57 protein-coding genes and 1 pseudogene (2 of these 58 cut by a window edge) are annotated in these 55,029 nt (G+C 55.3%); 36 read left to right on the plus strand and 22 right to left on the minus strand.

Translation table 11 applies throughout. The features are described from left to right. Nucleotides 1-271: the 3' portion of a fatty acid--CoA ligase gene (locus AC4EYZ_RS21790; protein WP_490204014.1), read on the plus strand. It extends 1,382 nt beyond the left edge of the window; only the last 271 of its 1,653 coding nucleotides appear in the window; its start codon lies beyond the left edge, outside the window; its stop codon occupies nt 269-271. A 13-nt stretch (nt 272-284) separates the two neighbouring features. Here AC4EYZ_RS21790 and AC4EYZ_RS21795 read toward each other — a convergent pair whose 3' ends face one another. Further along, nucleotides 285-1,298, minus strand: a complete 1,014-nt coding sequence (locus tag AC4EYZ_RS21795) for an AraC family transcriptional regulator (protein ID WP_227405396.1) — start codon at nt 1,296-1,298, stop codon at nt 285-287. A 164-nt stretch (nt 1,299-1,462) separates the two neighbouring features. On the opposite strand from AC4EYZ_RS21795, the gene AC4EYZ_RS21800 reads away from it, so the two are divergent. Next, nucleotides 1,463-3,379: an ATP-binding cassette domain-containing protein gene (locus tag AC4EYZ_RS21800; protein ID WP_159176981.1), complete on the plus strand. Its 1,917-nt coding sequence runs from the start codon at nt 1,463-1,465 to the stop codon at nt 3,377-3,379. Between the two features lie 61 nt (nt 3,380-3,440). On the opposite strand, the gene AC4EYZ_RS21805 is transcribed toward AC4EYZ_RS21800, so the two are convergent. Beyond that, nucleotides 3,441-3,893: a universal stress protein gene (locus AC4EYZ_RS21805; protein WP_022522962.1), complete on the minus strand. Its 453-nt coding sequence runs from the start codon at nt 3,891-3,893 to the stop codon at nt 3,441-3,443. Nucleotides 3,894-4,057: 164 nt separating this feature from the next. On the opposite strand from AC4EYZ_RS21805, the gene AC4EYZ_RS21810 reads away from it, so the two are divergent. After that, nucleotides 4,058-4,624 carry a hypothetical protein gene (locus AC4EYZ_RS21810; protein ID WP_022522963.1) on the plus strand — a complete coding sequence of 189 codons (567 nt, stop codon included), beginning with the start codon at nt 4,058-4,060 and terminating at the stop codon, nt 4,622-4,624. Here AC4EYZ_RS21810 and slyA read toward each other — a convergent pair. Beyond that, a complete protein-coding gene (slyA, locus tag AC4EYZ_RS21815) occupies nt 4,603-5,055 on the minus strand; it encodes a transcriptional regulator SlyA (RefSeq protein ID WP_022522964.1) in 453 nt (150 codons plus the stop codon). The two genes, AC4EYZ_RS21810 and slyA, sit on opposite strands and share 22 nt — an antisense overlap. Nucleotides 5,056-5,131: 76 nt before the next feature. Beyond that, on the minus strand, nt 5,132-6,286 hold the full coding sequence (locus tag AC4EYZ_RS21820; RefSeq protein ID WP_211596556.1) for a DUF5924 family protein: 1,155 nt from the start codon (nt 6,284-6,286) through the stop codon (nt 5,132-5,134). Nucleotides 6,287-6,520: 234 nt separating this feature from the next. Between AC4EYZ_RS21820 and fadB the strand changes: the two genes are divergently transcribed. Together fadB and fadA are read left to right on the plus strand one after the other, a co-directional pair. Next, complete coding sequence (gene fadB / locus AC4EYZ_RS21825; protein ID WP_211596572.1) at nt 6,521-8,716, plus strand: fatty acid oxidation complex subunit alpha FadB; 2,196 nt, start codon at nt 6,521-6,523, stop codon at nt 8,714-8,716. A gap of 23 nt (nt 8,717-8,739) precedes the next feature. Further along, nucleotides 8,740-9,918 (plus strand): acetyl-CoA C-acyltransferase FadA, encoded by a 1,179-nt coding sequence (gene fadA, locus AC4EYZ_RS21830; protein WP_474192489.1) that lies wholly within the window; start codon nt 8,740-8,742, stop codon nt 9,916-9,918. A gap of 63 nt (nt 9,919-9,981) precedes the next feature. On the opposite strand, the gene AC4EYZ_RS21835 is transcribed toward fadA, so the two are convergent. Beyond that, nucleotides 9,982-11,070, minus strand: coding sequence for a histone deacetylase family protein (locus tag AC4EYZ_RS21835; protein WP_474192488.1), 1,089 nt, complete (start codon nt 11,068-11,070; stop codon nt 9,982-9,984). A 151-nt stretch (nt 11,071-11,221) separates the two neighbouring features. Further along, nucleotides 11,222-11,698 (minus strand): flavodoxin family protein, encoded by a 477-nt coding sequence (locus AC4EYZ_RS21840; protein ID WP_088700481.1) that lies wholly within the window; start codon nt 11,696-11,698, stop codon nt 11,222-11,224. Between the two features lie 93 nt (nt 11,699-11,791). On the opposite strand from AC4EYZ_RS21840, the gene AC4EYZ_RS21845 reads away from it, so the two are divergent. The 3 genes from AC4EYZ_RS21845 to AC4EYZ_RS21855 all read left to right on the plus strand — a co-directional run bounded on the left by AC4EYZ_RS21845 (nt 11,792) and on the right by AC4EYZ_RS21855 (nt 13,104). Then, on the plus strand, nt 11,792-12,193 hold the full coding sequence (locus AC4EYZ_RS21845; RefSeq protein ID WP_474192487.1) for a thiol-disulfide oxidoreductase DCC family protein: 402 nt from the start codon (nt 11,792-11,794) through the stop codon (nt 12,191-12,193). Nucleotides 12,194-12,209: 16 nt separating this feature from the next. Next, the gene (locus AC4EYZ_RS21850; protein WP_041158650.1) at nt 12,210-12,686 is read left to right on the plus strand and encodes a YbhB/YbcL family Raf kinase inhibitor-like protein; all 477 of its coding nucleotides are present in this window, start codon (nt 12,210-12,212) and stop codon (nt 12,684-12,686) included. 76 nt (nt 12,687-12,762) lie between these two features. Then, nucleotides 12,763-13,104: a zinc ribbon domain-containing protein YjdM gene (locus AC4EYZ_RS21855; protein WP_022522972.1), complete on the plus strand. Its 342-nt coding sequence runs from the start codon at nt 12,763-12,765 to the stop codon at nt 13,102-13,104. A 76-nt stretch (nt 13,105-13,180) separates the two neighbouring features. Here the strand turns inward: AC4EYZ_RS21855 and AC4EYZ_RS21860 are convergent, their stop codons facing one another. Beyond that, entirely contained in the window at nt 13,181-13,384 is a 204-nt protein-coding gene (locus tag AC4EYZ_RS21860; protein ID WP_022522973.1) for a putative motility protein, read from the minus strand. 296 nt (nt 13,385-13,680) lie between these two features. Here AC4EYZ_RS21860 and AC4EYZ_RS21865 point away from each other — a divergent pair, with 296 nt between their 5' ends. From AC4EYZ_RS21865 to AC4EYZ_RS21895, 7 genes are all read left to right on the plus strand, one after another. Next, complete coding sequence (locus tag AC4EYZ_RS21865; protein ID WP_022522974.1) at nt 13,681-14,145, plus strand: SUF system Fe-S cluster assembly regulator; 465 nt, start codon at nt 13,681-13,683, stop codon at nt 14,143-14,145. Between the two features lie 79 nt (nt 14,146-14,224). Next, complete coding sequence (sufB, locus tag AC4EYZ_RS21870; RefSeq protein WP_022522975.1) at nt 14,225-15,667, plus strand: Fe-S cluster assembly protein SufB; 1,443 nt, start codon at nt 14,225-14,227, stop codon at nt 15,665-15,667. A 73-nt stretch (nt 15,668-15,740) separates the two neighbouring features. Next, nucleotides 15,741-16,490: a Fe-S cluster assembly ATPase SufC gene (gene sufC / locus AC4EYZ_RS21875; protein WP_027958666.1), complete on the plus strand. Its 750-nt coding sequence runs from the start codon at nt 15,741-15,743 to the stop codon at nt 16,488-16,490. Further along, a complete protein-coding gene (gene sufD, locus AC4EYZ_RS21880) occupies nt 16,487-17,827 on the plus strand; it encodes a Fe-S cluster assembly protein SufD (RefSeq protein WP_400674569.1) in 1,341 nt (446 codons plus the stop codon). Before sufC ends, sufD begins: the two co-directional genes overlap by 4 nt. A gap of 26 nt (nt 17,828-17,853) precedes the next feature. Further along, nucleotides 17,854-19,149, plus strand: a complete 1,296-nt coding sequence (locus AC4EYZ_RS21885) for a cysteine desulfurase (protein WP_474192470.1) — start codon at nt 17,854-17,856, stop codon at nt 19,147-19,149. 36 nt (nt 19,150-19,185) lie between these two features. Further along, nucleotides 19,186-19,755: a putative Fe-S cluster assembly protein SufT gene (gene sufT / locus AC4EYZ_RS21890; RefSeq protein ID WP_009287114.1), complete on the plus strand. Its 570-nt coding sequence runs from the start codon at nt 19,186-19,188 to the stop codon at nt 19,753-19,755. Nucleotides 19,756-19,773: 18 nt separating this feature from the next. After that, a complete protein-coding gene (locus tag AC4EYZ_RS21895) occupies nt 19,774-20,496 on the plus strand; it encodes a SanA/YdcF family protein (protein ID WP_009287113.1) in 723 nt (240 codons plus the stop codon). 60 nt (nt 20,497-20,556) lie between these two features. On the opposite strand, the gene AC4EYZ_RS21900 is transcribed toward AC4EYZ_RS21895, so the two are convergent. From AC4EYZ_RS21900 to AC4EYZ_RS21915, 4 genes are all read right to left on the minus strand, one after another. Next, nucleotides 20,557-21,003, minus strand: coding sequence for a hypothetical protein (locus AC4EYZ_RS21900; RefSeq protein WP_009287112.1), 447 nt, complete (start codon nt 21,001-21,003; stop codon nt 20,557-20,559). An 87-nt stretch (nt 21,004-21,090) separates the two neighbouring features. Further along, on the minus strand, nt 21,091-21,999 hold the full coding sequence (gene rimK, locus AC4EYZ_RS21905) for a 30S ribosomal protein S6--L-glutamate ligase (RefSeq protein ID WP_009287111.1): 909 nt from the start codon (nt 21,997-21,999) through the stop codon (nt 21,091-21,093). 41 nt (nt 22,000-22,040) lie between these two features. Further along, complete coding sequence (locus tag AC4EYZ_RS21910; RefSeq protein WP_009287110.1) at nt 22,041-22,481, minus strand: ATP-dependent zinc protease family protein; 441 nt, start codon at nt 22,479-22,481, stop codon at nt 22,041-22,043. A gap of 33 nt (nt 22,482-22,514) precedes the next feature. Beyond that, a complete protein-coding gene (locus AC4EYZ_RS21915; protein WP_474192469.1) occupies nt 22,515-23,552 on the minus strand; it encodes a DUF3549 family protein in 1,038 nt (345 codons plus the stop codon). Between the two features lie 327 nt (nt 23,553-23,879). On the opposite strand from AC4EYZ_RS21915, the gene AC4EYZ_RS21920 reads away from it, so the two are divergent. Beyond that, nucleotides 23,880-24,215, plus strand: a complete 336-nt coding sequence (locus AC4EYZ_RS21920) for a YqcC family protein (protein WP_474192468.1) — start codon at nt 23,880-23,882, stop codon at nt 24,213-24,215. A gap of 80 nt (nt 24,216-24,295) precedes the next feature. On the opposite strand, the gene AC4EYZ_RS21925 is transcribed toward AC4EYZ_RS21920, so the two are convergent. Next, entirely contained in the window at nt 24,296-24,922 is a 627-nt protein-coding gene (locus AC4EYZ_RS21925; protein WP_474192467.1) for an OmpW/AlkL family protein, read from the minus strand. Between the two features lie 530 nt (nt 24,923-25,452). Here AC4EYZ_RS21925 and AC4EYZ_RS21930 point away from each other — a divergent pair. Together AC4EYZ_RS21930 and AC4EYZ_RS21935 are read left to right on the plus strand one after the other, a co-directional pair. Then, on the plus strand, nt 25,453-25,947 hold the full coding sequence (locus tag AC4EYZ_RS21930; RefSeq protein ID WP_039859235.1) for a P-loop nucleotide/nucleoside kinase family protein: 495 nt from the start codon (nt 25,453-25,455) through the stop codon (nt 25,945-25,947). Between the two features lie 91 nt (nt 25,948-26,038). Then, nucleotides 26,039-26,368, plus strand: a complete 330-nt coding sequence (locus AC4EYZ_RS21935) for a VOC family protein (protein WP_035538312.1) — start codon at nt 26,039-26,041, stop codon at nt 26,366-26,368. A 72-nt stretch (nt 26,369-26,440) separates the two neighbouring features. On the opposite strand, the pseudogene AC4EYZ_RS21940 reads toward AC4EYZ_RS21935, so the two are convergent. Beyond that, nucleotides 26,441-26,569: pseudogene (locus AC4EYZ_RS21940) on the minus strand (type II toxin-antitoxin system RelE/ParE family toxin); the annotation flags it as partial. A 130-nt stretch (nt 26,570-26,699) separates the two neighbouring features. Between AC4EYZ_RS21940 and AC4EYZ_RS21945 the strand changes: the two are divergent. The 4 genes from AC4EYZ_RS21945 to AC4EYZ_RS21960 all read left to right on the plus strand — a co-directional run bounded on the left by AC4EYZ_RS21945 (nt 26,700) and on the right by AC4EYZ_RS21960 (nt 28,233). After that, nucleotides 26,700-27,026: a DUF7709 family protein gene (locus tag AC4EYZ_RS21945; protein WP_027958672.1), complete on the plus strand. Its 327-nt coding sequence runs from the start codon at nt 26,700-26,702 to the stop codon at nt 27,024-27,026. 51 nt (nt 27,027-27,077) lie between these two features. Next, a complete protein-coding gene (locus tag AC4EYZ_RS21950; RefSeq protein ID WP_474193111.1) occupies nt 27,078-27,614 on the plus strand; it encodes a PDDEXK-like family protein in 537 nt (178 codons plus the stop codon). Nucleotides 27,615-27,730: 116 nt separating this feature from the next. Further along, on the plus strand, nt 27,731-27,973 hold the full coding sequence (locus tag AC4EYZ_RS21955) for a type II toxin-antitoxin system Phd/YefM family antitoxin (protein WP_027958673.1): 243 nt from the start codon (nt 27,731-27,733) through the stop codon (nt 27,971-27,973). Continuing rightward, a complete protein-coding gene (locus AC4EYZ_RS21960) occupies nt 27,970-28,233 on the plus strand; it encodes a Txe/YoeB family addiction module toxin (protein WP_039859212.1) in 264 nt (87 codons plus the stop codon). Before AC4EYZ_RS21955 ends, AC4EYZ_RS21960 begins: the two co-directional genes overlap by 4 nt. A gap of 171 nt (nt 28,234-28,404) precedes the next feature. Here AC4EYZ_RS21960 and putA (AC4EYZ_RS21965) read toward each other — a convergent pair whose 3' ends face one another. From putA (AC4EYZ_RS21965) to AC4EYZ_RS21990, 6 genes are all read right to left on the minus strand, one after another. After that, nucleotides 28,405-32,061 carry a bifunctional proline dehydrogenase/L-glutamate gamma-semialdehyde dehydrogenase PutA gene (putA, locus tag AC4EYZ_RS21965; RefSeq protein ID WP_051051988.1) on the minus strand — a complete coding sequence of 1,219 codons (3,657 nt, stop codon included), beginning with the start codon at nt 32,059-32,061 and terminating at the stop codon, nt 28,405-28,407. A gap of 144 nt (nt 32,062-32,205) precedes the next feature. After that, complete coding sequence (gene putP / locus AC4EYZ_RS21970; RefSeq protein WP_009287104.1) at nt 32,206-33,699, minus strand: sodium/proline symporter PutP; 1,494 nt, start codon at nt 33,697-33,699, stop codon at nt 32,206-32,208. Nucleotides 33,700-33,950: 251 nt separating this feature from the next. Then, a complete protein-coding gene (gene putA / locus AC4EYZ_RS21975; RefSeq protein ID WP_490204015.1) occupies nt 33,951-37,142 on the minus strand; it encodes a bifunctional proline dehydrogenase/L-glutamate gamma-semialdehyde dehydrogenase PutA in 3,192 nt (1,063 codons plus the stop codon). A 162-nt stretch (nt 37,143-37,304) separates the two neighbouring features. Further along, nucleotides 37,305-38,126, minus strand: coding sequence for an AraC family transcriptional regulator (locus tag AC4EYZ_RS21980; protein WP_039859210.1), 822 nt, complete (start codon nt 38,124-38,126; stop codon nt 37,305-37,307). A 60-nt stretch (nt 38,127-38,186) separates the two neighbouring features. Further along, a complete protein-coding gene (locus AC4EYZ_RS21985; RefSeq protein WP_022522992.1) occupies nt 38,187-38,546 on the minus strand; it encodes a hypothetical protein in 360 nt (119 codons plus the stop codon). 269 nt (nt 38,547-38,815) lie between these two features. Beyond that, entirely contained in the window at nt 38,816-39,223 is a 408-nt protein-coding gene (locus AC4EYZ_RS21990) for a CBS domain-containing protein (protein ID WP_022522993.1), read from the minus strand. A 241-nt stretch (nt 39,224-39,464) separates the two neighbouring features. Between AC4EYZ_RS21990 and AC4EYZ_RS21995 the strand changes: the two genes are divergently transcribed. The 8 genes from AC4EYZ_RS21995 (at nt 39,465) to AC4EYZ_RS22030 (ending at nt 45,706) form a co-directional block, all read left to right on the plus strand. Then, nucleotides 39,465-40,025, plus strand: a complete 561-nt coding sequence (locus AC4EYZ_RS21995; protein WP_009287102.1) for a YqaE/Pmp3 family membrane protein — start codon at nt 39,465-39,467, stop codon at nt 40,023-40,025. Between the two features lie 88 nt (nt 40,026-40,113). Continuing rightward, nucleotides 40,114-40,983: a carboxylate/amino acid/amine transporter gene (locus AC4EYZ_RS22000; RefSeq protein ID WP_022522995.1), complete on the plus strand. Its 870-nt coding sequence runs from the start codon at nt 40,114-40,116 to the stop codon at nt 40,981-40,983. Between the two features lie 63 nt (nt 40,984-41,046). Continuing rightward, on the plus strand, nt 41,047-41,982 hold the full coding sequence (locus AC4EYZ_RS22005) for an NAD(+) kinase (protein ID WP_039859209.1): 936 nt from the start codon (nt 41,047-41,049) through the stop codon (nt 41,980-41,982). Nucleotides 41,983-41,984: 2 nt separating this feature from the next. After that, a complete protein-coding gene (locus AC4EYZ_RS22010; RefSeq protein ID WP_027958679.1) occupies nt 41,985-42,971 on the plus strand; it encodes a metallophosphoesterase in 987 nt (328 codons plus the stop codon). 240 nt (nt 42,972-43,211) lie between these two features. After that, nucleotides 43,212-44,063, plus strand: coding sequence for a rhomboid family intramembrane serine protease (locus tag AC4EYZ_RS22015; RefSeq protein ID WP_009287098.1), 852 nt, complete (start codon nt 43,212-43,214; stop codon nt 44,061-44,063). 10 nt (nt 44,064-44,073) lie between these two features. Further along, complete coding sequence (locus AC4EYZ_RS22020; protein ID WP_022522996.1) at nt 44,074-44,358, plus strand: YeaC family protein; 285 nt, start codon at nt 44,074-44,076, stop codon at nt 44,356-44,358. Then, entirely contained in the window at nt 44,342-45,202 is an 861-nt protein-coding gene (locus AC4EYZ_RS22025) for a DUF2797 domain-containing protein (protein WP_474191701.1), read from the plus strand. The genes AC4EYZ_RS22020 and AC4EYZ_RS22025 overlap by 17 nt, the downstream gene beginning before the upstream one ends. Before the next feature lie 78 nt (nt 45,203-45,280). Then, entirely contained in the window at nt 45,281-45,706 is a 426-nt protein-coding gene (locus AC4EYZ_RS22030) for a CopD family protein (protein WP_022522998.1), read from the plus strand. A 25-nt stretch (nt 45,707-45,731) separates the two neighbouring features. Here AC4EYZ_RS22030 and AC4EYZ_RS22035 read toward each other — a convergent pair whose 3' ends face one another. Then, the gene (locus AC4EYZ_RS22035; protein WP_022522999.1) at nt 45,732-46,193 is read right to left on the minus strand and encodes a DUF2231 domain-containing protein; all 462 of its coding nucleotides are present in this window, start codon (nt 46,191-46,193) and stop codon (nt 45,732-45,734) included. A 36-nt stretch (nt 46,194-46,229) separates the two neighbouring features. Between AC4EYZ_RS22035 and coxB the strand changes: the two genes are divergently transcribed. Genes coxB through AC4EYZ_RS22055 form a run of 4 tightly spaced genes read left to right on the plus strand, consistent with a single transcriptional unit; the run spans nt 46,230 to nt 52,363 of the window. Further along, the gene (gene coxB / locus AC4EYZ_RS22040) at nt 46,230-47,273 is read left to right on the plus strand and encodes a cytochrome c oxidase subunit II (RefSeq protein WP_490204016.1); all 1,044 of its coding nucleotides are present in this window, start codon (nt 46,230-46,232) and stop codon (nt 47,271-47,273) included. Next, nucleotides 47,270-49,810: a cytochrome c oxidase subunit I gene (gene ctaD / locus AC4EYZ_RS22045; protein ID WP_490204017.1), complete on the plus strand. Its 2,541-nt coding sequence runs from the start codon at nt 47,270-47,272 to the stop codon at nt 49,808-49,810. The genes coxB and ctaD overlap by 4 nt, the downstream gene beginning before the upstream one ends. Nucleotides 49,811-49,814: 4 nt before the next feature. Then, nucleotides 49,815-50,171 (plus strand): hypothetical protein, encoded by a 357-nt coding sequence (locus AC4EYZ_RS22050; RefSeq protein ID WP_474191697.1) that lies wholly within the window; start codon nt 49,815-49,817, stop codon nt 50,169-50,171. A 47-nt stretch (nt 50,172-50,218) separates the two neighbouring features. Continuing rightward, nucleotides 50,219-52,363, plus strand: coding sequence for a heavy metal translocating P-type ATPase (locus AC4EYZ_RS22055; RefSeq protein WP_474191703.1), 2,145 nt, complete (start codon nt 50,219-50,221; stop codon nt 52,361-52,363). Here the strand turns inward: AC4EYZ_RS22055 and AC4EYZ_RS22060 are convergent. Next, the gene (locus AC4EYZ_RS22060) at nt 52,360-52,659 is read right to left on the minus strand and encodes a winged helix-turn-helix domain-containing protein (protein ID WP_233974545.1); all 300 of its coding nucleotides are present in this window, start codon (nt 52,657-52,659) and stop codon (nt 52,360-52,362) included. The genes AC4EYZ_RS22055 and AC4EYZ_RS22060 overlap by 4 nt on opposite strands. Before the next feature lie 41 nt (nt 52,660-52,700). Then, nucleotides 52,701-53,774 carry a PA0069 family radical SAM protein gene (locus AC4EYZ_RS22065; protein WP_474192842.1) on the minus strand — a complete coding sequence of 358 codons (1,074 nt, stop codon included), beginning with the start codon at nt 53,772-53,774 and terminating at the stop codon, nt 52,701-52,703. Nucleotides 53,775-53,943: 169 nt separating this feature from the next. Here AC4EYZ_RS22065 and AC4EYZ_RS22070 point away from each other — a divergent pair, with 169 nt between their 5' ends. Together AC4EYZ_RS22070 and AC4EYZ_RS22075 are read left to right on the plus strand one after the other, a co-directional pair. Next, nucleotides 53,944-54,675: an SDR family oxidoreductase gene (locus tag AC4EYZ_RS22070; protein ID WP_400674512.1), complete on the plus strand. Its 732-nt coding sequence runs from the start codon at nt 53,944-53,946 to the stop codon at nt 54,673-54,675. A 60-nt stretch (nt 54,676-54,735) separates the two neighbouring features. Further along, nucleotides 54,736-55,029, plus strand: the 5' portion of a protein-coding gene (locus AC4EYZ_RS22075; RefSeq protein WP_474192841.1) for a DinB family protein. The gene runs 252 nt beyond the window's last position; only the first 294 of its 546 coding nucleotides appear in the window; the start codon lies at nt 54,736-54,738; the stop codon falls past the right edge of the window.

Genomic DNA, 55,029 nt, shown 5'->3' on the forward strand with positions numbered 1-55,029 from the left:
GAGCTATATCAGCCAGTGTCCAGGCATTGCCGAAGTGGCGGTGATCGGGGTGACGGACGATAAATGGGGAGAGCGGCCAGCGGCGTTAGCTGTCCCCGCCGATCTGAACAACCCGCCCACCACTGAAGCCGTGCAGGCGTTTTTAGAGCAGTTTGTCGCTCAGGGAAAACTCAATCGCTGGGGGATTCCCAGCATGATTCGTTTCGTCGATGAGATACCCAAAACCAGCGTGGGCAAGCTGGATAAGAAACGTATCCGCACCGAAATATAGCCTATCGGGCTGGCTAGCGAACGTTGCCCGCCGTGCGCGCTTTGCGATACGCGGCGGGCGAATTGCCTGTCCAGGTTTTGAAGGCACGACTAAAACAGGCTAGATCCTCAAAGCTCAACGCCTCCGCGATGCTAACCAGGGGCTTCTCACTACAGGTGAGTGCCTGAATCGCGACATCGCGGCGGTACTCATCCTTGACCGCTTGAAAGTGAGTGCCCTCCCTTTTGAGATGCCGCGCCAGCGTGCGTGCCGACATATGCAATGCATCGGCGGCGCTATGCACTGTGCCTGCCGTCAACAAATGGCGAGAGAGGTGTTCGCGCACGCGGTGGGTGAGCAGGCGATCTGCAAACGACACATAGAACCAGTCTGCCGGGGCGCGCTTTAGAAAAGCGCCCAGGTGTTTCTTGGTCTGTCGAATAGGGTGATCAAGGAAATCGCGGTCTATATAGATCGCGGTTTGTGCCTGCTCAAAGCGCACCGTGCCGGGGTAAAAATAGAGATAATCAGCGCTGTGTGGCGGCTGGGGGTAAGCGCACTCCATCAAAATAGGCGGTATTTTACGCGCAATCATCCACGACGCGATGCCGTGAAACAGCTTGAGCATCAGCTCATGAATCAGAGTGCGGCTGCCCAGCAAGGGCGCATGCTCTACTAGCGCCATGCGAGCGAAATCGCCTTCGAGCGTAAATGCATAGCCAAAGTCGTCGAGAAGAATACGGAAAAACTGCGTATAGCGGTGCAGTGCCACCTGCAAATTGGGCGCATCCAGCATGCTTAAACACAGCAGCTTCAGGGTGCCTCCCCGCAATGGGCGGGAAAAAAAGCCGGGCGTTTCGTCGTCCAGTTCGTTCACCAACCCGCGATACAGTTCGGCAAACTGCTCAACCGTGACGCGGCCATGGGGGGCCGAAAGTAAAAAGGGCGAAATACCCGCCCGTTCCAGGTAGCGTGTGGGCGATGTTGAGCTGTTGGGTAAGCCTTTAAACAGCTCATTTACAAAATGCATCGAGACGGTCACCGTCACGTTCAGCCCGCCTTTAAAAGTCGTTTTTTGGTTGAGATATTGTCGTTGCTGGCAAAACGGTATCACGCTGGTGATTTCCGCTCTACGATTCACCTCTATATGGTTCCCCCTCCTGGGCCGCTCATGCGTTACACTGTGCGCCTCACGATTTAGGAGGACACCGCGTGACCCTGTTACGACTCGAACAGCTGCAACTCGCCTACGGCACCCATGTACTACTCAATCGCGCCGACCTGACGGTTGAAAAAGGCGAACGGCTGGCGCTGGTCGGGCGCAACGGCACCGGCAAATCCACTCTGCTAAAGCTGGTAGCGGGGGATATCCTTCCCGATGATGGCTCAATCTGGCGAGCACCTGGCCTCAAGATAGGCGTGCTGGCTCAGGAGTTGCCCGAGTCATCTGGCCTGACCATTTTCGATATGGTCGCCCAAGGTCTGCCGGAAGCTGGGGAGCTACTCTCCGAGTACGACCATCTTATCAATGATCCAGACCCTGATATGGATCGCATGGCGACCCTGCAAACGCGTCTGGAAGCCATTGATGGTTGGTCTTTCCACCAGCGTATCGATACCGTGCTGACCCGCTTGGGCCTGCCCCCAGCGGCTGAGATGAGCTCGCTCTCCGGTGGCTGGCGGCGCCGGGTGGCGTTGGCGCGTGCCCTGGTCGCCGAGCCTGATTTACTGCTGCTCGATGAGCCTACCAACCACTTGGACTTAGACACCATCGCCTGGTTGGAAGAGCAACTGCTGGCGTTTAATGGCGCGGTGCTGCTGATTACCCACGATAGGGCGTTTCTTTCCAAACTGGCCACCAATATTCTGGAGCTGGATCGCGGCCAGCTAGGGCGCTACCCCGGCAAGTACGAAGAGTATCAGGCTCGTAAGCAGCACGAGCTTGAAGTAGAGGCGCGGGAGAACGCCGAATTTGATAAAAAACTTGCCCAGGAAGAAGCCTGGATTCGTCAGGGCGTTAAAGCACGGCGTACCCGCAACGAAGGCCGGGTTCGAGCGCTCGAGGCAATGCGTAACGAGCGTAGCCAGCGCCGCGAGCGTCAAGGCAATGCCAACCTGACGGTGGATCGCGGTGAGCGTACCGGCAAGCGCGTTGTGGAGCTGCAAGGTGTCACCCAACGGTTTGGCGATGAGGTGGTACTGCGCGATATCAATCTTGAGGTACTGCGCGGTGACCGTATTGGCTTCCTGGGGCGCAACGGTGCGGGCAAGACAACCCTGCTGAAAATCCTGCTGGGCGAGTTGGAACCCACTGAAGGCAAGGTGCAGATGGGCACCAATCTGAAAGTGGCTTATTTCGACCAACTGCGCGCCGGGCTTGAACTGGAAAAAACCGTTTACGACAACGTTGCCCAAGGCAGTGATCGTGTCAGTGTGGGCGGTAAAGATCGCCATGTGATGAGCTATCTACAGGACTTTCTTTTCACCCCCGAGCGGGTGCGCCAGCCGGTGAAAGCGCTCTCCGGTGGCGAGTCCAACCGCCTGCTGCTGGCCAAGTTGTTCACTCAGCCAGCTAACGTGTTAGTGCTCGATGAGCCGACCAACGACCTCGACATGGAAACCCTGGAGCTGCTCGAAGAGCTGCTGCTCGATTTCGATGGCACGCTGCTACTGGTCTCCCACGACCGAACCTTTATGGACAACGTGGTGACCAGCATGCTCGCCTTTGAGGGCGATGGCGTTGTACGTGAATACGTGGGGGGCTATACCGACTGGATTCGCCAGGGGGGCAAGCTGCCGCCAGCACCTTGGGAAGGGGCGGCGCGTCAGCGTACCGAACCCACCTCAGAAGCGCCCAAGAAAGTGGCTGAAGCACCTGCCGCAACGGTCAAGAAAAGCGTCAAACTCTCGTATAATTTGCAACGCGAGTTAGATGCACTGCCCGCCGAAATCGAACGTCTTGAGGGGCAAGTAGAGACGCTGGAGAGTGAAATCGGTGACCCAGCGTTTTATCAGCAGGATGCCGACGCCGTTACGGCTAAGCTGCAAACGCTTGAAAAAGTGCAGAAAGCGTTAGAAGTTGCCATGGAGCGCTGGATGGAACTGGAAGCGATGGCTGCCGGTGAGTAGCTTGAAAACGTTAAAAGGCGCCGTATGGGCGCCTTTTTTATAAACGTTATCGTGCCTTAGGTTACTCGTCGCTTTCTTCGCCTTTTTTACCGACGCGAACGGCTAGCACATCGCATTGGGCACCGTGCAATACGCCGGTAGAGGTTGAGCCGAGCAGTAGAGCAAAACCGTGGCGGCCATGGGAGCCCACTACGATTAGATCTACATCGTGCTCTTCAGCAAAACGGTGAATTTCGGTGTCGGGCATACCCACCACAACGTGTTGGTCAGCCTCGGCAATATGCGGGGCGGCGATTTCGGCTAAGCGTTTTTTGGCGTGTTCATCCAATTGATCCTGGATGCTGGTCAAGTCCATGGGGATATCGCCACCGTAGGCAAACCCAAGCGGTTCCAGGGTATGCATAATGGAAATTTTGGCTTGGTCGTTGCGTTCAGCGATCGCAACGGCACGTTCCAGAATCTTGTGGGAGTCTTTGGTTAAGTCAACGGCAACTAAAATGTGGTGATAGCTCATGGCGTATCTCCTTGGCAGTAGGTAACAAAGAGGCTCTTTGTTCAATGACCGTTACTTTAGATGGCGTGTCCTGTTTTAACAATGACTTGAGTCAAAACAGCGACCTGAGTCATGGTTTTTAGAATAGTTTATATAGTGTGGCTTATGTGGGAGGAAATGTAGAGATGGAATGGTTAATTATCGTGTTTATTATGCTGTTTGTCATTGCGCCGGTGATGTGGCTAAAGCCTAGCCCGCGTCAAAAACGCCAGCAGGCGCTGCGCACTCAAATCGCTAAACAGGGCGTCAGCATCAAACTGGAAAAGCCGCCGCTACACCATTTTAGAGGTACCATGCCGGCTTATCGCTGGCACTATCCCCAGGAAGGGCCGGGGCCTGATTTTCTATTGGTAAGAGACAGCAATGCCAGTGAAGCCTTAACGCCATTTCATGCTGGCTGGCGCTGGCGGATAGCCCCTTTGCGGCCTTTACCTGATGCCGCCACAGCAGCGTTAAAAACACTGCTTGAACGCTTACCGCAAGACGCCTTGGTGGTGCAGTCGACCCCTTATGCATTGACGCTTTGGTGGTGGGAGTCGCAAACCGCGGAGCGATTCGCGACCTACCTACCTGAATTTCAGCAACTGCGGGAGGCGCTGCGTGGTCGTGCCGACCAGCCTTTCAGCCAGCCGTTAAAGGGCACTGAGAAGTCGTCTTCCAAAGTAAGTGATCAAGATACTGGGCTATCCTGATCCCGTGCTTGTATCGCTAAGCCGTTGGATTCAATCACCGCCAACCATTCGTTGAGTTGTTCGAGGTTCTCTTCGCTCAAGCCAGCGAACATCTCTTTGCGCGCTTGTTGCGCAACGCTGTCGATCTGTTCCAGCAGCGGCATCGCGGCAGGGGTAAGATAAATCCGCTTGCTGCGACGGTCGTTGTCGCAGGCTCGGCGCTCCACTAAGCCTTGTTCTTCGAGCTGGCCCAGAGTGCGCACAAGAGAGGGCGCCTCAACGCCAATCGCACGGGCGAGATCGCACTGTGGATGGCCTTCGCCAAGACGCCACAGGTGATACAGCGTCACCCAGCGTGTTTGGGTTAATCCCAAGGGCGCCAAGCGGCGATCCAAGATGGAGCGCCATAAGTGGGGCAAGCGTGCGATGCGAAATCCAATCGTTGAAGCCATAGGTAACTAGCTGCCAATAAATGTGAGTAGTCGAATTGTCATAAGCTACGCCGCTGAATGCAAGGCGCTTGACCCTTCAATCTTCCGGTCGCGCCTCTTCATCGTTAGGTCGACCCGGCACGAACCGCCGTAAGTTTAATCCACTTAGACCACTGGCGCGTATCTCTCCATCTGCCAGCGTGGCTTGCTGAGCATCGTCTGAGACCTCAAAACGTATTAATCCCAAGCGCTGGCCAGTACCTGTCATGATATCAATGCGCCAATCGCCGGTAGGGTCTTCGGGAAAGTTTTGTTTGTGGCTCCATGCGCGGTAACCCTGCTCGCGTCCGCCATCGATATTAAGCTCCACGACATCCATTGGCACACCATTGTGATGCCAGGCATGGGTAATAGTTTCACTTAATCCACGCGGTGCCCGAATAGCGGTGTAAACATAAAGGCCATTTTCGCTGATGGCTTGCGGCGTTAACGCCATTGAGCCTTGGGGCAGGCGCTGCTCGATATCAAAGCCGGGAGACAGCGCGCTGCTGGTCATCCATAGGCTGGCGGGCGGCACCCAAATGCGTCCAAGCCACGCGCCATAGGCGAGCAGTAGGGTCAACACAAAAAAAGCGCACCAGCGTTTGAGGGAACGCTGCTTCAGCAAGTGCCAAAAACTGGGCAGAGCCACCAGAATGGTGATCCCCAGGGCCAGCAGCAAACTCTGACCCGTAGTGAGGTGTACCATGATGGGCAGCGTCACCAGTAGAACAAGAAATACGCACTGGGCGTGGAAGATGAAGTAGACACTCCGCCATCGCTCGGCAACTTTGAAGTAGAGTGGATCGATAATTGACAGAAGCGCCATGCCGCCCACCAGTAGCGCAAATAGCGTTTGCCCGCTATTCCATACGGTAGTGACTAAAATGAACGGCAGCGTGAAGAAAAGTGTCTCCTGGTGAATCATCTGGGCGATAAAGGTGGTCACGCCACGGGGTGGTGTAGGGTGGCCCCGCCGAGAGAGCCAGCGACTGATCAAACCTTCAGAGAGCAGAAGTGTCCAGGCAAACAGTAATCCCAGCGCCAGCGCTGCGCCGAGCCACTGCTGGCGATCCACCAGAAAGAAACTACCTAAACCGGCAGCGAACGCCATGGGTGGCCACATCCAGCTCCACGGTTTTATCCGTTCGACAATGCTTTCAATACGCCGCTGAACGGCCTCAATGCGCGATGGCGTGAGCAGTGTGCCCATAACAAGGTAACCTACAAAATTAAAAGAAGCGTGATCCTAGCAGCATGAACGGATACAGGGGAGTGCTGGTCTCACTAGATGGGTAAATTAGCCAAAAGTCTGGGCTTGACGTTATCAGGCAACTCAACCAAGCTAAGGTAATCAAACGACCGTATGAAAGTCGTGTGGAAGCCGTATGAGAAACGTGGCGGGTTCTCTTTTCAGAGCCAGCCCGAAAATGTGGAGAGAGCGCGGATGATCTATCAAGGCAATGCCATTACGGTGACACGTCGTGACACCCCGAGTGGCAATAATATCGCAATGCTCACTTTCGATCTGAAAGATGAGTCCGTCAACAAGCTTTCCAGCGCGGTGGTCGCAGAGCTGAGCGAAGCAGTAAAAGCCATTCAAGCTGAAAATAGCTTAAAAGGTTTACTTATTGCGAGCGGGAAAGATGTGTTTATCGTGGGCGCCGATATCACCGAGTTTCACACTCTATTTGATAAAGGCGAAGCCTACCTTGAGGAGATGAATCTCAAGGTTCACGATATTTTTAACGCTATTGAAGATCTGCCGTTCCCTACCGTAACAGCGATCAATGGACTGGCTCTGGGTGGTGGCTGCGAAGTACTGCTAACCACCGATTTTCGCGTGATGGGCGACAAAGCCAAGATCGGCTTGCCCGAAACCAAGCTCGGTATCCTGCCTGGTTGGGGTGGCTGCGTGCGTCTACCGCGCATTATCGGCGCCGATAATGCCATTGAGTGGATTGCCGGTGGTACCGAAAACCGTGCCGATGCCGCGCTAAAAGTGGGTGCCGTCGATGCGGTGGTGACGGCTGAACAGTTGGAAGAGGCCGCATTGGATATTCTTGACCGTGCGAATGCCGGTGAGCTGGATTACCAGGCCCGTCGTGCTGAAAAGACCAGCCCGCTTAAGCTCAACCCGATTGAACAGATGATGGCGTTTGAAACAGCGAAAGGCTATGTCGCTGGTAAAGCGGGGCCCCATTATCCGGCGCCGGTAGAAGCGATCAAAGTGATTCAGAAAGGCGCTGGCGAAGAGCGTGGCCGTGCCCAGGCGATTGAAGCCAAAGCTTTCGCCAAGCTGGCACTCAGCAGCGTGGCGTTCAACTTGGTGGGTCTGTTCTTGAACGACCAAGTGGTCAAGAAAAAAGCCAGCAAGTATGAGAAGCAGGCGCAGCCGGTGAAGCAAACGGCCGTGCTGGGTGCGGGTATCATGGGCGGTGGTATCGCTTATCAGAGTGCCTCTAAAGGCACGCCCATTCTGATGAAAGATATCAAGGATGACGCCATTGAGCTGGGCCTGAAAGAAGCCCGTAAGCTATTTGCCAAGCAGGTAGAGCGCAAAAAGCTGACCACCGAGCAGATGGCGGAGAAGCTGACTAATATTCGCCCGACGCTCTCCTATGGTGATTTTGGCAACGTCGATCTCGTTGTCGAAGCGGTGGTAGAAAACCCCAAAGTCAAAGACGCCGTACTGACCGAAGTGGAAGGGATGGTGGGCGAAAATACCATTCTCACCTCGAACACATCGACGATTTCTATCAACCGCTTGGCGCAAAACCTCAAGCGGCCGGAAAATTTCTGCGGTATGCACTTCTTCAACCCCGTACACCGCATGCCTCTGGTAGAAGTCATCCGTGGTGAGAAGACTTCGGATGCCGCCGTTGCCGCCACCGTGGCCTACGCCCGGGCAATGGGTAAAACACCGATTGTGGTCAATGATTGCCCCGGCTTCTTGGTCAACCGCGTGCTGTTCCCCTACTTTGGCGGCTTCAGCTTCTTAGTCGAGCAAGGCGCTGACTTCCAGCACGTTGATAAAGTGATGGAGAAGTTTGGCTGGCCCATGGGCCCGGCCTACTTGCTGGATGTGGTCGGCCTGGACACTGCGGTTCACGCCAATGAAGTCATGGCGGAAGGCTTCCCTGATCGCATGGCCCGCGACGGTAAAACCGCCATTCAGGTCATGTACGACAATGACCGTTTAGGCCAGAAGAACGACAAGGGCTTCTACGCTTACGAAGAGGACAAGAAGGGTAAGCCGAAGAAAGTCACCGACGAAGCCGCTTACGCCTTGGTCAAAGAGGTGGTGAAAGAGCATAAAGAGTTTTCCGACGAGGATATTATCGCCCGCATGATGGTGCCGCTCTGTTTGGAAACCGTGCGCTGCCTGGAAGATGGCATTGTGGCCACGCCAGCCGAAGCCGATATGGCGTTGATCTATGGCATCGGCTTCCCGCCGTTCCGTGGTGGTGCGCTGCGCTACATCGACGCCATGGGCATTGCAGAGTTCGTCAAACTGGCAGAAGGCTTGGCCGACGAGCTGGGACCGCTTTATGCACCCACTGACAAGCTGCGTCAGATGGCTCAGAACAACGAGCAATTCTATTCCAGTGACAGCGCTGCCAGTTCTGCCAACCAAGCCTAACCACCACGCACAGGAGATATAAGATGAGTTTGAATCCGAGAGACATTGTGGTGGTAGACGGTGTTCGTACCGCCATGGCGAAAGCTAAAAATGGCGCTTTTCGTAACGTTCGCGCAGAGAACCTCTCTGCGGCGGCAATGCAGGCGCTATTTACCCGCAATCCTAATCTAGACCCTTCTGAAGTGGATGATGTGATCTGGGGCTGTGTGAACCAGACGCTTGAGCAGTCGATGAATATTGCCCGTAACGCGGCGATCATGACCGGTATTCCTCGCTCGGTGCCTGCGCAAACCGTTAACCGCTTGTGTGGCTCTTCGATGACGGCGCTGCATATCGCCGCCGCCAATATCAAAGCGGGGATGGGCGACTTCTTTATCATCGGCGGTGTTGAGCACATGGAGCACGTACCCATGGCCCACGGCGTTGACGTTAACCCGGCGGCCAGCAAATACGCAGCCAAAGCAGCGATGATGATGGGCCTAACCGCGGAACTGCTGGGCAAAATGCACGGCGTTTCCCGGGAAGAGCAGGATAAGTTCGGCGTTCGCTCTCACCAGCGCGCCCAGGCGGCTATGGAGAAGGGCTACTTCGATAACGAAATTATCGGCGTCGAAGGCCACGACCAGCGCGGTTTCAGAGTGATGGTGACGCGGGACGAAGTTATTCGTGGCGACTCCACCCTGGAGTCCATGGCGAATTTGAAGCCGGTATTTGATCCGCGCAACGGTACGGTTACGGCGGGTACTTCCTCGGCGCTTTCCGTGGGTGCCTCGGCAATGGCCGTGATGAGCTACGAGCGCGCTCAAGCGCTTGGCCTAGAGCCTATTGCGAAGGTGCTCTCTACCGGTGTCGCGGGTTGTGATGCGTCGATCATGGGCTATGGTCCGGTACCTGCATCTAAGAAAGCGCTGAAAATTGCAGGCCTTTCCGCGGCGGATATTCAAACTGTTGAGCTTAATGAAGCCTTCGCCGCTCAGGGGATTCCGGTGCTAAAAGATCTTGGTTTCCTGGATGCCATGGACGATAAGGTTAACCTGAACGGTGGCGCGATTGCCCTCGGGCACCCGCTGGGTTGTTCTGGCTCACGTATTTGCACCACGCTGCTTAACGTGATGCAGCAGCGCGATACCACCCTCGGCTTAGCCACCATGTGTATTGGTATGGGGCAGGGCGTTGCGACGGTATTTGAGCGGTTGAAATAACCACTTCGCTCTTAATGCTTCAAATCGGCACCTTGCGAGGTGCCGTTTTTATTGTCAAAGCAACTATTCCGATTGAAAGGCCGTGCGGTGGAAATCCGCTGCGGCTTGGACTTCCGCAATGCCGCAGGTATCGGGCACCGGCACGGTGTTGCCCGCCAATACGGCAAGGACGGCTCTAGTGCCGTTGGCCAGTGACTCAAGGTTATAGCCGCCCTCTAATACAAACACCAAACGGCCATCGCAGTGTTGTTCGGCCAGTTGTTGCATGAATCCGGTCAGTGCGCCAAAACCTTCATAGGAAACGTTTAAGGCCAAATCGTGCCAGTGGGGGTCAAATCCTGCCGAGACTAAAATAATCTCGGGCTTAAACCACGCTGCGGCCGGGGCAAGAATATCGCGAAACGCCTTGAGGTACGCTTCGTCGCCAGCGCCAGCCGGTAACGGAACATTAATCGTGGTGCCTTCAGCTAAACCGGCGCCCACTTCTTCCAGATGGCCTGAGCCGGGATAGAAGGGTGCTGCGCGGTGAATATCGAAAAACATTACGTCCGGTTCTGCCCAGAAAATATCCTGGGTGCCGTTACCGTGATGGGCATCCCAATCAACAATCAGCACTCTTTCGCAACCCAGTGCGCTGCGCGCATGGGCTGCGGCGACTGCCACATTGTTGAATAAACAAAATCCGCGGGCGCGAACGGGCTCTGCGTGGTGTCCAGGCGGGCGCACAAGTGCAAAGGCGCTTTTAGCGCGCTTCTCCATTACGGCTTCTACTGCGGCAATGGCCGTTCCGGCGGCGACTTCGGCGGCATCTACGCTTCCCGGTGAGACCGCTGTGGTATCCACATCCAGCCAGGCATTTTTCCCGCGTAGGCTAAAAATATCGCTTAGATAGGAAGTGGTATGCACTCTGGCGAGTTGATCATGGGTGGCTGTTTTGCCACCTTCAATGTGTAGGCTCGCAATGGGCGCTTTCTCAAGCAGGTGCTGAATAGCTTTCAAGCGGCCGGGGTGCTCGGGGTATTTCCATGGCACAGGAAGCCCTGCAAGCAGATGTCGAATGCGCTTATCGATTCGTTGCGGTAGAAAGTCGGCGTCAATATTGGGCTCGTGAGCGAGCACCCGATCATCATAGAAAGCAATGACTTTATGCATAATGGCTACCTAATGTGCGTGCGATAGGTCACAGCAGTAAATTCCAGCAAGTTACTGCAGCCCTTTAATCGCACAATGGGCACGAAATGCTTATCTACAGTAAGGCAGGCTAGTCGAGGTTATACAATATCACTCTCAAACGATGCCGCTCTCAGACAATGCCACTCTCAACACTAAACGCTAGGGTCATGCTGAGCTCTTCTACCTGATCTGCAAATGAGGGCTGCCACTCGCCGCGTAAAATGAGCGGTGCCTGTACCCATCGCCAGCGTAAGCCAGTGGTGATGCTCTCTACTGCTCGTTGGGTGCCCGTGCCATCGTGCCCCGCGCGAATATAGAGCGCGCAGGGTAATCCCTGTTTCTTTTCAATGACAGGATAGTAGCTGCGATCAAAAAAATCCTTGAGCGCACCGCTCATATAGCCCAGGTTTTCCGTGGTGCCGAGCAGAATCGCATCGCAGGCAAGTACATCCTCTGGGCCTGCTTCCAGGGGCGCTTTTACCACGCAGTGCATCTGTTCAAGGTCGGGATGGCTAGCTCCCTGGAAGGCTGCATCGCGCAGTAGGCGCGTATTTGCCGAAGGGGCATGGGCAACAATTAATAGCTGTTTTTTGAACTCAGATGTCATGGCAGTAGCCTAAATCAGCAGTGAAAATGTAAAGGTTTGCGACTAGTACTGAAAATGCCACACTGCTTTAGTGACGTTAACTAGAGAGGCTATATGCCCAAGAATACCTCTATCAATGTCTTTTACGATGCGCAGTGCCCGCTGTGTCGTAAAGAGCGGCGTCGCTATGAGCGCTGGTCGGGGCGGCATGCCGCTGATATCGCGTGGCTTGATGTGAGTGAACATCATCAGGTGCTACAGCAAAAGGGCGTCGATCCCGACATGGCGCTGCGCTCTCTGCATATCGAAACGGCATCTGGGCAATTGGTGGAGGGGATCGATGCTTACCGTTTATTAATGAAGCGTATTCCCTTGTTGGCGCCGGCTGCCTGGATCATTGGTCTACCGGGCATTAAATCGGGCTTGCGGGCGCTTTATGATGCCTGGGTTAAGCGCCGCCTGAAGAAACAAGGCCGGTGGAGTTGTGAGACTAGGAGCGAAAGGCACATTAGATAAACCAAGGAGATAAAACATGACATTTGCACTTTCATCAATGCAGGTTACCAGCCCGGCGTTTGCTGACCATCAGGCGATCCCTGCCAAGCACACCGGGGAAGGTGAGGATGTTTCGCCAGCACTTGCTTGGCAAGACGCTCCCGAGGGAACCCAAGGGTTTGCAGTGATCTGTCATGACCCGGACGCGCCGTTGGTCAAAGACGGTAGCTATGGCTTTGTCCACTGGGTGCTCTATAACCTACCCGGCGATATTCAGGAATTAACTGAAAAGACGGCGGCGGGCACCGTCGGCGCAAATGATAAAGGTGGTACTGGCTATTGTGGCCCGATGCCGCCAGAAGGGCACGGCAAGCATCTTTATTATTTCTGGGTGCTGGCGCTGGATCATCAAACCTCGCTCCCTGAAGGGCTCACGCTGGCTGAACTGCTCAAAGAAGTAGAGCCTCACCTGCTGGGAATGAACCGTTTGGTGGGTACTTACCAGCGCGATTGATCTAGCCTTTGGCTGGACATTTTGCGTAACCCGTGTAGGCTCCATCGCTTTCTAACTGTGGTGATGGAGCCGTCTGATGAGTGACCTGCCTAACTGTCCTGCCTGTGCCTCTGAGTTTAGCTACGATGATGGTCTTCAATATGTCTGCCCAGAGTGCGGCCATGAGTGGTCAAAAGTGGCAGAAGAAGAGGGCGCTGATGACGCTTCAGGCGTGCGCGATGCCAACGGCAATATGCTAGCCGACGGTGATAGCGTAACGGTGATCAAGGACTTGAAGGTTAAGGGCAGTTCACTGGTGGTTAAAGTGGGCACTAAAGTGAAAAGCATTCGCTTAGTTGAAGGCGACCACGATATCGACTGTAAAATTGACGGTATCGGCCCGATGAAGCTTAAATCCGAATTTGTTAAGAAAGCCTAGCGTTAAAACCGATCATTAAAAAAATAGCCCCCTGGCGTTGGCCAGGGGGCTATTGATTTATCTAGCCTAACGTTTATTACGCAGTCGTATTAATCTGCGTACCTACGCTGCCGCTGGTAGCCAACTGTGGATCTAAAGCAACGCTATCCATCAGGGCGGTGATTTGCGCTGCCTGGCCGTCTAATGCCTCTTTAAAAACACCGAACTGAGCCTGTTGGATCGCTTGCGCCTGCCTCATATCCAGCGTTGCATTTACCATGTTGTTAACTGCTACATCCATAGTCTGCCTCCTACAAATATTGGGATGCCTCATACAGTAGGGGCATCTAATACGTTCTGACGCTATCAGAATCGGCTACTCAATGCAAAGCAGCAGATACAGAAGTAATAGCTTTTCTAAATGATAATGATTGTTGTTTTTGATGCTATCAGCGCCGAACGTGCCGATATTTTGCGTAAATTGCTATCCATTTTGCTCAGGGGCTTCACATCAAATTTATACAGGACTAAAATGGTACTCAATTGACGTGGCGACCATTTGATTTGCTGCGTACTGATGACATAAAGGGAGTCGACATGCTTAAGCTTTCTCGGCTGACAGACTATGCCGCGGTGGTCATGGCGCAAATTGCCCGCCATTCCCAGGCGTCGCATGCAGCGGCAGAGTTAGCAGAGGCCGTGCAGTTGCCCCATCCGACGGTGAGTAAAACGCTCAAAATGCTAGTGCGGGCAGGGCTGCTGGTTTCTCAGCGTGGCGCCCAAGGCGGTTACCGCCTGGCCCGGCCTGCATCGCAGATTACTGCCGCCGATATTATTGCGGCGATTGAAGGCCCCGTCGCCATGACCGAGTGCAGCCAAGCAGAAGGCGATTGTGAGCTTGTGGCTACCTGCGGTGTGGCAGACAACTGGCAGCGGGTTTCCTTGGCCATGCGTACTCTGCTAGAGAGCGTGACCCTGGCGCATCTGGCTGATACAGCGCCGATTAAGCTGCCAGTACAACTGCCTATTCAAACGATCAGCCTGTCGGCGGCGTCGGCCTAACGGCGGCGCGAGTACAGCAGGCCTAATTTATTATTTAAAGGCGATGACCTCGCCACCCAACTGCCCGGAGGGTATCACCATGGCAAGCGAAGAAATGGAACAGTTGGTTCGTCGCGAATACAAAGATGGCTTTGTAACCGATATTGAGAGCGACACCCTGCCACCTGGCCTGGATGAAAACACCATCGCCTTTATCTCCAAAAAGAAGGGCGAGCCGGAGTGGATGCTGGAGTGGCGTCTGGATGCCTACCGCCAGTGGCTGAAGATGGAAGCCCCTTCCTGGGCGCATCTCGACTATCCGCCGATTGATTACCAATCGATCTCCTATTTCAGTGCGCCGAAACGCCCGGAAGACCGCCCGCAAAGCCTGGATGAAGTGGATCCCAAACTGCTGGAAACCTATGAGAAACTGGGTATTCCGTTGCACGAACGCGCCGCGCTGGCAGGTGTTGCCGTCGATGCGGTGTTTGACTCCGTTTCGGTCGCCACCACCTTCAAAAAGCAGCTTGGCGAAGCAGGGGTTATTTTCTGCTCTATCTCTGAAGCTATCCGTGACTACCCAGAGCTGATCAAGCAGTATTTGGGCACCGTGGTTCCCGTGGCGGACAACTACTTTGCGGCGCTGAACTCAGCGGTGTTTACCGATGGCTCCTTTGTGTTTGTGCCAGAAGGCGTGACTTGCCCGATGGAGCTGTCTACGTACTTCCGCATTAACGCGGCCAACACTGGCCAGTTTGAGCGCACGCTGATTATTTGCGAAAGCCGTGCCCAGGTCTCTTACCTGGAAGGCTGTACGGCTCCAATGCGCGATGAGAACCAGCTGCACGCCGCGGTGGTCGAGCTTGTCGCTCTGGACGACGCCTATATCAAATACTCCACCGTGCAGAACTGGTACCCCGGTGATGAAAATGGCGTAGGCGGTATCTATAACTTCGTCACCAAGCGCGGTGACTGCCGTGGTGACCGTTCACGGATTAGCTGGACGCAGGTAGAAACCGGCTCGGCGATTACCTGGAAATACCCCTCCTGCGTACTGCGCGGCAAAGACAGCATAGGCGAGTTCTACTCTGTCGCGGTCACGAACGGCCGTCAGCAGGCCGATACCGGCACCAAAATGATTCACATCGGTGAAGGCACGCGTTCCTATATCGTGGCTAAAGGTATCTCAGCGGGCAGGAGTGACCAATCCTATCGCGGCCTGGTGAAAATTGGCCCGCGGGCCAAAGGGGCGCGTAACTTTACCCAGTGTGACTCTCTGCTGATTGGCGATAAGTGCGGCGCGCACACTTTTCCTTATCAGGAAATTGGCAATAGTACCGCGACCATTGAGCACGAAGCGACCACCTCGAAAATCGGTGAAGACCAGCTGTTCTACTGCCAGAGCCGCGGTATTTCTGAAGAAGACGCGGTCAGCATGATCGTTAACGGTTTCTGCAAGGATGTCTTCCAGGAACTGCCGATGGAGTTTGCCGTTGAAGCCGAAGCACTGCTCAACGTCACCCTGGAAGGCGCGGTAGGTTAATCGCTGGTTGTCCAGTTCACCCAATTTTATCAGTGTCGCCGTGGCGACTCGCCAGAATCAGAAGGTATTCAATATGTTGCAAGTGAAAGATTTACACGTCACCGTCGAAGGCAATGAAATCCTCAAAGGCCTCACCCTGACCATCAATGCGGGTGAAGTGCACGCCATCATGGGGCCGAACGGCGCGGGTAAATCGACGCTATCCGCGGTGATTGCCGGTAAAGATGGCTATGAAGTCACCCAGGGCACGGTTACCTTCGATGGCAAGGATGTGCTCGAAATGGAAATTGAAGAGCGCGCCCAGGCTGGCTTGCTGTTGGGTTTCCAGTACCCGGTCGAGATTCCAGGGGTTAAAAACATTTACCTGCTGAAGTCTGCGCTTAATGCCCAGCGCGTAGCCCGCGGCGAAGGCGAAATGCCGGCGCCAGAGTTTATGAAGCTGGTGAAAGAGAAGCTTGGTTACATGAAAATGGACGCTAGCTTCCTACAGCGTGCCGTGAACGAAGGCTTCTCTGGCGGTGAGAAAAAACGCAACGAGATCCTGCAAATGCTGGTGCTTCAGCCGAAGCTTGCCATGCTCGATGAGATCGATTCCGGCCTGGATATCGACGCCATGAAAGTGGTCGCCGATGGTGTCAACAGCCTGCGCGCTGAAGACCGCGCCATTCTACTGGTCACCCACTACCAGCGTCTGCTGGATTACATCGTGCCAGACCAGGTTCACGTCTTGGTCGATGGCCGTATTGTCAAAACCGGTGACGCTGAGCTGGCCAAACAGCTGGAAGCCAATGGGTACGAAGGTATCGAGGAGTCTGTGGCATGAGCGATACGCAAACCTTTTTAGACACGCTGAAGGCGCGCAGCTCGAACTACACAGCGGAACCGACCTGGATTGCTGCTCGTCGCCAGGCGGGTGCTGCACGTTTTGAGGCGCTGGGTTTTCCTACGCGTCGCGATGAAGAGTGGAAGTACACCGACGTACGTTCGATTGCCCAGGGCAACTTTGCGATAGCTGACAACGCTGAGTTCTCTCCGGCCACCGCTGCGGCGCTAACGCTGCCGATTGATGCCTACCGGCTGACCTTCGTGGATGGTGTTTTCTCATCGGCGCTCTCTGATTTGGATTCACTGCCGTCAAGCGTTCAGGTGTTACCGCTTTCCAAGGCGCTCGCAGAGAACCATGAAGCCGTGGGTGGCCCGCTTGGGCGCTTAACCGGGGTGGATTTTTCGCCCTTTGCTGCCTTAAACACGGCGTTTATGGAAGAGGGCGCAGTGGTTCGCATTGCACCGGGAACAGTGGTTGAGAAACCCATCCTGTTGCAGTTTTTGTCCCGTGCTGGTCAGCCGGTAATGTGCCACCCGCGGGTGCTAGTGGAAGCGGGAGGCCGCAGTGAGGCCACGCTGATCGAGCATTACACCGGCGAAAGCGAAGCGGCTAACTTCACCAATGTGGTTGGCGAGCTGATGCTTGACCGTGGCGCGATCCTGGCCCACTACAAGCTGCAAGAAGCGCCGCTGGGTGATTTGCACGTGGCGAGCATTCACGTAGAGCAGGGCCGCGATACGCGCTATACCTCCTATAACCTGAGCCTGGGCGGTGCGCTGGTGCGCAACGATCTGATCAGTGACTTGAACGGCCAGGGCGCTGAAACCAACTTCCTGGGTCTGTTCTTTGGTCAGGGTCGCCAACACGTCGACAACCATACCAAGGTCAACCACAATGCGCCGCTGACGTTCTCCAATGAGAACTACAAGGGCATTCTGGATGATCGCGCCCACGGGGTGTTTAACGGCAAGGTCTACGTCAAGCGCGATAGCCAGAAGATCGAAGGTTTTCAGAGTAACCAAAACCTACTGCTATCGGATCGTGCCCACATTGATGCCAAGCCTGAGCTTGAAATCTACGCCGATGACGTTAAGTGCTCACACGGCACGACTACAGGCCAGCTAGACGAAGAGGCGATTTATGCGCTGCGTACCCGCGGTATCGATGAAGCCACCGCTCGCGGTCTGCTAACGCTCGCTTTCGCTGGCGAGGTGTTGGACAAAGTCACCCTGGATGCGATTGCCGAGCGCGTTGAGTTAGCGGTCGCCGGTAAGCTGCCAGAGCGCTTCAACCTTGCCGGGCTTGTCGAAGCGGCGGTTTCACTTAACGACTAGCGCCACTACCCAATCAGGAGCGTCTGATGCCACATTCCGTTATTGAGCCAACGTCTAGCCCTTCTCAAACAGGCACTGTGCAAACAAGCCCTGCGCAAGCGACCTTTGATGTTATGCGCCTGCGCCAGGACTTTCCGGTGCTGGCCCGTGAGGTGCACGGCAAGCCGCTGATCTATTTAGATAATGCGGCCACTAGCCAAACGCCTCAGCAGGTGATTGACGTGTTTAGCGATTACTACTCGCGCTATAACGCCAATATTCACCGTGGGCTGCATACCCTCGCCGATGAGGCAACGGCGGCGTTTGAAGGTACGCGCCAACGGGTTAAAGGGTTCCTTAATGCGGAAGATGCACGCCAGATCATCTTTACCCGCGGCACCACGGAAGCGATTAACCTGGTTGTGAATAGCTGGGGACGTACAAACCTTGCGCCGGGCGATGAGGTGCTGATTTCGATGTTGGAGCACCACTCCAATATCGTGCCCTGGCAACTGTTGGCCGCCGAGATAGGCTTCACCATCAAGGTGATACCCGTTGAGGCTACCGGCGCACTGGATATGGCCGCTTACCGTGAGCTATTGAGTGAGCGCACCAAGCTGGTAGCGGTTAACCACGTCTCTAACGCTCTGGGTACCGTTAACCCGGTGCAAGAGATGGCAGCCCTTGCTCATCAGCAGGGTGCGCTGATTCTGATTGATGGTGCTCAGGCAGCACCTCACCAAGTGGTCGATGTGCAGGCAATCGATGCTGACTTCTATGCCTTCTCTGGCCACAAAGTGTATGGGCCGACAGGCGTTGGCGTGCTCTACGGCAAGCAGGCGCTGCTTGAAGCGATGCCGCCCTGGCAGGGGGGCGGGGAGATGATCAGCACGGTCTCCTTTGATGTGGGTACCACTTTTGCCGCTATTCCGCATAAGTTTGAAGCGGGCACGCCCGCTGTTGCGGAGGTCATTGCCCTGGGTCGAGCGCTTGAGTGGATGGAGAGCATTGGCATAGATGCCATCGGCGCCTGGGAAGGCCAACTGCTCGATCACGCTACCCAGGCGGTCGGTCAAATCGATGGTCTACGTATTTTAGGCACTGCGCCGGATAAAGCGGCCGTTCTTTCCTTTATTGTGGAAGGGGCGCATTCGCAAGATATCGGCCTGCTGATCGATCAGCTCGGCGTCGCTATTCGTACCGGCCACCATTGCGCACAGCCCTTGTTGCATCATTTTGGGGTCGACGCGACGTGCCGTGCTTCATTTGCGGCGTATAATACCCTCGATGAAGTGGATCGCTTTGTAGAAGCACTCCAACGTGTCATTGGTATGGTGCGTTAAGGTCGATTCTTTAGGAATCGTCATTTAAGGACAGTTATGGATCTTGAGCAAGTTGCCAGCCTCGAACGTGGCCAACAGTTACCGCTCCAGCGCGATGTGGAAGCCATTGCCATTCCGTTTGGCAGTACGGAAACACTGGCTGAAGATAGCGTTGTTAGCGTTATGCAGGCGAAAGGCAGTACGGTAAGCGTCGGTTTTGAGGGGCGCCTCTATTTGATTGAGGGGCAAAACCTGGATGCCCTGGGGCTTGAGTCGCTCCCGCGTCCTACGCTGCCCGAAACGGCTACCGAGGAAGAGATTGAGCAGTTCGTGTGGGATCAACTGCGCACCTGCTTTGACCCGGAGATACCGGTCAATATCGTTGACTTAGGGCTTGTCTACGGCTGCCGTATCGAGCGCCTTATCAGTGGTGAGCGTATGGTAACTATCCGCATGACGCTGACCGCCCCTGGGTGTGGGATGGGCGATGTAATCGCGGCGGATGCGCGCAATAAGATCCTCGGTGCGCCGCAGATCAGCAAGGTTCACACCGAAATAGTCTTCAGCCCGCCCTGGAGCCGTGACATGATGAGTGACGAGGCCAAGCTTGAACTCGGCATGTTCTAACCCCGGCTGGGGAGCTGGATGCATAACCTTTTGTTGAAATGGCTAAAGCGTTTATTAATGTCGCTAGGAGCACTGTCGCTGCTGGCGACATTGCTGTTTATAGGCGGCAATTTTTGGGTGCTCGCGACGACCGCCGCTTACATTGAGCGTCAGCCGCAGCAGTGTCGTCCAGCAGAGGTGGGGATTGTCTTCGGTACGTCTCACTGGACGCGTAGTGGGGTGAGAAACCCGCACTTCCATGCGCGCATGCGAACCGCTGCTACTTTAATTGAGCAGGCTCAGGTCGAGCATCTTTTGCTCTCTGGGGATAATCGTACCCAGGCGTATAACGAGCCGCGCGCAATGTGGCGCGAGCTGTATCGACGCGGTGTCGCGTCTGAACAGCTGACCATGGATTTTGCTGGTTTTAGCACCTACGACACGCTAGCGCGTGCCCGAGACGTTTTTCAGCTGGATAAAGCCCTGCTGATCACCCAGAGCTGGCATCTTCCCCGCGCGGTATTTATTGGTCGTGCGCTAGGTATCGATGTCACTGGCTGTGTGGCGGATGATCCTACCGTAGCAGTGGGGTGGCGTTTAAAGCTGCGCGAGTGGGCAGCACGCGTAGCCACCCTGGGTGATCTCTATGTATGGGGGAGGGAGCCCTATTTTCTCGGTACGCCTGAGCCCATCGAATTACCCAGGCGGACGCCCATAGACCTTATTCTGCCATCACTAAACGAGCGCTTTAGCCCTCCATAGCTCTTTTATTAGCCCTTGCCATAGATAGTTTCAAGCCCCTAGCAGCGTGTCTATAGGGCGTTAGCGGTGGGTTTTGCGCTTTTGCAGCGCATACAGCTCGCGGATAAGCTTACGGCACCCCTGCATGCACTCTTCTACCACCGGTTCAATCGGATCGGGTAACGGGTGGGTATACAGCGAGGAGAGCGCCTGCATTAATACACGCTCTTGCTCCAATAGCTCATTGATGAGTACTTGGCTATCGTTGCCGACAAAGCTTTTTAGACGGCTCCACAGCCATAAAAAATCATCGCGCTCAACGTCTGCATCCCGGGGCAGCATTTTTAAATGCGCACGGGCTAGATCCTGCAGCTGGCGCATCTGCTTGAGCCGCGCAGCATAATGCGGCTTTAAAGCGTCACGCAGCGACGGGCGCAGGCGTTCAATATTGTCTTGGAAATAATCAATGCTATCGGCCAGCGCTTCCAATACGCTGTCCATCGCCACTTGGCGATTATCGAGAAACATGAGCGTCTACCTCCTTCGGTGACGCAGATTGTGGGGGTGACAGCGACTATTTGCCACCCCCGAAACGGATTATTTTAATATTTTGCCTTAGCCTTTAGGCTTGGGCGGTGCTTTACGGGCTGGTGAAGCGTTTCTTTCAATGTGCTCAATGATCATTCCCGCAATATCTTTGCCGGTGGCGTTCTCAATGCCCTGCAAACCAGGCGAAGAGTTAACCTCCATAATCACCGGGCCGTGATTGGAGCGTAGCAAATCGACACCGGCAACGCGCAGGCCCATGGCTTTGGCTGCACGGATCGCCGTTGAACGTTCTTCAGGGGTGATGCGGATCACGGTGGCGGTGCCGCCGCGGTGTAGATTCGAGCGAAACTCACCGTCCGCCGCCTGGCGCTTCATTGAAGCCACCACTTTATCGCCAATCACGAAGCAGCGAATATCGGCGCCACGCGCCTCTTTGATGTACTCCTGCACCATGATATTGGCTTTCATGCCCATGAACGCTTGAATGACGGATTCAGCGGCCTGATTGGTTTCCGCCAATACCACACCAATCCCCTGGGTGCCTTCGAGCAGCTTAATGACCAGCGGCGCACCTTTGACCATGGTGATCAGGTCGGGAATGTCATCGGGGGAGTGGGCAAAGCCGGTAATTGGCAGCCCCAACCCCTTACGCGACAGCAGTTGCAGTGAGCGTAATTTATCCCGCGAACGGGTAATCGAGACGTTATCGTTGATAACGTAGGTGCCCATCATTTCAAACTGGCGCAGCACCGCACAGCCGTAAAAGGTGACCGATGAACCAATGCGCGGGATCACCGCATCGAAAGGCTCAATCTCTTGGCCTTTATAGTGGATCGAAGGGTGGTGCGAGGTAATGCTCATATAGCAACGCAGCGTGTCCACCACGCGGGCGGTATGCCCACGCTGCTCTGCGGCTTCAACCAGGCGGCGGGTAGAGTACAAATTGCGATTGCGTGACAGCAGAGCGATATGCATGTAGGAGACTCCGAGCTGAGATTGAAGCGACTAATAAGGGGTTAAGGCTCACCGTGCAAGAATGCGGCACCGGGGGCCACCAGGAGGCGGCGCATGGCACTACGGCCTAGTAGCATCGGGTGGCGCATATTGCTGCGGTCAGTAAGGGTCAGTTCAATGGGGAAATTCAAATCGCCCATCTGCATCGGGGTACGTATAACATAGCGCCACTCGCTATGACCGTTGGAACTGGTGACCCGGCGTCGATCATGCAGGTGCAAACGGAAGCGATGCGCTGGCGTGTCTGGCCCTCCGCTATGGGTGATAAAGCTAACCCACAGTTGACCATGGTCATCTTCATCGGTCTCTATCTCTTCTGCATGCAGTGCAGATGTTCGCGCGCCAGTGTCAGCTTTACAGCATAGGTGAAGCCCTAGTTCAGGTAGCGTCACCATCTCGCGGCGGCCAATGACCGCTTTGGCCTGATAGGGTAATTCCTTCACGGCTCACTCCTTGCAATTAAAAGTGACATCGGATCAAGCGTTCCTCTGTGACATCATCAGTGTCAAACGGCGTTGGGTTGCGGAGCCAGCAGGCGCATCCCGCAGTGCCATCATGACCGGTAAGCGTAGTCGTGGTATTAACGCAATATCACGCACTACGGCGGCAAAATCGCTACGCTCATCTTCTGCTAAGCGTTGCAGAAAAAGTGGCAGGCGCTGCGCGTCTTCAAGATAGCCCCAGCCGCGCCCGGCTATTGCCGCGAGCACATCCGGCCCACAGGCCGCTGAGTTGTTAAGTAAGGCCGTGTACCAATTACCCACCTCTGATGCATCCGTATTGCCCACTGCGCGCAGACAGGCACACAGCGTTTCGATGTCGCCCGCTTGTGCAGCGGCTTCGCCACGACGCTGCATTGCCGCGACTAACGCCTGTGGCAATGGCTGGTGCTCTAAACAGTAGCACAAGGAGTGGATAACGGCGGTAGGCAGTTCAGGCAACCGCTGCGCGAGCGATTCAGCGTCAAGTGTTTCCATTCTCACGACGTAATCGGCAATCCCTTGTAACCCCAATGCCTGCCAATCGATCGCTTGCTGGCCGCTCAAGTAGGCATCAACCGGCTCAAAATGCTGGCTGGCGGGCAGCCCACGCGCATGGGTGGCGCGTGCATTGAGCATGGCTTGGAAGGTGACGTTAGGCGTGAAGGCGAGGGGATTATCCTTCATTAAGTGATCCACGTCCGCTGTTTCTTCACGACCCACGTTAGAAACCGCGCGCCCCAGTGTTTCCAGCAGCCGGTTTAAAAACGCATCGCGCTGGGCGGGGGCAATCATTCCCTGCTCGTCCAGTGGCAAGGCTAAGAACCAAATAGCCGGTTCGGGCATATCGCCAAGGCGAAACACAATGGCTAAGCGCGCTTGGCCTTGCCAGGGTTCTGGCCAGGCCATTTCGCCACCTTCAAAGGCGGCAAGTGACTCCCGCGGGCAGGAGACGACATGGCGCCCCATATGGTAAAGGGAAACCTCGCCACCGCTGCGGGTAAAAAACTCATCAAGGGTTTGAATTGGTTGCATGACATCCTTCCGCGTTGCAAGCCTGCACTCTACCTTGCTGATGTGACACTGTCAGCCGCAGAGACTGATAAAACATGGTGTTAATGACAGTGCCTTAAGGCATTAGCATTAATGACAATGCGGTTAAAAATTAATCAACTGTGCGAAAGCCCCATGAGAGCAAGCGTTGCGACACCTTTCCATAGTTTATCCACAGGCTCGTGCAGGTTTTCTGTGAGTCTATGGATAACTTCCCGCAAGCGTAGATAGGTGGCAAGGCACTCGCTGAGTGGGGATAATGGGCAGACGACACACTTTTCATTTTCCGAGGTAGTGACACACGTCTTTATGAGTACTTATCAACCGCTGCAGACAGCACTTCTAGAGCTTGAGGCGTCGATGAAAGCCGCCGATCTATGGCGCATGCCAACACCCGATGCAGAGGCGTTTGCCAGCCAGCAGCCATTTTGCATCGACACGATGTCGCTGCCTCAATGGGTACGCTTTGTGTTTATTGCCCGCTTGAACGCTTTGATGGATGCCCGTGCAGCCATGCCCGCAAAGTGCGAGGTGGCTCCCGCCGTGGCGGCCTATTTACAGCAGGAGAAAACACCCACCCACCACCAGCTGCTCATCGTGCGGGCGGTAGAGAAGGTCGACCAGATCGTCACTGAAAGCGCTTAAAGCGGCATGCTACTAAACGCACAAAGCCCACCGTGAGGCAGGCTTTGTGGATAACATCCGCTAGCGGTTTTGCAAGTGGCTTAGAAGCGGTAACTGAGGCCTGCCATGACCACGAGAGAATCGATCTCAACGGTACCTGCCGCCGCACCGTTAACGCTCGCATCGGTATCGATATCGATGTACCAAGCAGCGGCGTTCAGCGCCCAATGGTCATCAACTAATAGATCAACACCTACCTGGCCTGCCGCTCCCCAGGAGTCATCCAGGTCTAAATCACCAATCGTCAGCTCCTCATCGGAGAAAAAGGTGTAGTTAATACCGGCGCCGACATAGGGCTGTACGCGTGACTGAGTGCCGCCCAGCGGGTAGTACTGCAGTGTTAGGGTCGGCGGCAGGTGCTTGGTTGAGGCAATGTTATCGCCGTTTAAATGGATGTCGTGTTCAAACGGCAGCGCCGCCAGTAGTTCCACGCCGACTTTATCGTGGAAGCGATAGCCCAAGGTGAACGCGAAATCGGTTTTATCCTGTACATCCACTGATAGCGCACCGTTGGCCAGTGAGCCGTTGTCGCTGGTGGGGGCGACTTTGGCCACACCCACGCGGGTGAAGAAATCGCCAGCGCCGTAGGCGAATGCCTGGCTGCTGGTCATCATTGCCGCAGCGGCAACAGTGGTGACGAATAATGTAGGCAGGGCGGCTTTACGCATGGGATCACTCCAGGTGTTAACGCAGATAGTAAGATTAGACGGCTTTCCGATAGCCGCTTAACGATGAAACCAGTGTAACGAGACCCAGGGAGTGGATTATTGATCCAGGGCAAGAGTTATTAGACATGGGGGGGTTAGGGGGAGGGGCGGCTGGAGAGACCTAATTCAGAAGCGGGCTGCTAGCCATTTGGCTTGCCCATTTGTATGGATGCATGCGCAGTGATATGAAGTATTTTTAGTCTGTAATGCGTGTTTTTCTGATACGCTCAGCAAGAGGTATGATCAAATATTGCCAGAATATTGTTTATAAAAATAAATTAAAACAGCGAGTTGTAAAACATCTGCTCGTGTTTATAGGCAATGCGAAAAGATGGTCAGGAATGAGCATGCGCATTTTTCTAGCGAGCATTTGAATGGGAGTTGGTAATTTGCCCATTACTATTAACACATTGGAGTTTTTTTATGGTGTTACGCTTTCTAGGAAAATACGTATGCGCAGAAATAAACTGCTATGCAATACGAGGCAAGAAATGAAGAAAGGAGTGTTGACATTTTTCTGCGGGAAAATGGGGGCAGGGAAAACTACAAAGTCTCTTGAAGTTTCCCAAGAACGAAACGCCGTACTGCTTTCAGAAGACGAGTGGCTTGCGTCGGTTTATCCCGATAGCATTAAGACACTGGAAGATTACGTAAAATATGCTGGACGGCTCAAGCCTCAAATGAAGAAGCTGGCTCAGTCGATCTTGGCGTCAGGCACTAATGTGGTAATGGACTTTCCTGCAAATACGATTCCGCAACGAAAATGGCTTAGAAGTGTCTTTTCAGAGATTCAGGCTCCCCATGAGCTAATTTACATTGACCAGCCAAATGATACCTGCTTAGAGCAGATAGCCAAAAGGCGTGCAGAACAACCGCAGAGAGCGGCAACGGATACTGAAGAGATGTTTGAGCAGATTACAAAGTACTTTGTTGCGCCCACACCTGATGAAGGGTTTAACATAACTGTAATTTCGGCAAATGGATAATAGCCGCAGGTACAGCGACTGCTTGTACGTTGCGGCTGCGCCTTTATTACAAAGCCGCGCACGTTGCAGCGTTATGTCATTTTGGTGAATTATGAAACTTGATTTGTTCGTACTACGGTGCAGCGATTTGCGGGCCAGCAAGCAGTTCTATGAGCAGCTCGGTTTCAGCTTCGTGGAAGAGCAGCATGGCTGTGGGCCAGTGCATTACTCGTCAGAAAATGCGGGGTTTGTATTCGAGTTGTATCCATTGGTTAGCAGCGAATCAGTAGACAACACGCGACTAGGATTTTCAGTGGAAGGTCTGGGCAATATCATCCCTGACTTAGAATTAGTGGACCAGTATAAGTTTGGCGGAAAGCATGTTTATGTCGTCCAAGATCCTGATGGCAGAAAGGTTGAGCTTAGTGAGCAGAAACCATAACAAGCGGCATCACGGTGAGCGCTTTTCCGCTGCTCCAAAGCGCAGCTTGTACCGGGAGTTATAGCGTCATTGCTACCGTTTGAGATCGTGGTAGAAATTTTCGTGTGAGCCCAAGACCATCAGTTCAAGGACAAGAGCACCATCATCAAAACTGTAGCCGAGCAGAGTCAGTTGCTCGTTCATTTTGAACTGATGGACTCTAGCGCAAACGCTAAGAAGCTTGTTGCCGCCTGAAACAGCCCATTTAGGCCGTGCACCGGATGCCAACCCCTTCGCTGCGTTTGCCCACGCTGATGACTGTCTTGAGCTGCTTTAAAGAGGAATAATTGCAATGAGCAACAGTATTGAAAACTCAGACCAGTTGGCTGAGGCCAACCAAAAAATTGTTTCAGAAGGTCAGGTTCTTCCTTCTGTTCGACTTAAAGATGGTAGCAAGGTACAGACGGGCACTGTCGCAACCATGCTCCACAACATTAATCTATACAATTCAGGCGAGCGCGGGCAAGTAGAGAAAGAGCTTGAGCTGGCGGTGCCGACACTGATCAAGGTAGGACTGTTTGAACTATTTGCGCCTGATGATTGGATAAACGGCTCTAATCCTGGGCGTCGTTTCGTAGGCGAGCTTGCAAAAGGCTACTTGTCAGAAGCAAGAGGCTAAAGCAATGTACGCAACAAGCTTGGGATTACGGCGTTACGTGGAGAGAAGGCGTTGAACCATAGCGAACACTCGTCTTGTAGAGAAAAGCTCGTTGAGCATCTTTTCATTGGCGAACTGCTAAAGCTTTCCTGGAAGGAATTTGGCTGCACGCTAGAGGTGGCGAGTCCAGAAGTTGATAACGCTGGCTATGATCTAATAGCGGAAGATAATGGGGTCGTGAGGCATATACAGCTTAAAGCTTCATACGTTGGCGGCAAAACAGCCAGCCAGAAAGTTCATACGAGGCTTTCTGAAAAGCCTTCTGGGTGTGTTATTTGGATTTATTTCAACGAAGATACCTTGGAGCTGGGGCCATTCCTCTTCTTTGGCTCTCTTCCAGGCGAGAAATTGCCTAGCCTTGACGGGCTTAAGTTTGCAAAACATACCAAGGGCGACCAGGGCGGATTTAAAGCCGAACGCCCTAATATAAGGGTTTTGCCAAAAGGTTGGTTTAAAAATTTCAGTTCTATCGATGAGGTCTATGAGGCCTTATTTGGGGCAACATGTTACAAGGCCGCTACCACGAAACCGGGAGAAAAGGCTCAATGAGTATCAGGGCCATACACGCGAAAGACGTATTCTGACGATGTTATGCACAACGTTCGTCTTGACGTACGTACCCAAAGGCGTACATTGTTAGAAAATTGAATGAGCAAGAGGGCGTCATGACCGGAATCACAGCAACTGAGGCGCGCAGCAATCTTTATCGGTTGATCGACGAAACTGCCGAGTCTCACCAGCCCATCGTCATCATGGGCAAGCGGAACAAAGCTGTCTTGGTATCCGAGGAAGACTGGTCGGCGATTCAGGAAACACTTTACCTGCTCTCCGTGCCAGGTATGCGGGAGTCTATTCGTGAGGGGATGAATACCCCCCTAGATGAATGCGATGAGGAGCTGGACTGGTGACATGGAAGTTGGTTTACACCAAACAAGCCCAAAAAGATGCGAAGAAACTGGCCTCCAGCGGCCTCAAGCCAAAAGCCCAGGATTTACTGGTACTGATTGCAGAAGACCCCTACCGTAAGCCGCCTCCGTTTGAGAAGCTTATTGGTGATCTTGCTGGCGCCTACTCACGCCGGATCAATATCCAGCATCGCCTAGTCTACCAAGTGCTTGAGGACGAGCGAGTGGTGAAAGTTCTTCGGCTCTGGAGCCACTACGAATAATGCATCACTAGCTGCTATTACCGGAAAACTCGTTCGTTAGATAAAAAAAGCCGCTAACGAGTAGTGGCTAACTATTGATTCCTGGGACAGTCTGGGAGGAGGGCGAGCGAGCTCAATGAGTCGCTCACCTCCTAGGCACCGATCCCTAAGCGCCTACCATTTAGCGCCGACCTATTCAGCCGTTGCCAGCAGGCTGGCGTTGCCACCCGCCGCGGTTGTGTCTATGCACAGATGGCGTTCCACCACGTAGCGATCCGGCGAGATGGTCTGGGTCTCGAGCGATACGATGGCACCGTCGCGCTTGGCCAGCGCCATCCGCAGTTCACGAGTCCAGTCGCTGGCGCCAGCGGCGGCGACCGCTGCAATGCCTTTGACTTCGCTCAGTGTCTCGGCCGAGACGCTTCCATCAAGCCCAGCCACCGGTGCGCCGGCATCGGTCAGCGGCTTCACGGCTTGCTCGGCACCTGGTGTGACTACGACAGCGGCACAGCCCGCGCCTAGGGCCTGCGCTGCTTGAGCAATGGCGATATCCAGCGTCGGCCCTAGGCACAGAACCACTCCCTTCGGATACATGGCCAGGCGGTTGCTTTCACCTGTCGGTCCCGGCAGTGTCTGTGGCGTCATGTCCAACGCTGCCGTTTCGGCAAGTGCCTTGCGGATCACGCCGCCTTTGCCGGAGAGCGCCTTGCGCAGTACCTCGATGCGATTGGGTCGTACCGCCCAGTTACGCGCATCCAGCCCGTCGATGGCCGATTGGAGATCGCCGAGTGATACGGTTTTTCCCTCCGGCGTCTCGTGGCGCTCGGCGTCAGCGGTGCGGCGGAAGCGATTGACGTAGAGCGGGCCGCCAGCCTTGGGCCCGGTACCTGAGAGGCCCTCGCCGCCGAACGGCTGAGAGCCAACGATAGCGCCGATCTGGTTACGGTTGACGTAGACGTTGCCGACATGGATGCGCTCGACGATCTGCTGCACGCGGTCGTCGATGCGGGTATGCAGGCCGAAGGTCAGCCCGTAGCCCTTGCCATTGATGTCGTCGACGACCTTGTCGATATCCCGCGCCTTGAAGGTGGCCACGTGCAGCACCGGGCCGAAGATTTCACGTTCGAGATCTTCAATGCCTCCAACCTCGATCACCGCCGGGGTGACAAAGGTACCGGTGTCCGGCGCGGACAGCTTCTTCAGCACTTTGCCAGCTTTCTCATTCGACGCCACGTAGTCGCTGATTTCCTGTTGGGCATCGACGTCGATCACTGGCGAGACGTCGGTATCGGTATTCCAGGGGTCGCCAATGGTGAGCGCGTCCATGGCGCCATAGAGCATGTTGAGCAACCGGTCGCGGGCCTCTTCCTGGACATACAGCATGCGCAGCGCCGAACAACGCTGGCCAGCCGACTGGAAGGAGGAGATCAGGATATCGCGTACCGCCTGCTCGGTCAGCGCCGTGGAGTCCACGATCATGGAGTTCAGACCACCGGTCTCGGCGATCAGTACGGCGTCGGGGCCTGCGTTGTCCGCCAGAGCCTTGTGGATGATCTGTGCTACCGGGGTCGAGCCGGTGAAGCAGACGCCAGCGATACGTGGATCGCTGGTTAGCGGGCCGCCCACCGTTGGGCCGTCGCCAGGAAGCAACTGTAGTGCCGCTTCCGGTAGGCCAGCCTCACGCATCAGCTCGACGGCGCGGGCGGCGATCAGGGGCGTCTGCTCGGCGGGCTTGGCGAGCACCGCGTTGCCAGCAACCAAGGCGGCAGCGATCTGGCCGGTGGTGATGGCCAGGGGAAAGTTCCACGGGCTGATGCAGACGAAGATGCCGCGGGCGCTGCCGGGCTCTTCCGCTTCCAGCCGCTCGCCCTCGTTGGCGTAATAACGCAGGAAATCCACCGCTTCGCGCACTTCGGCAATACCATCGAACATCATCTTGCCCGCTTCGCGGGTGGCGATCACGGTCAGCTCGGCAATGTGTTCCTCGTAGAGGTCGGCGGTGCGTCGGAGTACCGCGGCGCGTTCGGCGGCCGGGCGCGCCGACCACTCTTTGAAGCCTTGCTCGGCGGCGTCGAGGGCAGTGGCGACCTCTTCCGGGGTGGCTTCATGCACCTTGCCGATCACCCGAGAGCCGTCGGCGGGGGAGACGGCATCGCGCGCCGGGCCCTGGGGAGCGGGGCTGCCCACCAGCATGGGGCCTGCGGTCCAGGTGGCGTCGGCAAATGCTTCGCGGGCATTGAGCAGCGGCAAAATCGAAGCGGGTTCGTTGATGCGGTAGCCCTTGGAATTCTTGCGGTCGGGCTCAAACAGCTCGCTGGGCTGGCGGATCAACGGGCTTGAAACGTCGTTGCCGAGTTGCTTAAACCCTTCAATGGGATCTTTTGAGACCTCGCTGGGCGGAATCGAGCTATCCACCACCTGGTTGACGAACGAGGAGTTTGCGCCGTTCTCCAGCAGGCGGCGTACCAGATAGGCCAGCAGGTCGCGGTGCGCGCCGACCGGGGCGTAGATGCGACAGTGCGTGCCCTCTGACTCTTTAACGATGTGGTGCAGCGATTCGCCCATGCCATGCAGGCGCTGGAACTCGTAGCTGTCCTTATCGTCGCCCGCCATCTCCGCTACAGCGGCACAGGTATGAGCATTGTGGGTAGCGAACTGAGGATAAATACGGTCGCGCCGGTCGAGCAGCATTTGCGCGCAGGCCATGTAGCTGACATCGGTGTTGACCTTGCGGGTGAAGACCGGGAAGGTCTTCACCCCCATCTCCTGGGAGAGCTTGATCTCGGTATCCCAGTAGGCGCCCTTAACCAGCCGCACCATAATCTTGCGGTTAAACCGCTCGGCCAGCTCGTAGAGTGTCTCTATCATCGGCGCGGCGCGGCGCCCGTAGGCTTGCACGACCACCCCGAAGCCGTCCCATCCATCAAGACTGGGGTCGGCCATTAGAGCCTCAATCACGTCGAGGGAGAGATCCAACCGATCCTGTTCTTCGGCATCGATATTGAAACCGATATTGGCCTTGGCTGCCTGCTGCACTAGTTCCTTGGCGCGCGGTACCAGTTCTGCCATCACCGTGTCGCGGTGGGTGTATTCATAGCGCGGGTGCAGCGCCGAGAGCTTTACTGAGATGCCGGGGCTTCCGCGCACGTCGCCCTTGGCCTGCTCGGCAATCGCGGTGATCGCCTCTGAATAAGCTTGGTGATAGCGGACGGCATCTTCGTCGGTGCGTGCCGCTTCACCCAGCATATCGTAGGAGTAGGTATAGCCCTGTTTCTCCAGTTCGCGGGCATTCTTCATGCCTTCTTCGATGGTCTGGCCAAGCACGAACTGGCGGCCGAGAATCTTCATCGACTGGCCAACCGCCTTGCGTACCACCGGCTCGCCCATCCGGCGCACCAGGCCGCGCAGCGCTCGGGTCGGGCCCTTGGGGTCTTCTTCCAGCACCTTACCGGTCAGCAGCAGTGCCCAGGTAGAGGCATTGACCATTGATGACGAGGACTTACCCAGGTGGGCGCCCCAGTCGGAGGGCTCGATCTTGTCGTGGATCAGGTCGTCGATGGTTTCTGCATCGGGCACGCGCAGTAGCGCTTCTGCCAGACACATCAGGCCAACGCCCTCAGTGGTCGAGAGCCCGTACTCGGCAAGGAACGCCTCCATCATCGAGGGCGACCTTTCCTTGCGCACACGCTCCACGTAGTTGGCGCCAACGGCGGCGACCTTCTTGCGGTCATCCTCCGACAGCTTGATACGCTCGACCAGCCCGTGCAGCACATCTGCCTCGTTGGCGTCGTAGTTGGTGCGAATGCGTGAGCGTAGATCACTCACGTCGCTATGCAGATGGTCGTTCATACAGGGTCTCTCCTTGCTAGCCGACACTAAGGCGTTGCTGCGTCGGTTAGGGTGTAGTCATACTTTTTGCAGTCAACACGAAATAACTAACCTAAAGAGGGCTCCCGCGGGAGCCCTCTTGATACGCTCAATGTGGCTGAGCGCTTACTTGCGTTCGATATGCTGATATTCACCGGCATCGTCAGTCGCATTGCTGACTACGATGATGGCGATGAAGGACGCGATGAAGCCAGGAATAATCTCGTACACGCCAGGACCACCCAGGAATTCACCGTTCCAGCCCAGTGAGATCCAGATCATAACGGTGAGAGCACCCACGACCATGCCTGCGATGGCGCCATTGCCATTGGTGCGTGACCACATCAACGACAAGATAATCAACGGGCCAAACGCGGCGCCGAAGCCTGCCCAAGCGTTACTGACCAGCCCCAGAACCTGGGAGTTTTCGTCAGAGGCAATAACCGCTGCCACAATGCCCACAAGTACTACACAGACACGGCCTACGGCGACACACTGCGCTTCCGTTGCGTTCTTGTGCAGGAACAGGCGATAGAAGTCTTCGGTTAGTGACGAAGAGGCCACCAGAAGCTGGCTTGAAACGGTGCTCATAACCGCTGCAAGCAACGCCGCATAGAGGAAGCCGGTAATCAACGGATGGAACAGTAGGTCTGCCAGGATGATAAAGATCGTTTCTGGATCTTGGACATCAATACCGTTGCGGATCGCATAGGCCCGGCCGAAGATGCCCAAAGAAACGGCACCAATCAGCGAGATGAGCATCCAGCCCATGCCAATGTTGCGGGCAATGGGCACATCCTTGAGTGTGCGGATCGCCATGAAGCGCACAATGATGTGCGGCTGACCGAAATAACCCAGGCCCCAGGTCACAGCCGACAGCCACCCGATGAAGGTCAGCCCCGACGTCCAGGAAAGCAGGGTGGGATCGACTTCATTCAGGGTCTGTGTTGCCTGCGATAAGCCGCCGCCACCTTCGCCAAACAGCACCACCGCTGGCATGATCACCAACGCTAGCATCATGATGCAGCCTTGCACGAAGTCCGTCATGCTCACTGCCAGGAAGCCGCCGACAACCGTATAAATAAGCACCACGCCCAGGGTGATCATGACCCCCATGGCGTAGTTGCTCATATCGCCGAAGTTGTAAATGCCAGTAAACGCGCTTTCAAACAGCTTGCCGCCTGCCACTAGGCCTGACGCGGTATAGACTGCGAAAAAGATCACGATGACGACAGCGGAGACTGTCCGCAGTGACATTGACCGCGTTGGGAAGCGGTTTGCCAGGAAAGCCGGAATGGTGATCGCGTTGCCGTAGTGAACCGTCTGTTCACGTAGACGAGGGGCGACTAGAATCCAGTTGAATAACGCCCCCACGAGCAAACCAATACCGATCCACGCCGAGCCTAAACCCGAGACGAACATTGCACCGGGCAAGCCCAGCAGCAACCAGCCGCTCATATCTGACGCACCGGCCGACAGGGCCGCTACTTTTGGGCTGAGGGTACGACCACCCAGCATGTAATCTTCAGAGGAAGAGGTGGATTTGCGCATCGCATAAATACCGATGGCAACCATTAGCGCAAAGTACGCAATGAGACTGATCCAAACACCTATAGCCATGTAACTTCTCCAATTATTCAGGACGGAGCTAGCTCCGACAGGTTAGTGCGCATACCGAGAAGAGTACGGTAGTGGCGCAGTCTTGTTGTTGTTAGCCCCTTTTCATATCCATGTTATTGGCCCTGGTGAGCCCGCTATAGATGAAGACAGAAAGGTCTGTGGTGCCTTTGTATGTAACGATCCCTATATTATTTTCGACCATGAGATAGTTTCCTGTTCAGGAGTTCAGGTTAGTGATGTTGATGAGTAGCTCACTCATCGCCTAGCGCCAACAGCGACGCATTCCCGCCTAAGGCGGCGGTGTTATTCGTAATCGTTTTCTCGGTGACAAAGCGCTGCAGATAGTGAGGGCCACCGGCTTTTGGGCCAGTGCCTGAAAGGCCTTGACCACCAAACGGCTGCACGCCCACCACGGCACCGATGATATTACGGTTGATGTACACGTTACCCACGCGCATTTTTTGGGCGACTTCAGCGGCAAACGATTCGTTGCGGCTGTGCACGCCAAACGTCAGGCCGTAGTTGCGACCGTTGATGTCGTTGATGACCTTATCAAGCTGGCTAGATTTGTAGCGCACGATATGCAGGATTGGCCCGAACTGCTCGCGGGTCAGCGCATCGATGCTGTCGATAGTGAAAGCGACGGGGGCTACGAAAGTACCCTCCTGGGTATGCTCAGCGGCCATTGGCGTTTCAGCGACAAGGCGATTTTCAGCCTTAAGTTTTTCGATATGCTCCAGCAGGCCTTTGCGGGCGTCTTCGTCGATGACAGGACCAACATCGGTTCCCAGTTCGCGGGGGTCGCCAATGTGTAGCTCGTTCATGGCGCCTTTGAGAATCTCGATCACTCGGTCGGCAACATCGTCTTGCAGATACAGTACGCGCAGTGCCGAACAGCGCTGGCCGGCGCTCTGGAAGGCTGACTGAACCACATCCACCACGACCTGCTCGGGCAGGGCAGTGGAGTCGACAATCATGGCGTTCATGCCGCCGGTTTCGGCGATTAACGTGGGCAGCGGGGCGTTCTCCCTTGCCGCCAGGGCGCGGTTGATAATTTGTGCGGTGTCAGTGCCACCCGTAAAGACCACGCCGGTAATCCGCGAGTCGGAGGTCAACACGCTGCCTACCGTCGGGCCATCGCCGGGCAGTAGCTGAACCACATCCCGGGGCATACCGGCTTCGTAGAGCAGCTCTATGACCCGGTGGGCAATAATGGAGGTCTGCTCCGCCGGTTTGGCCAGTACGGTGTTACCCGCCACTGCCGCGGCCACTACCTGGCCACAGAAAATTGCCACTGGAAAGTTCCAGGGGCTAATCGCCGCGAATACGCCTTTGCCGCCCATCATCAAGCGGTTGGATTCGCCGGTGGGGCCGGGCAGCACAATCGCTTCGCCAAAGTCCTCTTCTGCGCGCATGGCATAGAAGCGGCAGAAGTCGACGGCTTCTCTGATCTCATCGACGCCATCGGTAAGTAGCTTGCCACCTTCCCGGGAGCAGAGTGCCATTAGTTCCGCCATATGCTCTTCCATCAAATCGCCTAGGCGACGCACGATAGCGGCACGTTCAGCCACGGGCGTAGCATCCCAGCGGGGGAAGGCGGCCCAGGCAGCATCCAGGGCCTTGGTTGCCTGCTCTTTGCTAGTCCACTGCACGCTGCCCACGGTTTTGCGGCGGTCATAAGGGCTGGTGACGCTATGGGTATTAGCCGTGTCGTCGGCAACATCAAAGGCCAGCAGCGGCTTGGCCGGGTACTGCTTGTCCATAAACGCGGCCATCTTCTCCATCAGCGGGTAGTAGTGGCTGCGAATGTTCAGGTTGACCCCGCGAGAGTTGCGTCGTTTAGGGCCGTAAATATCCTTGGGCAATGGAATGTTCGCATTGGCCAGGTTTTTCTGCTGACGCAGGGTCTCAACCGGGTGCTGACACAGCGACTTGACCGGTACATCCGGGTCGACCAACTGGTGAACAAACGATGAGTTGGCACCGTTCTCAAGCAGGCGACGAACCAGGTAGGGCAGTAGGTCTTTATGTGCTCCCACCGGGGCATAAATGCGGCAGTAGGTGCCTTTCGGTGCGCGCTCAAGCGCGGCGTCATAAAGGGCTTCACCCATGCCGTGTAGGCGTTGAAATTCGAACGGACGGCTGTCGCGGTTGGCGAACTCCAGAATCGTCGTCACCGTGTGAGCGTTGTGGGTCGCGAACTGCGGGAAAATACGCCCACGGGTATCGTTAGAAAGCAGGAACTGTGCACAGGCGAGGTAGGCAACATCGGTGCCCGCTTTACGGGTAAACACTGGGTAGCCGTCAACCCCGAGCTGCTGGGACTCTTTGATTTCAGTATCCCAATAGGCGCCTTTGACCAAGCGTAGCGGAATCTCATCCCCCTGCTGGTCGGCCAAACGATTGATGTAGTGCAGCACCGGCAGGGCGCGCTTGGAGTAAGCCTGGACGACCAAGCCAAAGTGCCCCCAGCCTTTGGCGGCTGCGCTTTCGTAAACCGCGCGGAAGACCTCTAGGGAAATCTCAAGGCGATCAACCTCTTCAGCGTCAATCGTAACGGCCACATCCAGCTCGCGCGCCTTGCTCACTAGCTTGATAACGGTGTCGACCAGCTCGGCTAGCACCTGCTCGCGGCGGCCAAACTCATAACGGGGGTGGAGCGCAGAGAGCTTGATGGAGACCGACGGCGCCGGGGTCTTATCGCTTAAGGTTTTGCAGGTTTTTCCCACTTGTTCGATCGCGCGTGCGTAGTCGTCAAAATAGCGCTGCGCGTCGTCCTGGGTGCGCGCAGCTTCACCCAGCATATCGTAAGAGTAGGTGTAGCCTTTATTGAACAGTGGCTTGGAGCGCTTGAGGGCTTCATTGATATCGCGGCCCAGCACAAACTGCTTGCCCATGATCTTCATCGCTTCGTACATGGCGCGGCGAATAACCGGCTCGCCCATGCGATTGACCATGCGATTAATAAAGCTGGCGGGCTGACCCTCCTTAGGGTGATCCATTTTCAGCACACGTCCAGTCATCAATAAGCCCCAGGTAGAGGCATTGACCATCCAGGATTCGCTCTTACCTAGGTGAGACTGCCAATCGGCGGGGCCGAGTTTGTCCTCGATCAAGGCGTCGGCGGTGGCTTTATCGGGGATGCGCAGCATAGCTTCCGCAAGGCACATCAGCATCAGGCCTTCATGGGTATCCAGGCTGTACTGCTGTAACAGTTCGTCGATGGTATCGACAGCCGTGTCCATCTTACGGACGTCCTCAACCAGCGCAGCGGTATTGGCTTCAATGCGGGCGAAATCTTCGCGGTTGGCATTCAGCACCTCGATCAGTTCACTGACGTAACTATTTTCGTCCACTAGGTAGTGGTCGCTAACGCGCGCCATGAGGGTGTCGAGATCGGTTTGCCAGATGGCAGGGTCACGCATGTGGTTGGCATTGAGCATTGAAGCCCCCGAAAGTCTGAACAGAACAAATGGGTAACAGGGCATTTCGCCCAAGCAAATAAGCGAATGTAGAGTGCAGCTACCTTTGGTGTATGTTGATTTCAGGGCAAAACGTGTCAATTCCGCGGCAAGAGTAGCCTTTATACGACTTTAGTAGAGTTTTTACTGGCCTGCTACTGACCCTAAAGCAGCGTTTGATGGGTTAATCGAGATCGGTGGTACATCTGTCTGGCGTAATTTCCGCGGCGATAATCCGTAACTGCGGCGAAATGCATGAGAGAGCGCGCTTTGGTTGGCAAAGCCGGTTTGAATCGCAATATCGGTGAGGGGCAAGCGGCTTTGCAGGATCAGTTGACGGGCCGCATGTAGACGTTGGCGCTTGACGTACTGCCAGGGCGAAAGCCCCGTTTGAGCGCGGAAGCAGTCGGAAAAATGCGCTTCGCTTAGACAAGCTAGCCGCGCTAAATCGGCGACGCGCAGGTCTTCGGCGAGATGTTGACGAATAAAGCGGTTAATACGCGTCAAATCCAAGCGCTGCTGCGTACTGTTGGCGGTAGTACCTAGGCGCGCTTTTAGTGAACCCAAAAGCGTGGCGGCTAAACGGTCTTGCTGAAAGGAGTTTGTCGATGTATCCAACCCTTGAGCAAGTTCGCTCTGCATAAACGCTAGGTAGTGGCGTAGTGCGTTATCCAGGCCAAAAAAGCGTGGGGCATCGAATAGTGCTACCAGTTCGCGGTTCTCACCGGTTAGCGCAGGGGCGTCTTCGGGAAGATCGAAAATTAACTGCCGGTTATGGCCGTAACCTGAGTAGTAGTGCTCGTGGTTAGCGGGCACGATACAGCCCGAGAATGCATTTACTCGCCCACCCAAGCCTTCAATTTCAAATTCTGAAGAGCCGCATAGCGTAATCACAATCTGATGAAAATCATGTGTGTGGTGATGTGTAGCGCTAGCTAGCGGTATTTGTCGAATGGTACTGGGCATGCAGTTCTCCTGAATTGCATTAGGTCTCCTGAACCGCAATACGCCTTCAAAACACAACAGCTACTGCTGGCGAAGGGCAGTGTGGGCGGATAAATGGTCGCGAAGGGCCTGAAGCTCTGCCTGTCCCTCTTGATTGAGCAACGGCTTGCCCTGGGCAACCATCCAGCGGCGGCCGTGCTGTTCCATCAGGTGTGCGGCACGGCGTCTGATGCCGTCCAAGTACTCGTTGTGCCGAATAGGGTAACCGATTATCGCGTTCCACTCGGTTTCGCTCACTTGGCTGCTGAGCGCTTTATCAAACAGCGCCAGTAAATCTTTAGGCTCAGTACGGTAACGTGGGGTGCTTGACGTCATCAGCACCAGCATTACCGCACCAATCACGAGTAAGCAGACTCCAAACACTAATAAATACAGCGCCATTCGCTCTGCTCCTGGGCGTCGTCCGTTAATAAATAGCTACGTTATTATACGCTTGGCGCCGCTAGGGTCGAAAATTTTACTTTTTTGCGAACTTTTACTTCATAGCGTGTCTGAGTATGTACAGGCAGCATCGCGATAGCAGTCGCTAAAGTTGTTGTCCTGGCTCTTTGTTTTGATCCCTTGCTTCCGCTACTTCTTGAGTAGCGGCTTTTTTTTGTCTAAAGCTCAACTGTTCTTCGACACCTGATTTGAAACCGTTAAGCACTCTGCTAGTGGCGACGTATAGCCAGCAGCGCTACCAGGATATCACGTCGTGTCACAATTCCTATTAGACGCTGCTGTTCCACTACTGGGTAGACTTTGGGTTTAGGGCCTAGCATCTCCTGGGCTAGGTCGGTAATGCTTTTATTGGGAGAGACGCTGAGCACTTCGTGGCGCATCATCTCTTTCACCAGGGGCGCTTCATCGTCATGATAAATGCTGTCCAGCACACGTCCCATGACATCCTGCTCCGAAATAAAGCCGATTAAACGATCACTCTCATCCACAACCGGTGCGCCAGGCAGGCGATGCAGTGCCAGCCCCTTGGCCAAGGTTGTTATCGAGGCGTTGGGTGAAACGCGGTAGCAATCACGGGACATGATATCGCGGACGATGCTAGGGGTTGCTCTATTCATGGTGGGCGCTCCTCGCTCATCGTATTCAGCGCTATGGCAAATCGGGTATCGCAAATTATGCGAACTGATAAGTCGTCGCTAAGTGCTAAAGTAGCTTCAACACTTTCACTGTAGGCGATTTAAGCCGCTGTGTTCTAACTGCAAGCCGTGTTTTTTCAACGCTATAAGTACTGAATTTTCTAAGCTGTTAATTTTCTAACTGCTCAAATGACCTGCAAGTTAACGAAATAAGGAGCTACTCATGGATGCACGTGAGTACTTAAACCGCAAAGGGGTAGGGCTCGACCGCGACCCTGACCGGCCAAATACCTTGGAAGAGAAGGCCTGGGAGCGTGCGCGGGGTTCCGGTCACCAGCGGCCAAAATCGGGGACGCCTCACGACTGGGAGGATTGGGAGCGTTATCACGATGACCTGGCAGAAGGGGCTGAAACCCTAGAGCAAAAAATTGATAAAGAAGCCCACCGACTTGCCCAGGAGCGGGCAGCTAAGGCCGCGGCTGAACCAGCCTCCAGCTCAGTGGAGCACTTCACTCCGACGCCTAACGTTGATCCAGCGCCTGCCGAAGCCGCGTCTGCCAAAGCCACGCCGCCTAAAGCGACGCCCTTAGAGCAAGCGGAACAAACTGTCCCGGAGCCTGGAGCGTTAAAATTCGCCTACTATGCTCTTGCGTTACTATTGCCGCCGCTGGCGGTAGGGCTAACTGATGGTGGTCGTAAGCGAGTAGGGGTAGCTGTGTTGCTAACCCTAGCGGGCTGGCTGCCCGGTGTCGTGTATGCTTTTTGGTGGTTGCAGCAGCGTTAACTAAAGACCCTTGCAGACGTTAACTACTTGGCAGCCTGATCCAGGTGCGTATAATCCCGGTAAACTAATTTACAAGTCGGGGTTTACGATGGGTTATTTGATAGGCGTCACGGCGCTATGGGCGTTCTCATTTTCGCTGATAGGCGTCTACTTGGCGGGCCAGGTCGACAGCTACTTTGCAGTACTTTTGCGGGTAACGCTTGCTACCCTGGTCTTCCTGCCTTTTTTAAGACCCAGCCTTCTGCGGGGTAAGCACCGGCTGGCGCTTATGGGCTTAGGTGCTATACAGCTGGGAGTAATGTACACCTTCTTCTATCAATCCTTTCTGCTGCTGTCGGTACCTGAAGTGCTGCTGTTTACTATCTTCACGCCTATTTATATCGCGCTACTGGATGATCTGCTGTTTGGGCGTTTTACGCCGATTTATATCGTGACTGCTCTGCTCGCCGTCGTTGGGGCGGGGGTGATTCGCTATGACGGCGTTGATAGCGGTTTCTGGGCAGGCTTTTTAGTTGTGCAGGGGGCCAACCTCTGTTTCGCGCTTGGTCAGGTAGGCTATCGCCGTTTAGCCGCTGATTTGCCACCTACCCTGGCGTGGCACAACGTGTTTGGTTGGTTCTTTATTGGCGCGATGGTCGTGGCCCTGCCTGCTTATTTACTCTTTGGTAACAGCGCAGCACTGCCTACCACGTCACTACAGTGGGGCGTGCTCGCATGGTTGGGGCTAGTGGCTTCTGGCGTGGGCTATTTTGCCTGGAACCAGGGCGCCACCAAAGTAGATGCAGGCACTTTAGCGATTATGAATAATGCGCTGGTGCCGGCGGGGCTAATCGTCAATCTAGTGATTTGGAACCGCGATGCGGATATTCCGCGTTTGCTGTTGGGGGCACTTATCATGGCCGCCTCCCTATGGCTCAATCACTGGTGGTGCCAGCGTCGTCAGGTAGCCGTTAGCTAAGCCTATTTGCCCGATAGCTGAGGTGTCCCCATAATGGCGACTTATGTTAGCGAGAGTCGGCCCATGAGCAACACCTTATCAGCAGACGCTAAGTCAGCGCCCTCTAGCGATCAATCAAGCAGAACCTTTAAAACTATTGGGCTGATTGGTCGGCTGGGGAGTGACAAAGTGGTCGACTCCCTTCAGCGGTTGGTAACCTACCTAGTCGCCCATGACTACTCGGTATTAGTGGAAGATCGCACCGCTACTGTCATACCGCACCATGGTCAGCCGGAAGCCAGCCGCCGCATGCTGGGCGAGCTGTGTGACTTGGTGATTGTGGTAGGGGGCGATGGCAGTCTATTGGGCGCGGCGCGTGCGCTATGCCGCAGCGGTACGCTGATTTTAGGCGTTAATCGGGGCCGCTTGGGGTTTCTTACCGATATCTCCCCAGATGAGTTGGAAACCCGCGTCAGTGAAGTGCTGGCGGGGGAGTTTGAGGTTGAACAGCGTTTTTTGCTCGATACTGTGCTCTACCGTAATGGCGTTGCCGTAGGTAATGGCGATGCCTTGAACGAAGTCGTGCTGCACCCCGGTAAAGCGGTGCGCATGATAGAGTTTGAGCTGTTTATTGATGGTCAGTTTGTGTATAGCCAGCGCAGCGATGGCTTGATCGTTGCCACTCCCACCGGTTCTACGGCCTATGCGCTCTCTGGCGGCGGGCCGATCATGCACCCCAAACTGGATGTTGTGACGCTGGTGCCGATGTTCCCGCATACGCTGTCGAGTCGCCCCATTGTGATCGATGCCGCTAGTGAAATACGTATTCACATTGGCGAAACCAACCAGTCCTACCCGCATATCAGCTGCGATGGACAAACTCGAGCGGTAGCCAAGCCCAACGATGTGCTGGTGATTACCCGCAAGCCTGAGCGTATCCAGCTGGTGCACCCCATCGGGCATAATTTTTACGAAGTGCTGCGCAGCAAATTAGGCTGGAGCCATCGGTTGGGGGATTGAGTATGGAGGGATACGACCTCATTGGCGATGTCCACGGCTGCGGTGCTACGCTGGCCTCACTACTGGAAAAATTGGGTTACCACCAGCGCAACGGCGTCTATCGCCACCCGCGTCGCAAAGTGATTTTCCTCGGTGATTTGATTGATCGTGGCCCGAGAATTCGCCTGGCAGTGACCATTGCCCGGCGAATGGTCGAGCAGGGCGAAGCGTATATCGTCATGGGTAATCACGAGTATAACGCCCTGGCGTATACCCATCCTGGGCCTGCAGGTAGCCACAAACGCTGGTTGCGCGAACATACGCCGCGGCATAATCGTATTATTCAGGACACCCTAGAGCAGTATCGCGACTACACCAACGAGTGGGAAGATACCCTGGCGTGGTTTAAAACCATCCCTTTGTGCTTGGAAATCGATGGTATCCGCGTGGTGCATGCCTGCTGGGATGAGGCGCTGATTGAAGAGCTGAAACAGCGCCGCCCTGATTACTGCATGGACACACAGTTTCTGATTGAGTCCACCAACTCCAAAACCCAGGCGTTTCGAATTTTAGACCGCCTGACCCGGGGCCCTCATGTCTCACTACCCAAAGGTATTGCGATACACTCTGGCGATGGCTTTACAAGACAAAGCTTTCGTGCCCACTTTTGGGCCCAGGCACCTCAGCAGTGGGGTGATGTCGTCTTTCAACCGGATAACTTGCCCGGCGACCTTGAAACGCGCGCATTGACCCACGAAGAGCGCCAGAAACTTAGCTACTATGGGCCAGAGCAGCCGCCGCTGTTTATCGGCCACTACTGGTGTGAAGGCATACCGGCACTGCCGACACATAATATTGCCTGCCTAGATTACAGTGCCGTGAAATATGGGCGTTTAGTGGCTTATCGCTGGAGTGGTGAGAGAGTATTAAATGCCGACCATTTTGTGTGGATTAAGGTACCAAAAGAGGAAAGGGCGCTGCCCAAACCCTGGGAAATCGACTTTGATTAACAGTTGTTTCATTTTATTACATAAAATTACATATTTTTTTCAAAACGGCTGAACTAACCCTGCCGCCGGCCATCTGAGTAAGTGTTCCCTTGAATGATCCCTTGCTTTTATTCTCCGGCGGTTCCCACCGCCGGTTTTTTTTGCCTGTTTGTTGGCAACCGTGTGGTTCATTCAGTAGTTGTCTTCAATAGCTACCCGCTGCGGTCAGCATGCCGCAAGCGCTTTGATTAGAGGGATGTCATGCATCCAGTGATGCTTCTGCCCGATCACGCGGATACCAGTGAACTTCGCCAAGCACTCTGGCGCCACCGCATTGGTCACCGCATTACCGATGAAGCGGACGGCCAACTGCTATGGATAGCCGACCCACGCCAGCTTGGCGAACTTAAAGCACTGCTAGAGCGCTGGCAGCGGGGCGAACCCCTGGTGCTTCATCAGGCTGCTCAGCGCCCGCGCACCATGACCAACTTCTTGGCATCGCTAAAGCAAGTGCCGGTAACGGCGCTGATGATTGTCATTAGTCTGGTGGTATTTGCCCTGATTGGTGTTTTTGGTGACCAGTTGATTGTCACTCTAACCATCGTGCCGATAGGTATTTCAGGGGGTGAGCTGGTCTTCGGTAATCTGTCTCAAACGCTTACGTCAGGACAAGTATGGCGCTTTTTATCGCCTGCTTTTCTGCATTTTGGCTGGATGCATTTAATATTTAACCTGATGTGGGTGTGGTACTTCGGACGTCAGATTGAAGCACTCCAAGGCAGCCGTACCATGTTACTGCTGTTGATTGTGGCGGGCGTTGGCGCGAATGTGGCGCAGTACGCGACCGGAACCGTACTATTCGGTGGCATGTCCGGGGTGGTATATGCCTTACTGGCTCACGTTTGGTTGATGTCACGCAGGGTGCCCCAAAGCGGCTTCTTTGTACCGCAAATGCTGGTGGTCTTTATGCTCGGCTGGATGGTGTTCACCATGACTGATATGGCGGGCAGCGTTGGTTTTGGCAATGTCGCTAATGAAGCACATTTGGGCGGTCTACTCGTGGGGCTTGTCACAGGCTGGTATTATTCATCCCGCCGTTTGAAAAACCGTTAAGAGGCCTGCAATGAGCGAAATGACGTTCGAAAAAATGATCAACCAGATGACCCCAGCGATTTATGAAAGCCTTAAACAGGCGGTATCGCTGCGCAAATGGCCCGACGGTCGCCGCTTAACGCCGGAACAGACCGAACTCTGCTTGGAAGCCGTCATGCGCTTTGAGGTGGAGAACAACGTGCCGGAAGAGAGTCGCGTAGGGTATTTAGAGCAGCGTACCTGCGGTGCAGCGGCTAGCGGTGCTGGCGTAACGCCTGAAATGGCGGGTTTGGCACGGGATGCCACGCGTGATTGAAGCGGCAGTGCCGGGCTTTTCAGTACAGGGCTGTTTAAGCAAAATGGAGGCAGCGCTACCTGGCCACCAAGACCAACCGGTGGTTTACCACTTACGCGCGGGTGAGCACCGTGTTGCGCTTAACGAGCGTATCGGTGAACCGCTTAGTTTGCGGTGGACGGGAGCAATTGCCTGTACCCACTGCGGGCGAGCAACCAAGAAGAGCTTTGCCCAAGGCCACTGTTACCCCTGCTTCAAGCGGCTAGCCCAGTGCGATACCTGCATTATGAAGCCGGAAACCTGCCACTTTTTCCAAGGCACTTGCCGTGAGCCGGAGTGGGGCGAGCGGCACTGCTTCCAGCCCCATATCGTCTATTTGGCTAACTCGTCGGGGCTTAAAGTCGGCATCACTCGCAAAACCCAAATGCCTACCCGCTGGCTGGATCAAGGCGCGATCCAGGCGCTGCCGATTCTTGAAGTGGATACTCGTCAGCAGTCCGGTTTTGTCGAAATGCTGTTTAAAGAGCAGGTGGCCGACCGCACCAATTGGCGTGCGATGCTCAAGGGCGACGTCGAAACCATGGATTTAAGTGCCGAGCGTGACCGTTTGCTAACCCTGCTAGCCGATGGGTTGCACCAACTGCGCGAAACCCATGGTGCGGACGCCATTCGCTTGTTGGAACAGCCAGCGCAACATTTTCACTACCCCGTCAGCGTTTTTCCCAAAAAAGTGGTGTCGCATAACTTTGATAAACAGCCGCTGGTCGAAGGCGTGCTGCAAGGCGTCAAAGGGCAGTATTTGATCCTTGATAGTGGGGTCATTAATCTCCGCAAATTCACTGGTTATGAGATCCAGGTAAGTTGAACGGCTAGCCATAAAGGGGGGCTTTGACTAAGGTTAGGGTTGATCTGTCCCCGCCTTACGCAACGCAAGGAAGCCCCGATGCCTTGGCTTAAACTGCTTCACATTGCCGCGCTAGTGATCTGGTGCGGCTCACTGCTTTATCTGCCCGCCTTGCTTAGCCAGGCACTGCAGCTTCGCAAAGACGCGGGCTTCGCTCAGGGCACACCGCCCATGCCGCGGTTTTTTTATAACTCAGTCGCTACCCCGGCCGCTTTAGTCGCTATTGCCTCGGGCACGCTGCTATTTCTCATCCATGGTGTGTTGGGCGGCTGGCTGATCTTAAAGCTGGGTGCCGTAGTGGCCATGGTCGCCGCTCATGGCAGCTTTGGCTGGTTAATCTTGCGCCTTGAGATGGGCCACTACCGCTGGGTAAAACCCGCCAACTGGACGGCGCTATGTGTTGCGTTAGCGGGCATTATAGGTGTGTTGGGGCTTGTGTTAGCTAAGCCACTGGATTGGAGCTAACGCCGTGTCTTTTAACAGCTTAGTTTTAATCCTCAACGTCGACCCCCACGGCGTGCTCATACACCAACTGCCCACCCAGCCAGCCTGCCAAAGCGATCAACGCGGCGGTGAGCAGCGATACGGCCAGCCCCCAAGGCAAAATCGCACTCGGGTCGTTGAAGCGCAGCAGCCAGTTCAGCGACGCCAACGAGAGCATCACCACCGCGACGATAGCGTGGCTCCAGCCGGTAATCAGGCGGCGAATGCGCGGCACAGTGACCAGGTCAATAATGCCTGCCGTGCTGGCAATCCAACCGCCAAATGCGCCGACACCGGCCAGCCACAAGCTGGCGCGCAACCAGAATGGGTCGCCGCTAAGCAGGAAACCGATATCGCTTGCCACCAGCGCCATCAGGGCCGCGACGGGAAAGTGAATCATCACGGGATGAAGCGGATGGCCGGCGAGAGATGCGTGGCTTTTAATCGAGCGCTGGCGAGGCTTTGCCATGATCACTTCCTGTGGGCAGAAAAAGGAATTCAAGGGATGAGGCTGATTATTCAACGCTTAACCAAGCAGCGGGTCAACTCACTTGGCACACCGCTAGCGCTGTTAGTCGGCCTGCTATTAGCCGGTTGCGCGGGGGATAAGTCTATTCTAGACCCGGCAGGCCAAGCCGCGCGAGACGTGGCGATGATTTGGTGGGTAATGCTGAGTTTTGGCACTGTGGTATTGGTGCTGGTGACTGCTTTTTGGCTGTATACCTTCAAGCGCAAGGAGGTTGTACGTACGCCTGCCGAGGAGCGAAAAATAGCGCGTCGCTGGATTATTGGCGGTGGCATTGTGCTGCCGGTGGCCAGCATTACCGCACTACTGGCCTTTGGTGTGCCCACCGGCCAGCGGCTTTTACCGTTGCCCCTGGCAGAACCGCCGGAGGTAATTGAAGTGATTGGCCACCAGTGGTGGTGGGAAGTGCGCTACCCCGGCGCAGAAGGGGGAGAGGTGGTGACTTCAAATCAGCTCATCATGCCCGCTGGTGAGCCAGTTGATTTTCACGTTACTGGTGCGGACGTTATTCACGCTTTCTGGGTGCCTCGCCTGGGCGGCAAGATCGATATGATCCCAGGGCGAGTGAACAAAATACGCTTGGAAGCGGATGAACCATCGGTATTCGGCGCTCAGTGCGCCGAGTTCTGCGGCGCCCAACATGCCCAGATGCAACTCTATGTGGAAGCCGTCGGGCGTGACGAGTACGACGCTTGGTTGGCCGCCCGTCAAACGGAAGCATTATCGTCGCTAGCTGCAAACGATCAGCAGCATGAGCCTGCCAGGGAGGCATTTATGACCCATTGCGCGAGCTGCCACCGGGTAGCGGGACTATCCTCTGGGGAGGAGGGGCCGGATCTTTCTGATCTTGGCAGTCGGACTAGCCTAGGGGCAGGGATAATAGCCATGAAGGAGGGCGCAGTTACCCACTGGCTTAAGCACCACCAACGCTTAAAACCGGGCAACAAAATGCCGCCCCACGATGATATTGAGACGGCCACCTTGGCGTCCCTGGGGGCTTGGCTGGAGACGCTAACCCCATGACCACCATTAACCGTGAAGCGACCCCAGAAGGCGATAACATCGCAGGCCCCAACCAGTTGCACAGTGACTTGCACGATATCTGGGGCAATCCGCGTGGCTTAAAAGCCCTCACCATTGTGAATCACACCACTCTCGGCCTGCGCTTTATGGTGACCGGGATGGCGTTCTTCTTGCTCGGCGGGCTGTTAGCCATGCTGGTGCGCACCCAGCTGGCGCTCCCTGATCAAGACTTTATGTCGCCGGATATCTATAGCCAAGTCACCACCATGCATGGCACGGTGATGATGTTTCTGTTCGCCATCCCCATGCTGGAAGGGTTGGCGATTTATATGATTCCCAAGATGATCGGCGCCCGAGATCTGGTCTGCCCACGGCTAACATCCCTGGGTTACTGGTGCTATCTGTTTGGCGGTATCATCCTATCGTTTAGTTTGATTCTGGAGATGGCGCCTAATAGCGGCTGGTTTATGTATACCCCGCTCAGTGGCAGCGAGTATTCACCGGGTTTGGGCTCAGATTTCTGGCTGTTAGGGATCACCTTCGTTGAGATCTCCGCGCTGTCTGCCGGGGTCGAATTGGTGGTCTCGATACTGCGTACCCGCACCCAGGGCATGGCGCTGCACAAAATGCCGCTGTTTGCCTGGTATATCCTCGCCATGGCGCTGATGATCGTGGTCGGTTTCCCGCCGCTGATTCTGGGCAGTATTCTACTGGAGCTTGAGCGCGCAGTGGGGATGCCCTTTTTTGAAGTGACCGGTGGCGGTGATCCGATTCTATGGCAGCACCTATTTTGGCTGTTCGGCCATCCCGAGGTTTACATCATTTTCCTGCCTGCGGCGGGCATTGTCTCCACGCTGATACCAGTGTTTGCTGGCCGCCCGATCGTTGGTTACGGCTGGGTGGTCTTCGCCATTACCGTGACAGGCTTTATCAGTTTCGGACTATGGGTTCACCACATGTTTACCGTGGGTATTCCGCAACTGGCTCAAGCATTCTTCTCCGCGGCCAGTATGCTGGTGGCGGTACCTACCGCGATTCAGGTGTTTGTCTGGCTGGCCACGCTATGGCTGGGTAAGCCCAAGATGAAGCTTCCAATGCTATGGATCATGGGTTTCCTGATTATCTTCGTGTGTGGAGGTTTGACTGGAGTAATGCTGGCGCTGGTGCCCTTTAACTGGCAGGTGCACGATACTCACTTTGTGGTGGCGCATATGCACTATGTGTTGGTGGGGGGCATGTTCTTCCCGCTGATTGCCGGACTCTACTACTGGCTGCCGCTGTTTTCAGGGCGAATGCCTTCTGAAACCCTGGGCAAATGGGGCTTTTGGCTCACCTTTTTGGGCTTTAATGGCACCTTTTTGATCATGCATTGGACTGGCCTTTTGGGGATGCCGCGGCGGGTTTACTCTTATGAAACGGGTATGGGCTGGGATATTTTCAACCTGCTGTCATCCATGAGTAGCTTTATTATGTCGGCGGGGATTGCCATGGTGCTGCTGGATTTTGCGCTGCACTTCCGTTTTGGCAAACCCGCTAAGCATAATCCCTGGAACGCGGACACCCTGGAGTGGGCCAACAGTATGCCACCCAGCGCCTATAACTTTGTCAGCCTGCCAAAGATCGATACGCGCCACCCACTATGGGATGACCCGGATCTACCGCGCACCATGGCAGAAGGGCAACATAGCTTGGCGGTGGCTACCCATGGCCGGCGGGAGATGTGGGGCACCGACCCATTAACGGGCAAAGTGCGGGAAATCATTCATCTGCCGGGTAACTCCTGGTGGCCGCTGTTCGCCGCAATGGCATTGGCCGTGGTGTGTTTAAGCCTGCTGACGCGGCTATATCCGCTGGCTGTTATCGCCGTTGTCGTGGCCGGGCTCTTTCTACTGCGCTGGTCTTGGGAGAATGGTGCGCATCCAAAAGCGGCGCCAGATGCAGAGGTAGCCCCCGGTGATCCACCGCTGCACTCGCGCACCATGGATGGTCCAGGCTTATGGGCCATGTCGATCACGCTGCTGGCCAATGGTTCGTTCTTTCTCTCTTACCTGTTTGGCTGGTTCTATCTATGGACGGTGTCCCCTGAGTGGCGGATGCCTGAGACCTCACCGCTCTCCTTGGTGGGGCTTATCATTGCCGCGATTGCGCTAACTGCTGGCGTGGGAATTCTCGAAAAACTGGTGCGCGGTTTGCGCCAGGGTAAGGATGCGGGGCTGGCTGTGGGCATGTATTGCATCAGTGCTCTAGGCTTTGTGCAGGTTGCGATAACGCTTTGGGTGCTGTTGAGTGCAGACTTGGCGGTGACCGAAACCTCCCACGATGCGATCATTATGGTCGGGCTGGCTTATGCGCTGCTACACGGTGGTTTAGGCGCCGTGCTTACGCTTCTTCAGGGCCTGCGGGTGGGTTATGGCTATGTGGGTGCCCATGCGCCTTTCGAGCCTGCCGTGGTTGCCCAGTGGTGGCGCTATAACCTGGTGACGTTCTGGATACTCGTGGGCGCGCTTGCCGTGTTGCCGCGTGTGATAGGGAGCTAAGTTAATGTCCATCACGATGCAGCGGTTACATCTTACCCATCCCTTACATTTCGTCATTGGCTTAACGCTATGGTGTATCTGGTTCGTAGCCGTTTACGGCGGGCACGCAATAGTCTGCTCAGTTGCGCCGCCTGCTCCCGAGCAGGGCGTATTCACCCTGGTGAACGCTATGCTGCTTGCCGTCAGTATCGCCGCGATTGCGTTACTGGCAGCGTTAACAGTGGGCTGCTGCCGCATGGCCAAGCGCCACGAAGGGCGGCTGCGCTTTAATGCCACGGTTTCCGCTGGGCTGTACCTTTTCTCTACCTTAGGCGTTGTGTTTGCTGCAATGCCGATTATTGGTATTCCGCCTTGCCTGTAAGCGATGCGCTTAACAAAGAGGAAGAGCAGCTCTATACCCTCCACGGTATGTGGTGCACCAGCTGTGCCCTGGCCGTGGAGGGCTCTCTAAAGCGGCTTGAAGGCGTGCGTGAGGTTAGCGTCCACTACCCAAGCGCAACGCTCTGCATCAGCGGTACACCTGTCGCTATCCAGCTCCCAACGCTCGCCCCAAAGGTTAAACGTTTGGGCTATCGGCTTACGGAACTTGAGCCGGTGACAGATGCCCATGGGCGTTTAGAAGAGGAGAGCCGCTACCTGACGCTGAGGCTCATGGTCGGTTCGCTGTTCGGCATGTGGACGATGCTCGCTTCACTATTGATATATGCGGGTGCATTGCCTTCGGAGCGGATTGAACTGGTGGTGGCGTGGGTATCGGGGGCATTCTCCTTACCTGTCGTGCTGTTCGCAGGCGTGCCGTTTTACCGGGCCGGGTGGCGAACGCTGCTCGCCAAGCGCCCCGGTATGGATGTGCTTGTTAGTCTTGGCGTTATCGGTGCGGTGATGGTTTCGGTTTGGCTGTTATGGCGCGGTTCTGCAGAAGTCTATTTCGACACGGCGGTGATGCTGATTGTGCTTTTACTGGTTGGTCGGCTGGTGGAAACGCTGTGCCGTCACCGTGGGTTAAAAGCGCTCGATGCCCTGGCACTTCCTAATGATGACATAACCGTTTGGCAGAACGAGCACTGGGGATCGGTTCCTGTGGATGAAGTGACGAAGGGAACGCGCGTCGAGCTAGCGCCCGGTGAGTTGATAGCCCTTGATGGGATCCTGGAAGCCCCGGGTTGGATCGATACTGCCTCGCTTACTGGCGAAAGCCTGCCTCGCTACTTTAATGCAGGACAGAAGGTCTACGCGGGCTGTCGCTACCTGGGGACAACGCCGCTGGTAATGCAGGTGAGTGCTGGGGTAGGCAAGCGGCGACTGGATCGGCTGTGTGACGAAATGCGCCGCTATCAGGCCAAAAAAGGCGAATTGCAGAAACTCGCTGACCGCTTTGCCGCATGGCTAAGCCCGCTAGCGCTAGTGCTAGCGATGCTAGCGCTGCCCACTGCGCTGCTACTTGGGTTGGGCTGGGAGGATGCCTTTGTGCGCGCACTGTCGGTGTTAGTGGTTGCTTGCCCCTGTGCCGTGGGGCTTGCAGTGCCGCTGGCAAGTCTTGCCGGTAGTGGCCAGGCCATGCAGCAGGGTGTTGCGCTACGCGACCCGGCAGCGCTCGAAACCTTGGCTCACATTCGCTCGGTAGCGCTGGATAAAACCGGCACCTTAACCACTGGCAGCCACTCGGTGCTGCACTGGCAGGCCCGGGAGGGCATTGATAAGCACACTTTGCAGCGCAAGCTCAGAGCCGCTGTTGCTGGCAGCGAACACCCCTTGGCACAAGCGTTAGCGCGCTGGTCGGGCAGCCAACATGATCAACAACCTGAGCAATGCGTGGACGTAAACGAAGCGCCTGGGGAAGGGCGCCATGTGCGCTTGAGTAACGGTGAATGGCTGATGGTAGGCAGCGCCGGTTGGCTTTCTCGCCATCAGATAGCGCTGCCAGACCACGAGGAGGACACAACGCTGGCCTTTGCTTCTCAAGTGATGGTAGCTGATAGTGCAGGCTGGCTAGCCACGCTCTATCTTACTGATCAACCAGTGGAAGATGCTGAAAAAAGCGTGAAACACCTGCTAGATGCAGGGTATGTGGTGGCAATGATCAGCGGCGATCGGCAGGGGGCGGTTAGTTGGTTAGGTGAACAGGTGGGGCTTGGAAGAAAAGCTTGCTATGCCCAGCGCTCGCCTGAAGCCAAAGCGCGGCTTTTGCAGGGGTTGCCATCGCCAACGCTCTACGTGGGTGATGGCTTAAACGATACCTTGAGCCTAGCCGCGGCAGATGTTGGCATCGCTCCATTAAATGCCAGCGAAGCCGCCCGCGAAGGCGCGTCCGTACAGCTAATGACGCCAGGTATTAGTGGGGTAGTCAAACTGCTCAGCACTGCTAAACGCACGCGGCGCATCATGATTCAGAATCTGTTCTTTTCAGCGCTCTACAATACCTTGGCACTCGGGCTGGTGGTGCTGATGGCGATTCCCCCGCTAGTAGCGGTACTCGCCATGGCGGCAAGCTCGCTGACGGTTACCCTCAACGCTGCACGGCTGGCCTGGGCAGAGTGTAATGATAATGGCTAAATAGCATAGCCAAGCGCCTGTTTAAGCCGCTCGGCGTGTGTGGCCACCCAACGTGGATCTATCGCCCCCCAATCACGTATCTGGTAGCGGCCGATGTTGTGACGCTCGCCTTCATCTTTCGTAAATACGCACTCGATATCCAGCTCGGCAAGCGATGCAATCGTATCCTGGGCGGTGCGCCGCGGCATGCCAGTGGCCTCGATGAGTGCAGGTACGCTGGCTGCCCCTTGTTCGATCAAATGGGCGACGTATAAACGACGGTAAAAACTCGATTTGGTTTTGCTTAGAGCAGGCATTCGGCTTCCTTTGCAGCTGATTTATGCGCGTGCTGCTTAGCTTAAATGAATAAATCCTGCTGCGCTCGGGGTGGGCGAAAATCCCGGGTGTTTAAGCCCTGCTCGGTGCGGTCCTGCATGTTCCACTGGCGGCTGGCGCGGGCAAAGCGTTGCGCAATTAAATCGGCAAATACCCCTTCACCGCGAAAGCGCTTACCAAACTTGGCATCGTACGCTTTACCGCCACGGCACTGACGCATTAGGCTCATCACTTTCGCAGCGCGCTCCGGGTAGTGGGCTTCTAAACACGCTTCAAACAGCGGTGCCACTTCATAGGGTAAACGCAGCAGCATCCAGGCGGCGGTTCTCGCCCCTGCACGGCTGGCGGCTTCCAATAGCTTTTCAATCTCATGATCGGTTAGCCCCGGAATAACCGGCGAAATGAGCGCACCAACTGGAACACCTGCGGTATTCAGTTCACGAATGGCCCGCAAGCGCGCCTGAGGCGATGCCGCCCGTGGTTCTAATGTGCGTTTCAAGTTGGCATCCAGGCTGGTCAAACTGACAAACACGCGCACCAGCCGGTGTTCGGCCATCTCCGCCAGGAGTTCCAAATCGCGCAGCACTAAGGTGCTTTTAGTCACCAGCGTTACCGGATGGCGACACTCCAGTAGCAGCTCCAGCAGGCGGCGAGTGGTTTTGTAGGTAGCTTCTAACGGTTGATAACAGTCGGTGTTGCCGGAAAGGTTGATCGGGCGGCACACGTAATTAGGGTGGCACAGTTCTTCGGATAACCGCTCTACCAATCCGCTGCGGGCAATCAGCTTGGTTTCAAAATCCAGCCCTGGCGATAAGTCCCAGTAGGCGTGAGAAGGGCGGGCATAGCAGTAAACGCAGCCATGCTCACAGCCGCGATACGGGTTCAGCGAGCGATCAAAAGGTAAATCTGGAGAGCGATTCCACGACAAAGCACTTTTGCTCACCTCCTCACGCACTTCGGTGGCGATAGTCGTAGAGGCCTCTTCCCGCCACCAGCCGTCATCTTCCTCCTCGCTGCGGGTAGGCGCAAAACGATTGTGCGGATCGTACGTTGCCCCGCGACCCTTATAGGAGCTTGGTGTTCCAAGAGATGTCATGGTTCACCTCTTTTGATATGGTTTTATATACAGTAGTTGTAAGGTGGCAAGAAATCAATAGCCAGTCAATTAATTAACTTGCAGTAGCTAAAAGGGCGCTACCCAAAGAACTATCGTGGGTTTAATGTGCAAGGTGGGTTTGTGACTAAAGAGCCAGCGAGGAAACGTTATGTCGAAAGTGGTCATCGTGACAGGGGGAAGCCGAGGTATCGGAGCGGCCACCGCAAAATTGCTAGGCGCAAAAGGCTATGCAGTGTGCGTGAACTATCTTGCTAATAGGGAGCTGGCAGATGATGCGGCTGATTGCATTATTCGAGCGGGTGGTCGAGCGTTTGCCTGTCAAGCGGATGTTAGCAGTGAAGCTGACGTTATCAGTCTGTTTGATGCAGCAGAAGAGCGCTTTGGCAAGGTGACACATTTGGTTAACAATGCAGGCATTCTGTTTACTCAATCCAAGCTGGTCGATATCGACCTTGAGCGCTTCAACCAAGTGCTTAATAGCAATGTGGTCAGCTGTTTTCTGTGCTCTAGAGAAGCCGTCAGGCGCTTCCCAGCAGGTAGTGCAATCGTCAATGTCTCGTCGCTTGCCTCGCAAACAGGCTCGCCCTTTGAATATGTTGACTACGCTGCATCGAAAGGTGCCATGGATACCCTAACCAAGGGGTTGTCTCGCGAAGTTGCTGGCTCGGGGATTCGTGTTAACGCCGTTCGCCCCGGTTTTATCTACACTGATATGCATGCCGATGGTGGAGAACCAGGGCGGGTTGATCGTTTAGCTCCCCAGATTCCTATGCAGCGTGGCGGTAGCGCTGAAGAAGTGGCTAATACCATCGCTTGGTTGCTCTCGGACGAAGCCTCTTATGTAACGGGGTCATTCATTGATGTAGCAGGCGGGCGGTGATGCTGTTCTTCCCCCATATTTCAAACGTTCTAAATAGATGCTGCTTTTGGGTCTTAACTCATGACACTTCAACAACACTTCGAACAGTTAGCCACTTATAACCAGTGGATGAACACTAACCTCTATGATGCCGCAGGTAAGCTGAGCGCCTCTGAACTAGCTGAAGAGCGTGGCGCGTTCTTCGGCTCGATTTTTGGCACACTGAGCCACATCGCGGTAGCCGACACGATTTGGCTCAAACGGTTTGCAACACACGCCTCTCCTTCCGCAAGGACGCTTGAGGTAATGGTGGCACTACCTACGCCAGATCGCCTTGATCAGATTCTCTTTGATGACTTGAAGGGATTGAAAGCG

The sequence above is a fragment of the Vreelandella sp. 162(4c) genome (assembly GCF_058152265.1).

Excerpts from the sequence above, each read along its gene's own strand:
- AC4EYZ_RS21805 (WP_022522962.1), bottom strand. The coding sequence starts at position 3,893 with ATGAGCTATCACCACATTTTAGTTGCCGTTGACTTAACCAAAGACTCC.
- AC4EYZ_RS21810 (WP_022522963.1), top strand. The coding sequence starts at position 4,058 with ATGGAATGGTTAATTATCGTGTTTATTATGCTGTTTGTCATTGCGCCG.
- slyA (WP_022522964.1), bottom strand. The coding sequence starts at position 5,055 with ATGGCTTCAACGATTGGATTTCGCATCGCACGCTTGCCCCACTTATGG.
- AC4EYZ_RS21820 (WP_211596556.1), bottom strand. The coding sequence starts at position 6,286 with ATGGGCACACTGCTCACGCCATCGCGCATTGAGGCCGTTCAGCGGCGT.
- fadB (WP_211596572.1), top strand. The coding sequence starts at position 6,521 with ATGATCTATCAAGGCAATGCCATTACGGTGACACGTCGTGACACCCCG.
- fadA (WP_474192489.1), top strand. The coding sequence starts at position 8,740 with ATGAGTTTGAATCCGAGAGACATTGTGGTGGTAGACGGTGTTCGTACC.
- AC4EYZ_RS21835 (WP_474192488.1), bottom strand. The coding sequence starts at position 11,070 with ATGCATAAAGTCATTGCTTTCTATGATGATCGGGTGCTCGCTCACGAG.
- AC4EYZ_RS21840 (WP_088700481.1), bottom strand. The coding sequence starts at position 11,698 with ATGACATCTGAGTTCAAAAAACAGCTATTAATTGTTGCCCATGCCCCT.
- AC4EYZ_RS21845 (WP_474192487.1), top strand. The coding sequence starts at position 11,792 with ATGCCCAAGAATACCTCTATCAATGTCTTTTACGATGCGCAGTGCCCG.
- AC4EYZ_RS21850 (WP_041158650.1), top strand. The coding sequence starts at position 12,210 with ATGACATTTGCACTTTCATCAATGCAGGTTACCAGCCCGGCGTTTGCT.
- AC4EYZ_RS21855 (WP_022522972.1), top strand. The coding sequence starts at position 12,763 with ATGAGTGACCTGCCTAACTGTCCTGCCTGTGCCTCTGAGTTTAGCTAC.
- AC4EYZ_RS21860 (WP_022522973.1), bottom strand. The coding sequence starts at position 13,384 with ATGGATGTAGCAGTTAACAACATGGTAAATGCAACGCTGGATATGAGG.
- AC4EYZ_RS21865 (WP_022522974.1), top strand. The coding sequence starts at position 13,681 with ATGCTTAAGCTTTCTCGGCTGACAGACTATGCCGCGGTGGTCATGGCG.
- sufB (WP_022522975.1), top strand. The coding sequence starts at position 14,225 with ATGGCAAGCGAAGAAATGGAACAGTTGGTTCGTCGCGAATACAAAGAT.
- sufC (WP_027958666.1), top strand. The coding sequence starts at position 15,741 with ATGTTGCAAGTGAAAGATTTACACGTCACCGTCGAAGGCAATGAAATC.
- sufD (WP_400674569.1), top strand. The coding sequence starts at position 16,487 with ATGAGCGATACGCAAACCTTTTTAGACACGCTGAAGGCGCGCAGCTCG.
- AC4EYZ_RS21885 (WP_474192470.1), top strand. The coding sequence starts at position 17,854 with ATGCCACATTCCGTTATTGAGCCAACGTCTAGCCCTTCTCAAACAGGC.
- sufT (WP_009287114.1), top strand. The coding sequence starts at position 19,186 with ATGGATCTTGAGCAAGTTGCCAGCCTCGAACGTGGCCAACAGTTACCG.
- AC4EYZ_RS21895 (WP_009287113.1), top strand. The coding sequence starts at position 19,774 with ATGCATAACCTTTTGTTGAAATGGCTAAAGCGTTTATTAATGTCGCTA.
- AC4EYZ_RS21900 (WP_009287112.1), bottom strand. The coding sequence starts at position 21,003 with ATGTTTCTCGATAATCGCCAAGTGGCGATGGACAGCGTATTGGAAGCG.
- rimK (WP_009287111.1), bottom strand. The coding sequence starts at position 21,999 with ATGCATATCGCTCTGCTGTCACGCAATCGCAATTTGTACTCTACCCGC.
- AC4EYZ_RS21915 (WP_474192469.1), bottom strand. The coding sequence starts at position 23,552 with ATGCAACCAATTCAAACCCTTGATGAGTTTTTTACCCGCAGCGGTGGC.
- AC4EYZ_RS21920 (WP_474192468.1), top strand. The coding sequence starts at position 23,880 with ATGAGTACTTATCAACCGCTGCAGACAGCACTTCTAGAGCTTGAGGCG.
- AC4EYZ_RS21925 (WP_474192467.1), bottom strand. The coding sequence starts at position 24,922 with ATGCGTAAAGCCGCCCTGCCTACATTATTCGTCACCACTGTTGCCGCT.
- AC4EYZ_RS21930 (WP_039859235.1), top strand. The coding sequence starts at position 25,453 with ATGAAGAAAGGAGTGTTGACATTTTTCTGCGGGAAAATGGGGGCAGGG.
- AC4EYZ_RS21935 (WP_035538312.1), top strand. The coding sequence starts at position 26,039 with ATGAAACTTGATTTGTTCGTACTACGGTGCAGCGATTTGCGGGCCAGC.
- AC4EYZ_RS21945 (WP_027958672.1), top strand. The coding sequence starts at position 26,700 with ATGAGCAACAGTATTGAAAACTCAGACCAGTTGGCTGAGGCCAACCAA.
- AC4EYZ_RS21955 (WP_027958673.1), top strand. The coding sequence starts at position 27,731 with ATGACCGGAATCACAGCAACTGAGGCGCGCAGCAATCTTTATCGGTTG.
- putA (WP_051051988.1), bottom strand. The coding sequence starts at position 32,061 with ATGAACGACCATCTGCATAGCGACGTGAGTGATCTACGCTCACGCATT.
- putP (WP_009287104.1), bottom strand. The coding sequence starts at position 33,699 with ATGGCTATAGGTGTTTGGATCAGTCTCATTGCGTACTTTGCGCTAATG.
- putA (WP_490204015.1), bottom strand. The coding sequence starts at position 37,142 with ATGCTCAATGCCAACCACATGCGTGACCCTGCCATCTGGCAAACCGAT.
- AC4EYZ_RS21980 (WP_039859210.1), bottom strand. The coding sequence starts at position 38,126 with ATGCCCAGTACCATTCGACAAATACCGCTAGCTAGCGCTACACATCAC.
- AC4EYZ_RS21985 (WP_022522992.1), bottom strand. The coding sequence starts at position 38,546 with ATGGCGCTGTATTTATTAGTGTTTGGAGTCTGCTTACTCGTGATTGGT.
- AC4EYZ_RS21990 (WP_022522993.1), bottom strand. The coding sequence starts at position 39,223 with ATGAATAGAGCAACCCCTAGCATCGTCCGCGATATCATGTCCCGTGAT.
- AC4EYZ_RS21995 (WP_009287102.1), top strand. The coding sequence starts at position 39,465 with ATGGATGCACGTGAGTACTTAAACCGCAAAGGGGTAGGGCTCGACCGC.
- AC4EYZ_RS22000 (WP_022522995.1), top strand. The coding sequence starts at position 40,114 with ATGGGTTATTTGATAGGCGTCACGGCGCTATGGGCGTTCTCATTTTCG.
- AC4EYZ_RS22005 (WP_039859209.1), top strand. The coding sequence starts at position 41,047 with ATGAGCAACACCTTATCAGCAGACGCTAAGTCAGCGCCCTCTAGCGAT.
- AC4EYZ_RS22010 (WP_027958679.1), top strand. The coding sequence starts at position 41,985 with ATGGAGGGATACGACCTCATTGGCGATGTCCACGGCTGCGGTGCTACG.
- AC4EYZ_RS22015 (WP_009287098.1), top strand. The coding sequence starts at position 43,212 with ATGCATCCAGTGATGCTTCTGCCCGATCACGCGGATACCAGTGAACTT.
- AC4EYZ_RS22020 (WP_022522996.1), top strand. The coding sequence starts at position 44,074 with ATGAGCGAAATGACGTTCGAAAAAATGATCAACCAGATGACCCCAGCG.
- AC4EYZ_RS22025 (WP_474191701.1), top strand. The coding sequence starts at position 44,342 with ATGCCACGCGTGATTGAAGCGGCAGTGCCGGGCTTTTCAGTACAGGGC.
- AC4EYZ_RS22030 (WP_022522998.1), top strand. The coding sequence starts at position 45,281 with ATGCCTTGGCTTAAACTGCTTCACATTGCCGCGCTAGTGATCTGGTGC.
- AC4EYZ_RS22035 (WP_022522999.1), bottom strand. The coding sequence starts at position 46,193 with ATGGCAAAGCCTCGCCAGCGCTCGATTAAAAGCCACGCATCTCTCGCC.
- coxB (WP_490204016.1), top strand. The coding sequence starts at position 46,230 with ATGAGGCTGATTATTCAACGCTTAACCAAGCAGCGGGTCAACTCACTT.
- ctaD (WP_490204017.1), top strand. The coding sequence starts at position 47,270 with ATGACCACCATTAACCGTGAAGCGACCCCAGAAGGCGATAACATCGCA.
- AC4EYZ_RS22050 (WP_474191697.1), top strand. The coding sequence starts at position 49,815 with ATGTCCATCACGATGCAGCGGTTACATCTTACCCATCCCTTACATTTC.
- AC4EYZ_RS22055 (WP_474191703.1), top strand. The coding sequence starts at position 50,219 with ATGTGGTGCACCAGCTGTGCCCTGGCCGTGGAGGGCTCTCTAAAGCGG.
- AC4EYZ_RS22060 (WP_233974545.1), bottom strand. The coding sequence starts at position 52,659 with ATGCCTGCTCTAAGCAAAACCAAATCGAGTTTTTACCGTCGTTTATAC.
- AC4EYZ_RS22065 (WP_474192842.1), bottom strand. The coding sequence starts at position 53,774 with ATGACATCTCTTGGAACACCAAGCTCCTATAAGGGTCGCGGGGCAACG.
- AC4EYZ_RS22070 (WP_400674512.1), top strand. The coding sequence starts at position 53,944 with ATGTCGAAAGTGGTCATCGTGACAGGGGGAAGCCGAGGTATCGGAGCG.